Origin of the sequence: Pseudomonas sp. BF-R-26 (assembly GCF_019947395.1) — a bacterium.
Classification (GTDB): domain Bacteria; phylum Pseudomonadota; class Gammaproteobacteria; order Pseudomonadales; family Pseudomonadaceae; genus Aquipseudomonas; species Aquipseudomonas farris.
In genome coordinates this window covers 114,858-160,196 of sequence record NZ_JAGYGK010000017.1, presented here as the reverse complement: position 1 = coordinate 160,196, position 45,339 = coordinate 114,858, and the positions used below count along the sequence as shown (strand labels likewise).

51 protein-coding genes and 1 tRNA gene (1 of these 52 cut by a window edge) are annotated in these 45,339 nt (G+C 53.6%); 31 read left to right on the top strand and 21 right to left on the bottom strand.

Annotated elements, in window-relative coordinates:
• Nucleotides 1–382, top strand: a 382-nt coding sequence (locus KGB18_RS24405) for a hypothetical protein (protein ID WP_223570618.1), incomplete at its 5' end; no start/stop codon positions are given.
• A gap of 211 nt (nucleotides 383–593) precedes the next feature.
• On the top strand, nucleotides 594–1,049 hold the full coding sequence (locus KGB18_RS24400) for a DUF2214 family protein (protein WP_123720989.1): 456 nt from the start codon (nucleotides 594–596) through the stop codon (nucleotides 1,047–1,049).
• Nucleotides 1,050–1,240: 191 nt separating this feature from the next.
• On the opposite strand, the gene csrA is transcribed toward KGB18_RS24400, so the two are convergent.
• The gene (gene csrA / locus KGB18_RS24395; RefSeq protein WP_007905913.1) at nucleotides 1,241–1,435 is read right to left on the bottom strand and encodes a carbon storage regulator CsrA; all 195 of its coding nucleotides are present in this window, start codon (nucleotides 1,433–1,435) and stop codon (nucleotides 1,241–1,243) included.
• Nucleotides 1,436–1,683: 248 nt separating this feature from the next.
• Between csrA and KGB18_RS24390 the strand changes: the two genes are divergently transcribed.
• Nucleotides 1,684–2,049: an SPOR domain-containing protein gene (locus tag KGB18_RS24390; RefSeq protein WP_123720990.1), complete on the top strand. Its 366-nt coding sequence runs from the start codon at nucleotides 1,684–1,686 to the stop codon at nucleotides 2,047–2,049.
• 73 nt (nucleotides 2,050–2,122) lie between these two features.
• Here KGB18_RS24390 and KGB18_RS24385 read toward each other — a convergent pair whose 3' ends face one another.
• The 3 genes from KGB18_RS24385 to KGB18_RS24375 all read right to left on the bottom strand — a co-directional run bounded on the left by KGB18_RS24385 (nucleotide 2,123) and on the right by KGB18_RS24375 (nucleotide 4,359).
• Nucleotides 2,123–2,812: an endonuclease gene (locus KGB18_RS24385; protein WP_123720991.1), complete on the bottom strand. Its 690-nt coding sequence runs from the start codon at nucleotides 2,810–2,812 to the stop codon at nucleotides 2,123–2,125.
• Nucleotides 2,813–2,816: 4 nt separating this feature from the next.
• Nucleotides 2,817–3,086 (bottom strand): DUF1654 domain-containing protein, encoded by a 270-nt coding sequence (locus KGB18_RS24380; RefSeq protein WP_123720992.1) that lies wholly within the window; start codon nucleotides 3,084–3,086, stop codon nucleotides 2,817–2,819.
• 184 nt (nucleotides 3,087–3,270) lie between these two features.
• Nucleotides 3,271–4,359 carry an asparaginase gene (locus tag KGB18_RS24375; protein WP_052965369.1) on the bottom strand — a complete coding sequence of 363 codons (1,089 nt, stop codon included), beginning with the start codon at nucleotides 4,357–4,359 and terminating at the stop codon, nucleotides 3,271–3,273.
• A gap of 336 nt (nucleotides 4,360–4,695) precedes the next feature.
• On the opposite strand from KGB18_RS24375, the gene KGB18_RS24370 reads away from it, so the two are divergent.
• From KGB18_RS24370 to KGB18_RS24335, 8 genes are all read left to right on the top strand, one after another.
• The gene (locus tag KGB18_RS24370) at nucleotides 4,696–5,148 is read left to right on the top strand and encodes a hypothetical protein (protein WP_123720993.1); all 453 of its coding nucleotides are present in this window, start codon (nucleotides 4,696–4,698) and stop codon (nucleotides 5,146–5,148) included.
• Between the two features lie 178 nt (nucleotides 5,149–5,326).
• Nucleotides 5,327–6,283 (top strand): sugar ABC transporter substrate-binding protein, encoded by a 957-nt coding sequence (locus KGB18_RS24365; RefSeq protein WP_123356334.1) that lies wholly within the window; start codon nucleotides 5,327–5,329, stop codon nucleotides 6,281–6,283.
• Nucleotides 6,284–6,339: 56 nt separating this feature from the next.
• Nucleotides 6,340–7,893, top strand: coding sequence for a sugar ABC transporter ATP-binding protein (locus KGB18_RS24360; protein ID WP_123720994.1), 1,554 nt, complete (start codon nucleotides 6,340–6,342; stop codon nucleotides 7,891–7,893).
• Complete coding sequence (locus KGB18_RS24355; RefSeq protein WP_052965365.1) at nucleotides 7,890–8,867, top strand: ABC transporter permease; 978 nt, start codon at nucleotides 7,890–7,892, stop codon at nucleotides 8,865–8,867. The genes KGB18_RS24360 and KGB18_RS24355 overlap by 4 nt, the downstream gene beginning before the upstream one ends.
• Nucleotides 8,868–8,870: 3 nt before the next feature.
• Nucleotides 8,871–9,890: a LacI family DNA-binding transcriptional regulator gene (locus tag KGB18_RS24350; RefSeq protein WP_223570617.1), complete on the top strand. Its 1,020-nt coding sequence runs from the start codon at nucleotides 8,871–8,873 to the stop codon at nucleotides 9,888–9,890.
• A 42-nt stretch (nucleotides 9,891–9,932) separates the two neighbouring features.
• Complete coding sequence (gene rbsK, locus KGB18_RS24345; protein WP_223570616.1) at nucleotides 9,933–10,850, top strand: ribokinase; 918 nt, start codon at nucleotides 9,933–9,935, stop codon at nucleotides 10,848–10,850.
• Nucleotides 10,847–11,251, top strand: a complete 405-nt coding sequence (gene rbsD / locus KGB18_RS24340; RefSeq protein WP_223570615.1) for a D-ribose pyranase — start codon at nucleotides 10,847–10,849, stop codon at nucleotides 11,249–11,251. Before rbsK ends, rbsD begins: the two co-directional genes overlap by 4 nt.
• A 33-nt stretch (nucleotides 11,252–11,284) precedes the next feature.
• The gene (locus KGB18_RS24335; protein ID WP_008007256.1) at nucleotides 11,285–12,313 is read left to right on the top strand and encodes a nucleoside hydrolase; all 1,029 of its coding nucleotides are present in this window, start codon (nucleotides 11,285–11,287) and stop codon (nucleotides 12,311–12,313) included.
• A gap of 39 nt (nucleotides 12,314–12,352) precedes the next feature.
• On the opposite strand, the gene KGB18_RS24330 is transcribed toward KGB18_RS24335, so the two are convergent.
• The gene (locus KGB18_RS24330) at nucleotides 12,353–12,559 is read right to left on the bottom strand and encodes a hypothetical protein (protein WP_223570614.1); all 207 of its coding nucleotides are present in this window, start codon (nucleotides 12,557–12,559) and stop codon (nucleotides 12,353–12,355) included.
• A gap of 132 nt (nucleotides 12,560–12,691) precedes the next feature.
• On the opposite strand from KGB18_RS24330, the gene KGB18_RS24325 reads away from it, so the two are divergent.
• Both KGB18_RS24325 and KGB18_RS24320 read left to right on the top strand, forming a co-directional pair.
• Entirely contained in the window at nucleotides 12,692–12,997 is a 306-nt protein-coding gene (locus KGB18_RS24325) for a hypothetical protein (RefSeq protein WP_008075867.1), read from the top strand.
• Nucleotides 12,998–13,160: 163 nt separating this feature from the next.
• A complete protein-coding gene (locus KGB18_RS24320; protein ID WP_223570613.1) occupies nucleotides 13,161–13,478 on the top strand; it encodes an I78 family peptidase inhibitor in 318 nt (105 codons plus the stop codon).
• Between the two features lie 72 nt (nucleotides 13,479–13,550).
• Here the strand turns inward: KGB18_RS24320 and KGB18_RS24315 are convergent, their stop codons facing one another.
• Together KGB18_RS24315 and KGB18_RS24310 are read right to left on the bottom strand one after the other, a co-directional pair.
• Nucleotides 13,551–13,763 carry a cold-shock protein gene (locus KGB18_RS24315; protein ID WP_007905882.1) on the bottom strand — a complete coding sequence of 71 codons (213 nt, stop codon included), beginning with the start codon at nucleotides 13,761–13,763 and terminating at the stop codon, nucleotides 13,551–13,553.
• A 290-nt stretch (nucleotides 13,764–14,053) separates the two neighbouring features.
• On the bottom strand, nucleotides 14,054–14,356 hold the full coding sequence (locus KGB18_RS24310; RefSeq protein WP_038980108.1) for a hypothetical protein: 303 nt from the start codon (nucleotides 14,354–14,356) through the stop codon (nucleotides 14,054–14,056).
• Between the two features lie 376 nt (nucleotides 14,357–14,732).
• Here KGB18_RS24310 and thrS point away from each other — a divergent pair, with 376 nt between their 5' ends.
• The 9 genes from thrS (at nucleotide 14,733) to KGB18_RS24265 (ending at nucleotide 22,189) form a co-directional block, all read left to right on the top strand.
• The gene (thrS, locus tag KGB18_RS24305) at nucleotides 14,733–16,655 is read left to right on the top strand and encodes a threonine--tRNA ligase (RefSeq protein ID WP_123721001.1); all 1,923 of its coding nucleotides are present in this window, start codon (nucleotides 14,733–14,735) and stop codon (nucleotides 16,653–16,655) included.
• A complete protein-coding gene (gene infC, locus KGB18_RS24300; RefSeq protein ID WP_172435341.1) occupies nucleotides 16,655–17,206 on the top strand; it encodes a translation initiation factor IF-3 in 552 nt (183 codons plus the stop codon). The genes thrS and infC overlap by 1 nt, the downstream gene beginning before the upstream one ends.
• A 60-nt stretch (nucleotides 17,207–17,266) precedes the next feature.
• Complete coding sequence (gene rpmI / locus KGB18_RS24295; RefSeq protein ID WP_002553160.1) at nucleotides 17,267–17,461, top strand: 50S ribosomal protein L35; 195 nt, start codon at nucleotides 17,267–17,269, stop codon at nucleotides 17,459–17,461.
• A 28-nt stretch (nucleotides 17,462–17,489) separates the two neighbouring features.
• A complete protein-coding gene (rplT, locus tag KGB18_RS24290) occupies nucleotides 17,490–17,846 on the top strand; it encodes a 50S ribosomal protein L20 (RefSeq protein WP_007905879.1) in 357 nt (118 codons plus the stop codon).
• Between the two features lie 109 nt (nucleotides 17,847–17,955).
• Nucleotides 17,956–18,972 carry a phenylalanine--tRNA ligase subunit alpha gene (pheS, locus tag KGB18_RS24285; protein WP_007905876.1) on the top strand — a complete coding sequence of 339 codons (1,017 nt, stop codon included), beginning with the start codon at nucleotides 17,956–17,958 and terminating at the stop codon, nucleotides 18,970–18,972.
• 26 nt (nucleotides 18,973–18,998) lie between these two features.
• A complete protein-coding gene (gene pheT / locus KGB18_RS24280; RefSeq protein WP_223570612.1) occupies nucleotides 18,999–21,380 on the top strand; it encodes a phenylalanine--tRNA ligase subunit beta in 2,382 nt (793 codons plus the stop codon).
• A gap of 3 nt (nucleotides 21,381–21,383) precedes the next feature.
• Nucleotides 21,384–21,686 carry an integration host factor subunit alpha gene (gene ihfA, locus KGB18_RS24275; RefSeq protein ID WP_002553164.1) on the top strand — a complete coding sequence of 101 codons (303 nt, stop codon included), beginning with the start codon at nucleotides 21,384–21,386 and terminating at the stop codon, nucleotides 21,684–21,686.
• Nucleotides 21,667–22,023 carry a MerR family transcriptional regulator gene (locus KGB18_RS24270; protein ID WP_003179985.1) on the top strand — a complete coding sequence of 119 codons (357 nt, stop codon included), beginning with the start codon at nucleotides 21,667–21,669 and terminating at the stop codon, nucleotides 22,021–22,023. The genes ihfA and KGB18_RS24270 overlap by 20 nt, the downstream gene beginning before the upstream one ends.
• Before the next feature lie 89 nt (nucleotides 22,024–22,112).
• Nucleotides 22,113–22,189: transfer RNA gene (locus KGB18_RS24265), tRNA-Pro, on the top strand.
• 930 nt (nucleotides 22,190–23,119) lie between these two features.
• On the opposite strand, the gene KGB18_RS24260 is transcribed toward KGB18_RS24265, so the two are convergent.
• Nucleotides 23,120–23,992 (bottom strand): hypothetical protein, encoded by an 873-nt coding sequence (locus KGB18_RS24260; protein WP_223570611.1) that lies wholly within the window; start codon nucleotides 23,990–23,992, stop codon nucleotides 23,120–23,122.
• An 825-nt stretch (nucleotides 23,993–24,817) separates the two neighbouring features.
• Here KGB18_RS24260 and KGB18_RS24255 point away from each other — a divergent pair.
• The 4 genes from KGB18_RS24255 (at nucleotide 24,818) to KGB18_RS24240 (ending at nucleotide 28,773) form a co-directional block, all read left to right on the top strand.
• Entirely contained in the window at nucleotides 24,818–25,384 is a 567-nt protein-coding gene (locus KGB18_RS24255; protein ID WP_223570610.1) for an ABC-three component system protein, read from the top strand.
• Between the two features lies 1 nt (nucleotide 25,385).
• Entirely contained in the window at nucleotides 25,386–25,895 is a 510-nt protein-coding gene (locus tag KGB18_RS24250) for an ABC-three component system middle component 5 (RefSeq protein WP_223570609.1), read from the top strand.
• A 31-nt stretch (nucleotides 25,896–25,926) separates the two neighbouring features.
• Nucleotides 25,927–27,801: an AAA family ATPase gene (locus tag KGB18_RS24245; RefSeq protein ID WP_223570608.1), complete on the top strand. Its 1,875-nt coding sequence runs from the start codon at nucleotides 25,927–25,929 to the stop codon at nucleotides 27,799–27,801.
• 87 nt (nucleotides 27,802–27,888) lie between these two features.
• Nucleotides 27,889–28,773, top strand: a complete 885-nt coding sequence (locus KGB18_RS24240) for a hypothetical protein (protein WP_038980114.1) — start codon at nucleotides 27,889–27,891, stop codon at nucleotides 28,771–28,773.
• 285 nt (nucleotides 28,774–29,058) lie between these two features.
• Here the strand turns inward: KGB18_RS24240 and KGB18_RS24235 are convergent, their stop codons facing one another.
• The 3 genes from KGB18_RS24235 to KGB18_RS24225 all read right to left on the bottom strand — a co-directional run bounded on the left by KGB18_RS24235 (nucleotide 29,059) and on the right by KGB18_RS24225 (nucleotide 32,145).
• Nucleotides 29,059–29,943, bottom strand: a complete 885-nt coding sequence (locus KGB18_RS24235) for a DUF4435 domain-containing protein (protein ID WP_038980115.1) — start codon at nucleotides 29,941–29,943, stop codon at nucleotides 29,059–29,061.
• Nucleotides 29,940–31,340, bottom strand: coding sequence for an AAA family ATPase (locus KGB18_RS24230; protein ID WP_038980116.1), 1,401 nt, complete (start codon nucleotides 31,338–31,340; stop codon nucleotides 29,940–29,942). The genes KGB18_RS24235 and KGB18_RS24230 overlap by 4 nt, the downstream gene beginning before the upstream one ends.
• Before the next feature lie 589 nt (nucleotides 31,341–31,929).
• A complete protein-coding gene (locus tag KGB18_RS24225; protein WP_223570607.1) occupies nucleotides 31,930–32,145 on the bottom strand; it encodes a hypothetical protein in 216 nt (71 codons plus the stop codon).
• A 435-nt stretch (nucleotides 32,146–32,580) separates the two neighbouring features.
• On the opposite strand from KGB18_RS24225, the gene KGB18_RS24220 reads away from it, so the two are divergent.
• Together KGB18_RS24220 and KGB18_RS24215 are read left to right on the top strand one after the other, a co-directional pair.
• Nucleotides 32,581–33,753: a ComEA family DNA-binding protein gene (locus tag KGB18_RS24220; RefSeq protein WP_038980118.1), complete on the top strand. Its 1,173-nt coding sequence runs from the start codon at nucleotides 32,581–32,583 to the stop codon at nucleotides 33,751–33,753.
• A gap of 235 nt (nucleotides 33,754–33,988) precedes the next feature.
• Complete coding sequence (locus tag KGB18_RS24215) at nucleotides 33,989–35,026, top strand: hypothetical protein (RefSeq protein ID WP_223570606.1); 1,038 nt, start codon at nucleotides 33,989–33,991, stop codon at nucleotides 35,024–35,026.
• 227 nt (nucleotides 35,027–35,253) lie between these two features.
• Here the strand turns inward: KGB18_RS24215 and KGB18_RS24210 are convergent, their stop codons facing one another.
• The 7 genes from KGB18_RS24210 to KGB18_RS24180 form a co-directional block, all read right to left on the bottom strand.
• Nucleotides 35,254–35,820 carry a hypothetical protein gene (locus KGB18_RS24210; RefSeq protein WP_223570605.1) on the bottom strand — a complete coding sequence of 189 codons (567 nt, stop codon included), beginning with the start codon at nucleotides 35,818–35,820 and terminating at the stop codon, nucleotides 35,254–35,256.
• Nucleotides 35,817–37,460, bottom strand: coding sequence for a YfjI family protein (locus KGB18_RS24205; RefSeq protein WP_223570604.1), 1,644 nt, complete (start codon nucleotides 37,458–37,460; stop codon nucleotides 35,817–35,819). The genes KGB18_RS24210 and KGB18_RS24205 overlap by 4 nt, the downstream gene beginning before the upstream one ends.
• Complete coding sequence (locus tag KGB18_RS24200; protein WP_223570603.1) at nucleotides 37,457–38,326, bottom strand: toprim domain-containing protein; 870 nt, start codon at nucleotides 38,324–38,326, stop codon at nucleotides 37,457–37,459. Before KGB18_RS24200 ends, KGB18_RS24205 begins: the two co-directional genes overlap by 4 nt.
• Nucleotides 38,314–38,745 carry a helix-turn-helix domain-containing protein gene (locus KGB18_RS24195; RefSeq protein ID WP_223570602.1) on the bottom strand — a complete coding sequence of 144 codons (432 nt, stop codon included), beginning with the start codon at nucleotides 38,743–38,745 and terminating at the stop codon, nucleotides 38,314–38,316. The genes KGB18_RS24200 and KGB18_RS24195 overlap by 13 nt, the downstream gene beginning before the upstream one ends.
• Complete coding sequence (locus tag KGB18_RS24190) at nucleotides 38,745–38,951, bottom strand: AlpA family transcriptional regulator (protein ID WP_223570601.1); 207 nt, start codon at nucleotides 38,949–38,951, stop codon at nucleotides 38,745–38,747. The genes KGB18_RS24195 and KGB18_RS24190 overlap by 1 nt, the downstream gene beginning before the upstream one ends.
• A 113-nt stretch (nucleotides 38,952–39,064) precedes the next feature.
• Nucleotides 39,065–39,877 (bottom strand): DUF6387 family protein, encoded by an 813-nt coding sequence (locus tag KGB18_RS24185; RefSeq protein WP_223570600.1) that lies wholly within the window; start codon nucleotides 39,875–39,877, stop codon nucleotides 39,065–39,067.
• A 75-nt stretch (nucleotides 39,878–39,952) separates the two neighbouring features.
• Complete coding sequence (locus tag KGB18_RS24180; protein ID WP_223570599.1) at nucleotides 39,953–41,386, bottom strand: tyrosine-type recombinase/integrase; 1,434 nt, start codon at nucleotides 41,384–41,386, stop codon at nucleotides 39,953–39,955.
• A gap of 403 nt (nucleotides 41,387–41,789) precedes the next feature.
• Here KGB18_RS24180 and KGB18_RS24175 point away from each other — a divergent pair, with 403 nt between their 5' ends.
• Nucleotides 41,790–42,044: a hypothetical protein gene (locus KGB18_RS24175; RefSeq protein WP_223570598.1), complete on the top strand. Its 255-nt coding sequence runs from the start codon at nucleotides 41,790–41,792 to the stop codon at nucleotides 42,042–42,044.
• 62 nt (nucleotides 42,045–42,106) lie between these two features.
• Nucleotides 42,107–42,310, top strand: coding sequence for a hypothetical protein (locus tag KGB18_RS24170; RefSeq protein ID WP_223570597.1), 204 nt, complete (start codon nucleotides 42,107–42,109; stop codon nucleotides 42,308–42,310).
• Between the two features lie 427 nt (nucleotides 42,311–42,737).
• On the opposite strand, the gene KGB18_RS24165 is transcribed toward KGB18_RS24170, so the two are convergent.
• From KGB18_RS24165 to KGB18_RS24155, 3 genes are all read right to left on the bottom strand, one after another.
• Nucleotides 42,738–43,826, bottom strand: a complete 1,089-nt coding sequence (locus tag KGB18_RS24165; protein ID WP_223570596.1) for an alkene reductase — start codon at nucleotides 43,824–43,826, stop codon at nucleotides 42,738–42,740.
• A gap of 89 nt (nucleotides 43,827–43,915) precedes the next feature.
• Nucleotides 43,916–44,755, bottom strand: coding sequence for a pirin family protein (locus KGB18_RS24160; RefSeq protein WP_223570595.1), 840 nt, complete (start codon nucleotides 44,753–44,755; stop codon nucleotides 43,916–43,918).
• The gene (locus KGB18_RS24155) at nucleotides 44,752–44,922 is read right to left on the bottom strand and encodes a hypothetical protein (RefSeq protein WP_223570594.1); all 171 of its coding nucleotides are present in this window, start codon (nucleotides 44,920–44,922) and stop codon (nucleotides 44,752–44,754) included. The genes KGB18_RS24160 and KGB18_RS24155 overlap by 4 nt, the downstream gene beginning before the upstream one ends.
• Nucleotides 44,923–45,083: 161 nt before the next feature.
• Between KGB18_RS24155 and KGB18_RS24150 the strand changes: the two genes are divergently transcribed.
• Nucleotides 45,084–45,339 carry the 5' portion of a LysR family transcriptional regulator gene (locus tag KGB18_RS24150; RefSeq protein ID WP_223570593.1) on the top strand. Its footprint extends 671 nt past the window's final position, so the window shows 256 of its 927 coding nt (coding positions 1–256); its start codon is at nucleotides 45,084–45,086; its stop codon lies beyond the right edge, outside the window.

The following is a 45,339-nucleotide window of genomic DNA, read 5'->3' as shown; positions in this document are numbered from 1 at the left end:
TGGTGGTGGTGGTAACGGCGGTGGCAATGGTGGCGGTAACGGTGGTGGTAACGGTGGTGGTAACGGCGGTGGTCATGGTGGCAGCGGTAATTCCGGCCATTCTGGCGGCGTCAGCAGCAATGGCCGTGGCGCAGGCTTGAGTAGCGATCACGCAGGCAAAGCCGTTCGCGACCATGGTCTCAGCGGCAACCACTACGGTAATGATCGTAATGGTGATCGTAATGGTGTTAGCGGCCATGGTTCAGTGACTTCGGGCATCGCGAAATCCCGGGATACGCGAGGGGTGACGAAGGCCTCTGCCATTTCGACCTCTACGCCTGGCGATCACAATGTTAAAGGACTGAGCAACGCTCGCACTTCGACTTCAAAAAGAACGGATTAAGTCCAGGTTCTCAAAGCCGGGTATCCATCAGGAGCCCGGCTTTTTTGTGCCCGCTATTTGTCAATTCTGTCTGGCGTTGAAGCCTGGGGCATATTGATCACCCTGGCGGTGGTGATTGCGGATAATCAGCGGAGCCGCGCGCGTGGGCAAATCCCCGCCGATGAACTACTACTGTAGGGCTGTTTCAACTTCGTCTATAAGGAGTATGTCGATGCTGGCTCACTGGTTTCTGGCGGCGATTCACCTGTTGGCCTTTGCGCTGGGCTTCTGGGCGGTACTGACTCGCGGCACGGCTTTACGTCGTCTGACTGCCGGCGTAGGAGAGGCACGCAGCGTTTTGGTGGCGGATAATCTGTGGGGGATCTCTGCAGTCGTTCTCTTGATCACGGGTGGGATGCGAGCCTTTGGCGGGTATGAAAAAGGCACTGATTACTATCTTCACCAACCGCTGTTTCATCTCAAAATGACGCTCTTCGTCCTTATCCTGTTGCTTGAAATTGCGCCGATGGTGACGCTGATCAAATGGCGGATTGCGCTGGGGCGTGGGGCGGCTATCGATACCGGGCGCGCAACGCTGTTTGCCCGTATCAGTCATATCGAAGCGCTGCTGTTGGTGCTGATGGTCGTAGCTGCCACGGGCATGGCGCGTGGGGTAACGTTTGGTTAGCCGGGAAGGAGGAAGCTCTTTCTCGCTGCAAATCCGAAACGTCTGACAGTCATGGCATGGGATGGGCAGTAGTATCGGCTCCACGTTGCGACGGTATCGCAAAGAGGCTGGGCAGAGGGCGATGCGGTGCTTGAATCTTTAGCCAGCCGTTATTCGAGGCAGAATGGGCTGGCTACTGACCACTGCAGGATTCAGGGTGTTTGCGGTTTGTCTGGGGCGGTCAGGCCGGCCTGAATGCGTTGATAGATCTCTTCGCGATGCACCGCAACGTCTTTCGGGGCGTTGATGCCAATCCTGACTTGCTGGCCGCTAACGCCCAGAATGGTGATCGTTATATTGTCACCGATGTTTATGCTTTCACCGACTTTGCGGGTGAGTATCAGCATGGTTTTCTCCTTGATTGCTTGTGGGGCACCTGATTCGGACAGTGCAGAGGTCGGTATAGGTATAGATTAGTGCGAAGTCTCGCAGTTTGGGTGCCTCTTTCTGACGCGCAGATGCTGCATTAATTCCCAAGGCGTAACTATACAGAGGCCGCAACCATCATTCTCGTTGTTTTGCGCCCATTTTGCGGCGCTCGAACAGGATCCATGAGTGTTAAAATCGCCGCTTTCAGCATCCAGAGGGAAGCGTTGTGCGCAAAATGGCCTTGGTAATCGCAGTATTGACGTTGGCCGGGTGCGATGAGGGTAAGGGGGTTGACGCGCAAAAGCCGCAACCGACAGTCGCTTCCGCACCCGCGGCGACAACCGGTCCGCAATGGGACGTCGAGGTACGCGGCGAAACGCCCCAGGCGGTCAGCGACCTGAGCGGCTGGTTGATTGAGCATAGCTTCGTTTCCAGCGTCATCAGGGAGAACGGAAAGGTTCGTATCCTGATAGGGCCGTTCAATTCGAAAACCGAGGCAGAAGCCAAGCAAGCTGAGGTGACGGCAGCGCTTACCCGGGCAAAGAAAAGGAATATCGAGTCGCTGGTGGTCGAACATCCGACGGCTCAATAAATAAAAACAGCGGTTAGAAACGAACAAAGGCCTGGGGTGTAATGCCCCAGGCCTTTGTGTTTTCAGCGGTCGATCAGCCGCAGGCTTTCATGTCTACCGGGCCGACAAACTCGTTGCCGCGCCCCATCACGCACGCCACGCTCTGGTTGCGCTGACGTTCCCAGGCCTGTACCGGATAGGTCTTGTTCCAGGCTTCATACAGTTGCCGATCCTGTTTTGACAGGCGCAAGCCGTACTGCTTGCTCATGTAGAAGTAAGTCCGGGCGATCATGCCGCGAATGGAAGGGCGGGGCATGACCTTCTTCGCCTTGAAGTCGACCTGCGTCAGGCACGAACCGTATTGACCGGTTTGCACCGGCAACCAACCGAAGCTGAAGTTGCTGCGATCGCCATTCACCTCGCCGATGCTTGGCACCAGATTGTGCAGATCGGCCTCGGCTTTCTGATAGGTCGGATCGTACCGCGTGCAGTTCTTGCGACCGCCTTGTTGCCAGCATTCGCGCTGATGGCCGATCTGCCAGGCCGGGACAATGTGCTCCCACTCGATGCGTGAGGCGCGCTTGGCGTTTTTGCGCGGCACATAACCGCAGGCGGCGAGGTCTACACGATTGCCAGTGTATTTGCAGCCGCAATAAAACTCGGTGGATTGGGGGGCGTACAACTTCCACGCGACTTTCTTGGCTTCGCTGAAGGTACGTGGGGCGCCAGCCTGGGCGCCGAGGGTGATGAACAGAAGCAGTAAAGCAAACCAGCGAACACTCATCGACTCAATCTTCCTTCGGCACAACCCAGAAAATCTGCACACCGCCATCATCGCGATGGGCGAGGGTGACGTTGTCGTTCTCGTCGATTTCTTCGAGCAAGCGTTCCCACTCGTCCACGGGTTCGTCCGGAAGACGGAAGATCAGCGCAGCTTTGGCTTTCTGGGCGGTGGGGGAATTGATGATTTTCTGAACGCGCATACCCAGGCGTTCATAGGCGTCAGGAGAGACAGAGGGAGTGGCCACGGAATTATCCTTATTAAGCTGTACGTGCATACAGTATTTAACTGTAAGAATTTTCGCAACTGCTTAAAATTCAAGAAAATCCTCTGACAGTAGTTTTTTCCGTTTGGTGTAGGACGATGGGGATTTTTTTATCGGAAAAGGTCGTGAACCACTCACCAGGGCTGGCGAGTGGTGACAGCGGTGCCCGACCCGGAACAGGTCGGGCGAGGGTGGATCAGTATTCCCAGAACATCCGTTGCAGCTCTTTGCTGTCGTTGGTCTTGGTCAACGCGACCATGGCCAGGATGCGGGCTTTTTGCGGGTTCAGGTCGTGAGCCACAACCCAGTCGTACTTGTCGTCAGGCTGTTCGGCGTTACGCAGTACGAAACCACCGGCGTTGACGTGGGAAGAACGAATGATGTGTACGCCGTCCTTGCGCAGGGCTTGCAGAGCGGGAACTACGCGGGACGAGACCGAGCCATTGCCGGTGCCGGCGTGGATGATGGCTTTGGCGCCTGATTGAGCCAAGGCTTTGTAAGCGGTGTCGCTGACGTTGCCGTAGGAGTAGGCGATTTCGACGTCAGGCAGGCTCTTGATGGTTTTGATATCGAATTCCGAATCCATGGTGTGGCGCTTGGCTGGCAAACGGAACCAGTAGGATTTGCCTTCGACCACCATGCCCAGTGGGCCCCAGGCACTTTTGAACGCCTCGGTCTTGATGTTGATCATTTTGCTGACGTCGCGACCCGACTGGATTTCATCGTTCATGGTCACCAGTACGCCTTTGCCGCGCGCGTCTTTGCTGCTGGCCACGGCGACGGCGTTGTACAGGTTCAGCATGCCGTCGGCCGACATGGCGGTGCCTGGGCGCATGGAACCTACGACGATGATCGGCTTATCGGTTTTTTCCACCAGGTTGAGGAAGTAAGCGGTTTCTTCCAGGGTGTCGGTGCCGTGGGTGATGACAATGCCATCGACATCATTGCTGTCGGCCAACTCTGCCACTCGACGACCCAGTTGCAGCAGGTTGTCGTTGGTGATGCTTTCGGACGCGATCTGCATGACCTGTTCGCCGCGAACGTTGGCCAATTGGCTCAGTTCTGGAACCCCTGCGATCAACTGTTCGATACCGACTTTCGCCGCTTGATAGGTGGCGCTATTCGCGGCGCTGGCTCCCGCGCCAGCAATGGTGCCGCCGGTGGCCAGGATCACCACGTTCGCCAGTTTCTGTTGGGTTTCGACTTCTTTTGCCTGAAGGGCGGTCGGAAGGAGTAGCAGGAGGGCCAAAGCGCCCGGAATAAAAGTGTTGAAGGCAGATTTCATTATTGTTTTCTCTCGTAGTGAAACGTTGCGGATGCAGGTTCATCTAGACACGGCCCCAAGCAGATCTGAACGCCGGGGGTGTAGGAGAAGAGCAGGATCTGTACCAGCCTGATACTCAACAATAAGATCTTTTAACCTGATGATTCTTATACGAATTATTGAAACGTCTGGAAAAGTATTCGCACTTGGTTGTCCGGGTTTCCGAACATGAGCAGCTTTTACGTTCGGCTCTCCGACCTTTATTGAGAAAGTCGCCTTGCAAAATCGGAAATCAGTGCTAAAGAAACCCCTGCGCAGGTCGATGCTCCTTTAAAGGGATCTTTTCCAGGAGTTCACATGTCGTTTACTGTCGGTTTTCCAAATGCAGCCGCAATCACTATCGCGGGCAAGTCCCCGGCGACCATCAATGCCTTGAGTGAAGCGACGTCTGACGCCTCGGCCCAAGCGCTGGGCGAAGAAGAGGGGAGCGACAACCAGGTCAGAACCGGTGGCGCTGCGCAGACTCAGGGCGAAAGCAAATCCGAAAAAAGCAGCAATCAAAGTATTGCGGTGCAGGTTTTGCTCAAGCGCATGCAGGAACTGCAGCAGCAATTGCGCGAACAGCAGCAACAACTGTCGGCCGCTCAGGTAGCGAATTATCCGACTCCGGAAGCCAAAGCCACTGCTGTCATGTCAATTCAGGGGCAAATCGCCGATACCAGTGGTGCGCTCGCGCAAGTGACAGGCAATCTGGTGAAAGAGCTGGCCAAGGGTTCCAGCAGTGGCAATCTGGTCAGCACCACGGCGTGATGCAAAAGGGTTGGCTTTTGCCAATCGAGACACAAAACAGGTCGTTGACAAATTTCGACAGGGTTCGCATAGTTCGGTCTACGCAAACGTTTGCGCAGTCGCCCTTGAGGCTTTATCCCGTAAGGGCAGGGTCTAGCGCAAGCGTTGCTCAGAATAATCATAAGATCGGAGTGAACCCATGAAGCTGCCATTCGCTGGACGTCTTCTCGCTGTCGCAATGCTGGCTGCGGCATCCGCCGCTTTGCCCGTCTCTTCGGCTTTCGCCGAAACCCCTGAAAAACCTAAAGTCGCGCTGGTCATGAAATCCCTGGCCAACGAATTCTTCCTGACCATGGAAGACGGCGCCAAGGCTTACCAGAAAGACCACTCCGGCGACTTCGAGCTGATCTCCAACGGCATCAAGGACGAAACGGATACGGCTGGCCAGACGCGTATCGTCGAGCAAATGATTTTGTCCAAGGTCAACGCGTTGGTCATCGCTCCGGCAGATTCCAAGGCCATGGTTCCGGTCATCAAAAAAGCGGTCGATGCCGGCATCACCGTGATCAACATCGATAACCAGCTGGACCCGGCCGTGGTCAAAAGCAAAAACATCACCGTTCCGTTCGTAGGCCCGGATAACCGCAAAGGCGCGCGTCTGGTGGGTGAGTATCTGGCCAAGCAGCTGAAGGCTGGTGACGAAGTCGGCATTATCGAAGGCGTTTCCACTACCACCAATGCCCAGCAGCGCACGGCAGGCTTCAAGGATGCGATGGAAGCGGCGCAGATCAAAGTCGTGTCCCTGCAGTCTGGCGATTGGGAAATCGACAAGGGCGGCAAGGTTGCCTCGTCGATGCTCAGCGAATACCCGAACATCAAGGCCCTGTTGGCCGGCAACGACAGCATGGCCGTCGGCGCAGTATCTGCCGTACGCGCGGCGGGCAAGGCCGGCAAGGTGCAAGTGGTTGGTTACGACAACATCAACGCCATCAAGCCAATGCTCAAGGATGGCCGCGTCCTGGCCACCGCTGACCAGTTTGCTGCCCGGCAAGCGGTGTTCGGCATTGAGACTGCGCTGAAAATCATCAAAGGCGAGACAGTCGATAGTGGCGTCAACGGCGTCATCGAAACTCCGGTAGAGCTGGTTACCAAGTAGTCCTTCTGGCGACACAACGGTGCTCGCCTCTTGGGGCGAGCACATGGAGAGTTTTTATGTCAGTTTCCGCCCCGAACGCTGTCCTCTCGGTCAGCGGTATCGGTAAGACCTATGCCCAGCCCGTCCTCACCGGTATCGACCTGACGCTGATGCGCGGCGAAGTGCTGGCGCTGACCGGCGAGAACGGCGCCGGCAAAAGCACGCTGTCGAAAATCATTGGCGGACTGGTCACGCCGACCACCGGCCAGATGCAATTCCAGGGGCAGGATTACCGTCCTGGTAGCCGGAGCCAGGCCGAAGAGCTGGGCATCCGCATGGTCATGCAAGAACTCAATCTGTTGCCGACGTTGTCGGTGGCGGAAAACCTGTTTCTCGACAACCTGCCCAGCCACGGTGGCTGGATCAGCCGCAAGCAATTGCGCAAGGCCGCGATCGAGGCCATGGCTCAGGTCGGATTGGACGCCATCGATCCAGATACGTTGGTTGGCGAACTGGGTATCGGCCATCAGCAGATGGTGGAGATCGCCCGCAACCTGATCGGCGATTGCCACGTGCTGATCCTCGACGAGCCGACAGCAATGCTGACGGCCCGTGAAGTCGAAATGCTGTTCGAGCAGATCACTCGCCTGCAGGCTCGCGGCGTGTCGATCATCTATATTTCCCACCGCCTCGAAGAACTGGCAAGGGTGGCCCAGCGCATTGCGGTATTGCGCGACGGCAATCTGGTCTGTGTCGAGCCGATGGCCAACTACAACAGCGAGCAACTGGTCACTCTGATGGTTGGCCGTGAGTTGGGCGAGCACATCGACATGGGGCCGCGCAAGATTGGCGCGCCGGCCTTGACGGTCAAAGGACTGACTCGTTCCGATAAGGTTCGCGATGTGTCCTTCGAAGTGCGCGCCGGTGAAATTTTCGGAATTTCCGGTTTGATCGGGGCAGGGCGCACCGAGTTACTGCGCCTGATCTTTGGCGCCGATACAGCCGACAGCGGCACCGTCGCGCTGGGGGCGTCGGCTCAGGTGGTGAGTATTCGTTCGCCGGCCGACGCGGTCGGTCACGGCATCGCCCTGATCACCGAAGACCGCAAAGGCGAAGGCCTGCTGCTGACGCAATCGATCAGCGCCAACATTGCCTTGGGCAATATGCCGGTGATTTCCAGCGGTGGCTTCGTCAATAACGGTGACGAGATGGCTCTGGCCCAGCGTCAGATCAACGCCATGCGCATTCGCAGTTCCAGCCCGACGCAATTGGTCTCGGAATTGTCCGGCGGCAATCAGCAGAAAGTCGTGATCGGCCGCTGGCTCGAGCGCGATTGCACGGTGATGCTGTTCGACGAGCCGACCCGTGGCATCGACGTCGGCGCCAAGTTCGATATCTACGCATTACTCGGTGAGTTGACCCGTCAGGGCAAAGCGCTGGTGGTGGTGTCCAGCGACCTGCGCGAACTGATGCTGATCTGCGATCGCATCGGTGTGTTGTCGGCAGGGCGTCTGATCGACACTTTCGAGCGTGACAGCTGGACCCAGGATGATTTGCTTGCCGCCGCTTTCGCCGGCTACCAAAAACGTGATGCGTTGCTCAACGAAGCAGCGCCTAGGGATCTTCCATGAATACTGCATCTTTGGCCGGCAAACGTAGTGGCAATTTTTACGGCCTCGGCACTTATCTGGGCCTGGCCGGTGCCTTGCTGGCGATGGTCGCGCTGTTCTCGGTCCTGAGCAGCCATTTCCTGTCTTACGACACCTTCAGCACCCTGGCCAACCAGATTCCCGATTTGATGGTGCTGGCGGTCGGCATGACCTTCGTATTGATCATCGGCGGTATCGATTTGTCGGTGGGGTCGGTGCTGGCGCTCGCGGCCTCGGCGGTCAGCGTGGCGATTCTCGGTTGGGGCTGGAGCGTCTTGCCTTCGGCCTTGCTCGGCATGGCGGTAGCGGCATTGGCCGGGACTATCACCGGCTCGATCACCGTGGCGTGGCGGATTCCGTCGTTCATCGTGTCACTCGGCGTGCTGGAAATGGCGCGAGGCCTGGCGTATCAGATGACCGGTTCGCGCACCGCCTACATCGGTGATGCTTTCGCCTGGCTGTCCAACCCGATCGCGTTCGGCATCTCGCCGTCATTCATCATCGCCTTGCTGATTATCTTCATCGCCCAGGCCGTGCTGACGCGTACGGTGTTCGGTCGTTACCTGATCGGCATTGGCACCAACGAAGAGGCAGTGCGTCTGGCGGGGATCAATCCGAAGCCCTACAAAATCCTGGTGTTCAGCCTGATGGGGCTTCTGGCCGGTATCGCTGCGTTGTTTCAGATTTCGCGCCTGGAAGCGGCGGACCCGAACGCCGGCTCCGGCCTGGAGCTGCAGGTGATCGCCGCGGTCGTGATCGGCGGCACCAGCCTGATGGGCGGGCGCGGCTCGGTTATCAGCACATTCTTCGGCGTCCTGATCATCTCCGTACTGGCGGCCGGTCTGGCGCAGATCGGCGCGACCGAACCCACCAAACGCATCATCACCGGTGCGGTGATCGTGGTGGCAGTGGTGCTTGATACTTATCGCAGTCAGCGCGCAAGCCGGCGGACCTGAGTCATGGCAACAATCAAGGATGTAGCGGCACTCGCGGGCATTTCCTACACCACGGTTTCTCATGTGGTGAACAAGACGCGACCGGTCAGTGAGGAAGTACGGGTCAAGGTCGAGGCAGCGATAAAAAGCCTCGACTACGTGCCCAGTGCCGTGGCCCGATCGTTGAAAGCGAAAACCACCGCGACCATCGGCCTGTTGGTGCCCAACAGCCTCAATCCGTACTTCGCCGAGTTGGCCCGTGGCATCGAGGATTACTGCGAGCGCAACGGCTATTGCGTCATCCTCTGCAACTCCGACGACAACCCGGACAAGCAACGCAGCTACCTTCGCGTGCTACTGGAGAAACGCATTGACGGCTTGATCGTTGCCTCGGCCGGTGGTGACAGCGGCCTGGCCGAGGGGCTGGCGGGTGTGCGTACGCCAATGGTGATCGTCGACCGTGGGCTCGAAGGTCTCGATGCCGATCTGGTGCGCATCGATCACGAATACGGTGCCTATCTGGCGACCCGGCACCTGTTGGATCTGGGGCATCGGGACATCGCCACGATTGGTGGGCCGGCGAGTACCAGCGTGGCGCAGATGCGTCTGGCCGGTTATTGCCGCGCCTTGAAAGAGGCGGGCGTTGAAGTGCCGCGCGAGCGCATGCTGGAAAGCGACTTCACCAGTACCGGCGGCTACAACGCCGCCGCGATCCTGCTGGAAAAGAATCCACCCAGCGCGATCTTCGCTGGTAACGACATGATTGGCGTCGGTGTGTTGCGCGCCGCTGCCGAGCGCAATATTCGTGTGCCCACCGAACTGTCTGTGATCGGCTTCGACGATATCCAGATGAGCCGTTACGTCTATCCGGCGCTGACCACCGTGGGCCAGTCGATCCTGCAGCTTGGCGAGATGGCGGCCGAAGTGCTGTTGCGCAGGATTGCCACGCCGGCTCTGGCGACCGATCAGCGCATCGTGACCCCCAGTATTGTCTTGCGAGAATCGACTGCGCCGCTGGCTAGTGTGTTCGCCCAATTCCGCTGAAACCAAAAGCACCGCAGAAACAGAATTGACGAGTAGTGATGTATGCCAGCAAAAGTAGTGGTAATAGGCAGCCTGAACATGGACCTGGTAACCCGGGCGCCACGGCTGCCCCGTGGTGGTGAAACGCTGATCGGCCAATCGTTTGCCACGGTTTCCGGCGGCAAGGGCGCGAACCAGGCCGTGGCCGCGGCGCGGCTGGGGGCGCAGGTATCGATGGTCGGTTGTGTCGGCAGCGACGCCTATGGTGAAGCGCTGCGCGGGGCGTTGTTGGCCGAGCAGATCGATTGCCAGGCGGTCAGCACGGTCGAAGATTCCAGTGGCGTGGCGTTGATCGTGGTCGATGACAACAGTCAGAACGCGATCGTGATTGTTGCCGGTGCCAACGGTGCGCTGACGCCCGAAGTGATCGACCGTTTCGACGCGGTGTTACAAGCGGCGGATGTCATCATCTGTCAGCTGGAAGTACCGGATGCCACGGTCGGCCATGCTCTGAAGCGCGGTCGTGAGCTGGGTAAAACCGTGATTCTCAATCCGGCTCCGGCCAGTCGCCCGCTGCCGGCGGATTGGTATGCGGCCATCGATTACCTGATCCCCAACGAAAGCGAAGCCTCGGCCCTCAGCGGTTTGCCGGTGGACTCCCTGAGCACCGCCGAAACCGCCGCGGCCCGCTTGATCGCCATGGGTGCCGGCAAAGTGATCATCACCCTGGGTGCTCAAGGATCGCTGTTCGCCGATGGCAAACGCTTCGAGCATTTCCCTGCACCGAAAGTGAAGGCGGTCGACACCACCGCGGCCGGCGACACGTTTGTCGGTGGTTTTGCCGCAGCGCTGGCGGCCGGCAAAAGCGAGGCTGAAGCCATCCGCTTCGGCCAGGTCGCCGCAGCGCTGTCGGTCACCCGGGCTGGCGCGCAACCTTCGATTCCCACCTTGTCCGACGTACAGGCCTTTAAAGCACCATGAAAAAGACTCCTTTGCTCAACGTCGCGCTGTCGCGGCTGATCGCCTCCCTGGGCCATGGTGATACGGTTGTGATCGGCGATGCCGGCCTGCCGGTTCCGCCCGGCGTCGAATTGATCGACCTGGCCTTGACCCACGGGATTCCGGATTTCGTCAGTACCTTGAGGGTCGTGCTGAGCGAAATGCAGGTCGAAAGCCATGTGCTGGCCCATGAGATTCTGGACAAGAAACCGTCGGCCTTGAGCGCGCTGGATGAACTGAATGCCGAAGGTGCGCTGGGCCGACGTGAGTTGCTCAGTCATGACCAATTCAAAGCACTCAGCCGACAGGCACGGGCGATTATTCGTACAGGCGAATGTCAGCCGTACTGCAACATCGTGCTGGTGGCTGGAGTAACGTTTTAACTTTCCGTTCTTCCCACGCACAAGGAGTGCGCTATGCACCGCTATGCTCAGAAACTGCACCACCTGCTCCGGAGTCTGCTGCTTTTGTCCCTGATTACCGCAACAAGCGCCCAAGCGGCGGAAAAGATCGACTTGATCATCGACACCGATCCGGGTGCCGATGACGTGGTCGCCTTGCTGTTTGCCCTGGCATCGCCGGAAGAGCTGAATATTCGTGCGTTGACCACCGTTGCGGGCAACGTGCGCCTGGACAAGACCTCGCGTAATGCGCGTCTGGCCCGCGAGTGGGCAGGGCGCGAGGAGGTGCCTGTTTACGCGGGCGCACCGAAACCAATGATGCGCACGCCGATCTATGCCGAGAACATCCACGGCAAGGAAGGCTTGTCGGGTGTCACGGTGCACGAGCCGAAGAAAGGCCTGGCCGAAGGCAATGCGGTCAACTATCTGATCGATACCCTGAAGTCCGCCAAACCCCACAGCATCACCATCGCCATGCTCGGTCCACAGACCAACCTGGCCCTGGCGCTGATCCAGGAGCCTGAAATCGTTCAGGGCATCAAGGAAGTGGTGATCATGGGCGGTGCGCACTTCAACGGCGGCAACATCACCCCGGTGGCCGAATTCAACCTGTTCGCCGACCCTCAGGCTGCGGAAGTGGTGCTGAAAAGTGGCGTCAAGCTGACCTACTTGCCGCTGGATGTGACCCACAAGATCCTGACCAGTGAAGCGCGCCTGAAGCAGATCGCCGCCCTGAACAACAATGCCAGCAAGCTGGTGGGCGATATTCTCAACGAGTACGTCAAAGGCGACATGGAGCACTACGGCATTCCGGGTGGGCCGGTGCATGACGCTACAGTCATTGCTTACCTGCTCAAGCCGGAGTTGTTCACTGGCCGTTCGGTCAACGTGGTGGTTGATAGCCGCGAAGGGCCGACCTTCGGCCAGACCATCGTTGACTGGTATGACGGCCTGAAAGCACCAAAAAATGCCTTCTGGGTCGAAAATGGCGACGCTCAGGGCTTCTTCGACCTGCTGACCCAGCGTCTGGCTCGCCTGAAGTAAGCTGTATACCCGCAGGTGCCAGTCTGCGGGTTTTTACATTCACTCGCTATCTGTCAGGCCCATATAGTCGGCGGGGTATCTCTCGAGTATCTGGGCGATGAATGTCTGGGCGGCTTGCGTCCCCAGTTCCTTGACCAGCAAATCGATACCAATGATCGCCAACTCTTCCGGGCTGCCCGGGCTGTAAGAGCTGTGACCCTGTGGCCACTTGGCTTTGATGTCGGCGTCGATACTTACGGTGGTCATGATGGCGCTCGTGAAGTCGGGAAAGTCTGAGTGTCGAGTTAACCATTTTGCGGGACGTTTGGCACTCCGACTTAGGCATGAGGGGAGGGCTATGCGACACTTGGTCTTTGACGATTTTTCAAGGACCGTGCTGTGCAGATCGATTTGAACACTCCTGACGGCTTGACCCTCGAAGCGGTGCGTCAGCTGCTGGCTTCTGCCAGCGACGATGAACACACTCAGTTGCGGGTCACCAAGGGCGGCATCGCCTACATTTCGTCGGGCATTGTGGGCGGCACGGACATCGACGGGTTGCTGTTTCGCCTGGAGACCTGGGCCAAGGGTTCCGGTTATGTCGGATTGGTAGCGGCCAGCGACGAGGTCTGGGTCATGCAGATTTTCAATGCGCTCAAGGAGAACTGGCCGAAGCCGCCTTTCGACTACATCGACGTTTATTGAGTGCCATTCATATTCAGTCACGATTGAGTGATGAACGGCATGGCGATGCTCAGGCACACTCGCTGCTGCCCGGATCGAGGGCGGGGCGATAACCCGCTCTGAAACCAAACGCCAAAATGGCGGTCGCACGATCTCAGCTTAACTATTGAAAAAAGGAGGCTTCATGCCTTGGAAGCTCGCGTCATTGGGTACTTTGTTGGCCGCCACCCTGCTGGCCGGTTGCAGCAATACGTCCACCGAGTCGGCAAAGGACCCTGTGGCGACCGACACCGGCCACAGCCGTTGTGAAGCAAAGGCTGCCGAATTCACCATTGGCAAAAAGGCTTCGCCCCAATTGCTGGAGCAGGCACGTACACGCGCAGGCGCGCAGAATGCCCGGTTCCTCAAGCCTGATGACATGGTGACCCTGGAGTACCGCTCCGATCGCCTGAACCTGAACACCGACAACAACCTGGTGGTCACCCGCGTCAACTGCGGCTGATTGCTTCAGGCTTTTGTTTCGCCCATAAAAAACCCCGTCACATGGACGGGGTTTTTTTAGTGCGGCAGAAAATTACTCTGCGCGGACTTGTGCAGCTTGCATACCCTTTTGGCCTTTCTCAGCCACGAAGGAAACGGTCTGGCCTTCTTTCAGGCTTTTGAAACCGTCGCTTTCGATAGCTTTGAAGTGTACGAACAGGTCGTCACCGCCACCTTGAGGAGTGATGAAGCCGAAGCCTTTTTCATCGTTGAACCATTTAACGGTGCCGGTTTGGCGATTAGACATGGTGTATCTCCAAGAAACATATATTTTCAGTAGTACTGTGCTGCTCAGGCCAACTGGGCACACCGGACTATCATAGTCGAAATGTTCGCTTTGGGAGCCCCCTGGGTGTGCTGTTTGCCCTGCAGTCACGTTTGCTTTGTTGCTTTGTGTGGCTGAAAGCCCCGGTTTAAAAGGCTTTCAGTCGAAAGTAAAGACAATAAAAAAAGCTGAAAAACCTTAAAAATTTGTACGAAAAAGCTAAATTTCATCACTTTTTATCGGCAGTGAGCCGGGTTAAAAGGACTTTTTTCTCACTTTTTCGCCGGTGCGTTGGCCTTGCATTTAGCTATCTGCCCCAGCGCTTTCTGTTGCAGTTCCGGGCTGGCCTTGTTATCCATCAGGGCCTGAATGTCGCCAGCCGGGTACGATTTGATCGCGTCGGCACCGCAAGCGCAGTGAGATTTCGCAGCTGCAGCGCCGATCTGCGGAGTGGCCGCCTGAGTGCACTGAGCCATGTATTTCTCGCGCTCGCCCTTTGGCCAATCGGCATGGGCAGCCAGCGGCAGCAACAGGACGACGGGTGCGACGATGGCGAATAAACGATTCAGACGCATGCTGAGATGCTCCTTTTGGGTCAATGTCTTGTTATCTGAGGGGTAAAGCGGGGTTCAAGTTCAGCACTCTGGCATAAAAATGCCTGATTTGCCCCAGCAGAAAACCTTGCCGCCGCGACGACCGTTCATCTGTGCTAGCATGCTTCGCTCGGGCGTTTGCAGGCTCCGGATGACCTTCAAAGTCCCGGCAGCGGCAGATGCGCGAATAACCCTGATTTGAATCCCAGTCACTCTGGTTCGGTTTTCCGGTTGGCCGCAAGGCTCCTGCCGCTGTAAGGCAGGCGTTCGTTATTGAATGGCCTGGATCGGATCTTGTACTGGCTCATCCCAACCCACGTGACCTTTGGTAGGGGTCACCACTAGGAGAGGAGGCGCCATGCCAACTATTACTCTTCCCGACGGCAGTCAACGTTCATTCGATCACCCGGTTTCCGTAGCCGAGGTCGCCGCATCCATTGGTGCCGGTCTGGCCAAGGCCACCGTGGCCGGCAAGGTCAATGGCAAGCTGGTCGACGCCAGCGACATCATCGACAGCGATTCCACGCTGCAAATCATTACGCCAAAGGATGAAGAGGGGCTGGAGATCATTCGCCACTCTTGCGCCCACCTGGTTGGCCATGCGGTCAAGCAGTTGTACCCGACGGCCAAGATGGTCATCGGTCCGGTCATCGACGAAGGCTTCTATTACGACATCGCCTTCGAGCGTCCTTTCACGCCGGACGACCTGGCCGCCATCGAACAGCGCATGCAGCAGCTGATCGAGAAAGATTACGACGTGGTCAAGAAAGTCACTCCGCGCGCCGAAGTGATCGAAGTGTTCAAGGCCCGCGGCGAAGACTACAAGCTGCGCCTGGTCGAAGACATGCCGAACGAGCAGGCCATGGGTCTGTACTATCACGAAGAATACGTCGACATGTGCCGCGGTCCGCACGTGCCGAACACGCGTTTCCTGAAATCCTTCAAGCTGACCAAGCTGTCCGGCGCCTACTGGCGTGGCGATGCCAAGAACGAGCAATTGCAGCGCGTTTACGGCACCGCATGGGCGGACAAGAAGCAACTGGCGGCCTACATCCAGCGCATCGAAGAAGCCGAGAAGCGCGATCACCGCAAGATCGGCAAGCGTCTGGGCCTGTTCCACACCCAGGAAGAGTCGCCGGGCATGGTGTTCTGGCACCCGAACGGCTGGACTCTGTACCAGGTGCTCGAGCAGTACATGCGCAAGGTTCAGCGCGACAACGGCTATCTGGAGATCAAAACTCCACAAGTCGTTGACCGCAGCCTGTGGGAGAAATCCGGGCACTGGGCCAACTACGCCGACAACATGTTTACCACTCAGTCGGAAAACCGCGACTACGCCATCAAGCCGATGAACTGCCCGTGCCACGTGCAGGTGTTCAATCAGGGTCTGAAAAGCTACCGCGAGCTGCCGATGCGTCTGGCCGAGTTCGGTGCCTGCCACCGTAACGAGCCGTCGGGTGCACTGCACGGCATCATGCGCGTTCGCGCCTTCACTCAGGACGATGCTCACATCTTCTGTACTGAAGAGCAGATGCAGGCCGAATCCGCTGCATTCATCAAGCTGACCATGGACGTTTATGCCGACTTCGGCTTCAAAGACGTCGAGATGAAGCTGTCCACTCGTCCGGAAAAACGCGTCGGTTCCGACGAACTGTGGGATCGCGCCGAAGCTGCACTGGCTGCAGCCCTTGATAGCGCTGGCTTGCCGTACGATCTGCAGCCGGGCGAGGGTGCGTTCTACGGTCCGAAAATCGAGTTCTCGCTGAAAGATTGCCTCGGCCGCGTCTGGCAATGTGGTACCCTTCAGCTCGATTTTAACCTGCCTGTCCGTCTGGGAGCCGAATACGTCTCCGAAGACAACAGTCGCAAGCACCCGGTTATGTTGCACCGGGCGATCCTGGGCTCCTTCGAACGTTTCGTCGGAATCCTGATCGAGCACTACGAGGGTGCATTCCCCGCGTGGCTGGCTCCGACCCAGGCAGTGATCATGAATATCACTGATAAACAGGCTGATTTTGCCGCTGAGGTTGAAAAAACCCTCAATGAAAGCGGATTTCGTGCCAAGTCTGACTTGAGAAATGAAAAGATCGGCTTTAAAATCCGCGAGCATACTTTGCTCAAGGTTCCCTATCTCTTGGTTATCGGAGATCGGGAAGTCGAGATGCAGACTGTCGCTGTGCGTACTCGTGAAGGTGCTGACCTGGGCTCGATGCCCGTCGCCCAGTTCGCTGAGTTTCTCGCGCAAGCGGTTTCCCGGCGTGGTCGCCCAGATTCGGAGTAATTATTATTAAGCGTGAAATGAGACAAGATAAACGAGCTGCACCGAAAGCCCCGATCAACGAGAATATCTCGGCACGCGAGGTTCGGTTAATTGGAGCTGAAGGTGAACAGCTTGGGATTGTGTCAATTGAAGACGCGCTTCTTAAGGCTGAAGAGGCCAAACTGGATTTGGTGGAAATTTCCGCCGATGCAGTACCCCCTGTTTGCAAACTGATGGACTACGGCAAATCGATCTTCGAGAAGAAGAAGCAGATTGCCGCGGCCAAGAAAAACCAGAAGCAGATTCAGGTTAAAGAAATCAAGTTTCGTCCAGGGACGGAGGAAGGGGATTACCAGGTAAAACTGCGCAACCTGGTACGTTTCCTGAGTGATGGGGACAGGGCCAAGGTATCCTTGCGATTCCGCGGCCGTGAGATGGCCCACCAGGAGCTGGGGATGGAACTCCTCAAGCGAGTTGAAGGTGACTTGCTCGAGTACGGTTCGGTCGAACAGCATCCTAAGATGGAAGGACGCCAGCTGATCATGGTCATCGCCCCGAAAAAGAAGAAGTAATCAATAGGGCACGGCAGGCCTTCTGATTATGTTTATCAACTGAATGCGGAGTATCCGAACATGCCAAAAATGAAAACTAAAAGTGGTGCTGCTAAGCGGTTTTTGAAAACTGCTAACGGTATCAAGCACAAGCACGCTTTCAAGAGCCACATCCTGACTAAAATGTCGACCAAGCGTAAGCGTCAACTGCGCGGTAGCAGCTTGCTGCATCCGTCTGACGTGGCAAAAGTCGAGCGCATGCTGCGCCTTCGTTAATTTTAGTCAAGAATAGAGGAAGTAACTCATGGCTCGTGTAAAGCGTGGCGTCATTGCCCGTAAACGTCACAAAAAAATTCTGAAACTTGCTAAAGGCTACTACGGCGCTCGCTCGCGCGTATTCCGTGTTGCCAAGCAAGCGGTAATCAAGGCAGGCCAATACGCCTACCGTGACCGTCGTCAGAAAAAACGTCAGTTCCGCGCTCTGTGGATCGCTCGTATCAACGCTGGTGCACGTATCAACGGTCTGTCCTACAGCCGTTTCATCGCCGGCCTGAAAAAAGCGTCCATCGAGATCGACCGTAAGGTTCTGGCTGATCTGGCAGTGAACGAAAAAGCGGCGTTTGCTGCGATTGTCGAGAAAGCTAAAGCCACCTTGGCTTAAGTACCCCCGACAGTCACCCGGCCTCACCTCTGTGGGGCCAGGTGTTAAACGTCATAAATAGGGGAAGAGCCTTCAAGCTCTTCCCCTATTTTGTATCTGGAGTCTGTACATGGAAAACCTGGATGCGCTCGTCTCTCAAGCACTAGAGGCTGTGCAAAGCGCTGAAGATATCAATGCCCTGGAGCAAATCCGGGTTCACTACCTTGGCAAAAAGGGCGAATTGACTCAGGTGATGAAGACCCTGGGGAATTTGCCGGCAGAAGAGCGCCCGCAAGTCGGCGCGCTGATCAACGTTGCCAAGGAGCGTGTCACAGAGGTTCTCAATGCCCGCAAGGCACTGTTTGAAGAGGCCGACCTGGCCGCCAAACTGTCAGCCGAGTCCATTGACGTGACCCTGCCTGGCCGCGGTCAGACCTCCGGTGGTCTGCATCCGGTTACTCGCACTCTGGAACGTATCGAACAGTTCTTCACCCACATCGGCTACGGCATTGCCGAAGGCCCTGAGGTCGAAGACGACTATCACAACTTCGAAGCGCTCAACATCCCAGGCCATCACCCGGCCCGGTCGATGCATGACACCTTCTATTTCAATGCCAACATGTTGCTGCGCACCCATACCTCTCCGGTACAGGTCCGCACCATGGAATCGAAACAGCCACCGATCCGCATCGTCTGCCCAGGCCGTGTGTACCGTAGCGACTCCGATATCACTCACTCTCCGATGTTCCACCAGGTCGAAGGCCTGCTGGTCGACCGCGATATCAATTTCGCCGACCTGAAAGGCACCATCGAAGAGTTCCTGCGCGTGTTCTTCGAAAAAGAACTGGCCGTGCGTTTCCGTCCCTCGTACTTCCCATTCACCGAGCCATCCGCTGAAGTCGACATGGAATGCGTGATGTGCAGCGGTAAAGGTTGCCGCGTCTGCAAACAGACTGGCTGGCTGGAAGTCATGGGCTGCGGCATGGTTCACCCGAATGTGCTGCGTATGTCCGGGATCGACCCGGAAGAGTTTTCGGGCTTTGCCTTCGGCATGGGCGTTGAGCGTCTGGCCATGCTGCGTTACGGCGTGAACGACTTGCGTCTGTTCTTCGACAACGACTTGCGGTTCCTCGCGCAATTTCGCTAGTCGTAACGAATTCTTAGGAGAGCAGGATGAAATTCAGTGAACAATGGCTGCGTGGCTGGGTAAGCCCGCAGGTAAGTCGCGACGAGCTGGTTGCTCGTCTGTCGATGGCCGGTCTTGAGGTCGATAGCGTTACGCCGGCCGCCGGTGAATTCAGTGGCGTGGTCGTGGGCGAGGTGCTCAGCACCGAGCAACACCCGGACGCCGACAAATTGCGTGTTTGCCAGGTCAGCAATGGCTCGGAGACCTTCCAGGTAGTGTGCGGTGCGCCAAACGTGCGCCCCGGCCTGAAGATCCCGTTCGCCATGATTGGTGCCGAACTGCCGGGCGACTTCAAAATCAAGAAAGCCAAGCTGCGTGGCGTTGAATCCAACGGCATGCTGTGCTCCCAGGCCGAGCTGCAAATCGGCGAAGGCAACGATGGCCTGATGGAATTGCCGGCCGATGCGCCGGTCGGTCAGGACATTCGTGAGTACCTGAGCCTCGACGACGCCAGCATCGAGGTCGACCTGACCCCGAACCGCGGCGACTGCCTGTCCCTGGCCGGTCTGGCCCGCGAAGTCGGCGCGCTTTATGCCGCCCCAGTCGTGCGCCCGGCGATTGCCAGCGTTCCGGCCGTGCACGACGAAGTGCGTTCGGTTGAAGTCCTCGCGCCAGCCGCGTGCCCGCGTTACTTGGGTCGTGTGATCCGTAACGTCGACCTGTCCAAGCCTACGCCGCTGTGGATGGTCGAGCGTCTGCGTCGTGCCGACGTGCGCAGCATCGACGCCGCCGTCGACATCACCAACTACGTGATGCTGGAACTGGGTCAACCGCTGCACGCGTTCGATCTCGCCGAAATCAATGGCGGCATCCGCGTGCGCATGGCCGAAGAAGGCGAGAAGCTGGTTCTGCTTGATGGTCAGGAAGTCAGCCTGCGTAGCGATACGCTGGTGATTGCAGACCACAACCGTGCCTTGGCTATCGCCGGCGTCATGGGTGGCGAGCACAGCGGCGTCAACACCGCGACCACTCGCGATATTTTCCTGGAAAGCGCGTTCTTCGACCAGATTGCTGTCGCTGGCAAGGCTCGTTCCTACGGTCTGCACACCGATGCCTCGCACCGCTACGAGCGTGGCGTGGACTGGCAACTGGCCCGTGAAGCCATGGAGCGTGCCACTGGCTTGCTGCTGGACATCACCGGTGGTGAAGCGGGTCCGATTATCGAGACCGTCAACGAGCAGTATCTGCCGTCGATCGCGCCGATCACCCTGCGTGCCCAGCGCATTACTCAGATGCTGGGCATGGAAATGGATTCGGCCGAAGTCGAGCGTCTGCTCAGCGCCTTGGGCCTGACCATTTCTGCCGATGGGGCAGGGCAGTGGCGCGTAGAAGTGCCAAGCTTCCGTTTCGATATCAGCCTGGAAGTCGACCTGATCGAAGAGCTGGCCCGTCTGTACGGTTACAACCGTCTGCCGGTTCGCTACCCGCAAGCCCGTCTGGCGCCGCAAGCCAAGGCCGAAGCGCGCAGCGATCTGCCTGAACTGCGTCGTCTGCTGGTGGCTCGTGGTTATCAGGAAGCGATCACTTACAGCTTCATTGATCCGAAACAATTCGAGTTGTTTAATCCGGGTGTCGAGCCGCTGCTGCTGGCTAACCCGATTTCCAACGACATGGCTGCCATGCGTTCGTCCCTGTGGCCTGGTCTGGTCAAGGCGCTTCAGCACAACCTGAACCGTCAACAAGATCGCGTCCGCTTGTTCGAAAGCGGCCTGCGCTTCGTTGGTCAGCTGGAAGGCCTGAAGCAAGAGCCGATGCTGGCAGGTGTGGTATGCGGTAGCCGCCTGCCGGAAGGCTGGGCGCAAGGTCGCGATGTCGTGGATTTCTTCGACGTCAAAGCTGATGTGGAAGCGGTACTGGGTTTCGCCGGCGCACTGGATTCGTTCACGTTCGTGCCGGGCAAACACCCTGCGTTGCACCCGGGTCAGACCGCGCGCATCGAACGTGAAGGCCGCTTGGTAGGTTTCGTTGGTGCGATTCACCCTGAATTGTCGAAAACCCTCGGTCTCGACCGTCCGGTCTTCGTATTCGAGCTGGTTCTGGCCGAAGTGGCGTTGGGCAAAATGCCTAAATTCCAGGAGTTATCGCGCTTTCCTGAAGTGCGTCGTGACCTTGCACTGCTGGCGGATAAAGACGTTGCGGCCACCGCCGTACTGGACGTAATCCGTGAAAATGCAGGCGAATGGCTCACAGACCTCAGGCTATTTGACGTGTATCAGGGTAAAGGCATTGATCCTGATAGAAAAAGCCTTGCAGTCGGCTTGACCTGGCAGCATCCATCGCGCACTCTTAATGACGATGAGGTGAATACCACGACGCAAAACATCCTCACCTCGCTCGAACAAAGGTTGAACGCCACGTTAAGGAAGTGACGTATGGGGGCTTTGACGAAAGCTGAGATGGCGGAACGTCTGTATGAAGAGCTGGGCCTGAACAAGCGGGAGGCCAAGGAATTGGTCGAACTGTTTTTTGAAGAAATCAGGCACGCTCTTGAAGACAACGAACAAGTCAAATTGTCCGGTTTCGGCAATTTCGACCTTCGGGACAAACGCCAGCGGCCTGGCCGCAATCCGAAAACGGGAGAAGAAATCCCGATCACGGCTCGCCGTGTGGTCACCTTTCGTCCAGGGCAGAAGTTGAAGGCCCGAGTTGAGGCTTATGCTGGAACCAAGTCATAACGACGAACTACCCGTCATCCCGGGCAAACGCTACTTCACCATTGGTGAAGTCAGCGAGCTATGTGCCGTAAAACCGCACGTGCTGCGCTACTGGGAACAGGAGTTTCCTCAACTCAACCCCGTCAAACGCCGCGGAAACCGCCGGTATTATCAGCGCCAGGACGTGCTGATGATCCGGCAGATCCGTGCGCTTCTTTACGATCAGGGGTTTACCATCGGCGGCGCACGCTTGCGTTTGTCCGGCGATGAAGCCAAAGACGACACCACCCAATACAAACAAATGATCCGCCAGATGATCGCCGAGCTGGAAGATGTTCTGGTGGTTCTCAAGAAATAAATTCCTGCTTTTAAATACTTCCAGTTTTCAAAAGCTTGCGATATATTCTTGAGCGTTCCTCGAGATGAGGGGCAGATTCAACGCCTAGTCGGGGCGTAGCGCAGTCCGGTAGCGCACTAGCATGGGGTGCTAGGGGTCGAGTGTTCGAATCACTCCGTCCCGACCATATTTTTCAATGGCTTAGGTCGGCAGCGAAAGCGCCGGCCTTTTTCATTTGTGAATTTACCCCACCTTTTACCCCACTAAAATTGCCCGTTTTCCGGGTGGTGATTAGCAAGGCTTTTCCTTTCGTTCGAGGGGTTGTCGGTTCTGAGCTTTTTGCCTACTCCTCCAGTCTCGCAGTAATCATGGGGGGCGCACGTGATGGATTCCCAATGCGTCAGATCGGTGGCACTGATGATGGGCAGGCTGGTGGCTTGATATGGCTTGCGGTAGAACGCTGTGCCTATGGCGGCGGCAGCGCTGTCAGAGCGTTTGCGTTCCCTGAGGCTTTTTCGGTCAGCAGTTAGCATTCTAAGAAAAGATTGGGGGCGGTCTTTGGCGCGAAGCTCTCAGTCTTTTAGCCAGCGAGGCCGTCGACTTGCCGTATAGAAAAAAAATCTTATATGGACAAAAATTATACGAATTAATGTGAGACAGTTTTCCGGACCGGTCCTTGGGCTGAGGGCTCCAGACTTTTGACCTACCCCTCCTTAAAGATTTTATCGAGCAGCAGGCACCCCACTTGCGCCCAGTCCGTCTGACGCCAGGAGCGCGAAAGCAGCGCAGCCTCGAACTGATGTGACTGACAGGACGACTGATCTACTACACGAACCTCGATCGCGGGCTGATGACGTATGCCTACAAGAGTTCGAACTGTAAGTAATGTTCGATCCGGTCGAAGTGGTCCACTACTTTTCATAGCGAAGAGTTCGGTACTGGGAGGCTGTCCGCATTTCGTCCGCATTGCACGCGGACAGATTGCAGACAGTTGGCGGTTGACCTGAAGCGGTCTGCAGATGAATGCCCGCTTTCGACTGTGGATTCAACCGATAGCTGCTTATCGCGAAGGGCAGCCCACTGCATTGCCAATTGGAGCCCGGCGGACACTCGATGTTCAAACCACCCTCTCACCCATCTGGAATAGTGCCGCCTCGATTTCGCGCAAGGAGCTGAAGCGGCTGCTTTCGCCCGCCAGTTGCTGGGCGCGATGTAGTAGCCAGTTGGCGCGAACGTTCCATTTGTAATGTTCATAGGGCTTCGTTGCGTGGGTCTCGAACACCATCGGTGCTGGGTTGCGGAGCTTGCGAGCGTTTCCGTTGCCAGGCAAGCAAAGGAAACGCAGGTTCTCAGGTAGCTGGTTGTGCGGATTGCCTTTGATAACCGTCCACCAGTTCAGCACCAGCCACGCCAGCGAGGCGGCTACCCGGCTGTCATAGATGATGAAGTCATCTATGAGGAGTGAATAAACCTTTGTCATTCCGGCGTTGAAGCGTAAGGCGGTGACCCGGCTGTAATCTTCTCCTTGGGCATGATCGTTGACTACGTTTTGGAGAATGGGCAACAAACCGCAATAGTTTTTTGCGAGCCAAGGCCTATTGCCGCCATTCTTTGTTGTCGTATAAACGCCGCCCCAGTGGAAGGTGGCGGCGACGGCACCCGCGAGCGCGTCGCTCGGCACAGGATCACTCAGGTAAGCAGTGCGTAGCGCCTTCTGTATCACGTCCAGCACGGTCGTGTTGGTGGCTAGGCTGCTTCTGGCAATAAGTGTGGGAACCGTGGGATGTTTATAGGGATAGTTGCCGTCTGGGGTTGGTCGGCCGGAAACCTTCTTCAGAGGCCACTCGTATGCGTTCAGTGCGTCATGCAAAGTTGAAAATTGCTTGCGATGCCCTGTGATCGAAAAATGGATGGGGTGTCTACCCAGTCGTTGGGACAGCCACTCGCAAAATTGTGCAACGTCGCCTTGCAGATAATTTTCTCGTCTCAAGTAAGCCTCGCTATGCATGGGGTAACGCATATTCGTGGTGATTGTGGGTCAGGGCCATGTAGCGTTGTTCGGCTGGTAATGATCACCGGATATACGGCCATCGGCAACGTCAGCTTTAGGCCTATGTGGTCACTCGCGAACGGCTACTCTCGACCCACAGCTGCCGCTCGACCTTGGGACAAATTGGGAAGAAATTGTTCCTCTCGGTAGCTACGAGGATGTCTGATTCAGTGGATAGAAAACCACCTACATCGGTTCGATCCTGACCTCGATCTCATACTTAAATTCTATTAAAATCAATTAGTTAATGTTTTTTAGGTCCTGAGAAAAGTGAAAATTTTTGGGTGGTGTCCGCAACTGCCAACGATATGGTCGCTTTTGGTTAGAGTGATACTGTGTTGTGATCGGCCCAAAGCAGTAATTCAAATTGTCTGCACAGCGAACGCTGACACGATGTAAAAAAGGTACAAGACTCTTTACGTAATCGCGGTTGTCCGGGATGATGGCGAATTGCCAAAAAAACAAGGAGTGAGTTATGGAGAAGTTTTGGATTGCCGCCTTAAAATACGGTGGGAGCGCTACTGTTGGGGCCTTCGTCTCTTACAGCGTTTATCCTGCAATAATTTCATCCCCTATTCTAAAAAATCTGAATAACACCCAGCTGTACGGGCTGCTATGTCTAATCAGCGTGTTGACATTTTTCATCTGCGTCTTTCTTATAGGTCTTGTGACAAATAAATCGCAACCTGGCAACTCAATAATAATCTCCAACTCAAAGGTTCGTGGAGGTATTACCGGGGGAAATCGAAATTCCGGTAAGCCTGAATGAACAAAATAGCTATTAATAATTCGGATGTTAAAGGCCCAATTATTGGAGGCGACCAAAACAACGTTACATATGTCGTTGCTGCAGCTCCAGACCCCAGTGTTATTAGAGCTGGGCTCGACAGGATAGGCGCGCTATCAGAAGAGGATGAAGAGTTTAAGGATTTTATTGAGCTTTTTAACTCTTACCTAAATGATCGAGCAGGTCGGCCAATTATTGGGTTAAAACAAAAGCTTCTCAATGGAGATAGAGAAGATCTTGTCGATGAAGCCATAGAGCATAAAGATCGATTCGCAAAAATTGCAGCAAAGGCGCAACTCTCACCACGAAGGCAATATATTTATTTTTATATTCTTCAGAAAATCAAAGCAGCATTTGATGGCCAGATTCGGCCGCTTATAAAAGCTGGAGCGCTTGCGGAAAATATCGATCAATCTATCTATCACAATATCGTAAACTCCATATTTTCTGAGGTTAATAGTGTTGATATATCAATCGATCAGCACTTGATCTATGGGATGTTGTATTTTTTAACAGGTAAATGTCATCTGGTCTGGGAGGTATGAAGTGTTAATTTATCATCCCGCATACGATGCTAATCACTGCTTATATAGATTGCTGGCAATATTGCAAGCAACGACAGAGGCTTCCATTACTTGGGATCAACTTAGGGTTCTTGATTATTATTACCTATTCCCTAGTCAATTGAAAAATATAAAGCCATGGCCTTCAAATATAAAGGACTTTAAAATAAAGCTAAAATCCATACCGGATCAGTTTGAAGATATCAATAATCCGGCTCGGGTTCTATATGATCTTCAGGTTTTTCAAAAAACTGCAGCATTAGAATTGATTGCGAAAGGCATAATTTCAAAGGCCGAGTTTGAAAGTGGAATGCTAAAGCTTAATAGTGATCTTCTTCCTGGAGGTTACGTAGAGCTTATAGGAAATGATTGTTTTCTAAAAAGCGATGCTTTTGAAGTTATCACAAAGGCATTGCCGAAGGTTGAGTTTAATGGAGATTCCGGGTTGAAGAAGCGCTCGGGACTAATGGAATATATATATGATATCAAATAGATCAACCTTGTTTGTACATCGTTTCCTTGTCATGAAATCTGGTCGTGCTGTTTATGATCAGGACTTTCATTTTGGTATCAACATAATCCGTGGCGATAATAGTATTGGCAAGTCCACGATAATGGATCTGCTTTTCTTTGGGTTAGGTGGTGATCTGAGGGAAGAGCGCTGGAACAAAGAAGCAGCTGCGTGTGACAGCGTTATAATTCAGATTGAAATAAATGGGTATATGTTAACAGTTTCTAGATCTATAGAGCCTGCCAATAAGCCTCCCATGCAATTTTTTTCTGGAGACTACGAAAGCTCAGTGAGAAATCACACTGAGTGGGTTCAATATGGTGTCATGCGCACTGCCAATAAACACAGTTTCTCTCAACAACTTTTTGAACTGTTCGGGTGGCCTCATCATCAGACAGATGATAATTCAAACCTAACTATTCACCAGATATTACGCTTGATTTATGTAGATCAGGATACACCCGTAAATAAAATCCTTAAAGCTGAACTTGCATTCGATAAGCCGAGCATGCGCCAAGCAATCGGAGACTTCCTGTTGGGTGTTGATGACTTGGGTACGTATGGACTAAGACAACAACTCTCTAAAGCCGAAACAGAATTCAGCAAAATATATGGTCAGCTCGATGCTATTTTCAAATACATCTCACCTACTGAGGGGGTTCTGAGAGCTGAGCATCTTGATAAAGAAATTGAAGAAGCGAATGCCGAGCTGGCTGCACTTTTGATAGAGCGACAGCAAACAGCATTACAACCAGATACTAATTCGAGCCCAGAAATTAAAGAGGTGACTGCCAAGGTTGCGGAGCAGATATCAATCTTGGCAAAAGAAATCGACATCAGAACTTCGAGACGAATTGAGTTGGTAAACGAAGTTGTCGAGTCCGAGCTTTTCATAAAAGCTATTGAGTTCAGGCTTAAGTCTTTGCAGGAGTCGAGAGCAACCTATGACTTTTTTGGGGAGATTCGATTTAAATTTTGTCCGTGCTGCTTGTCTACTATTGATCCCCAAAGTAACGGAATATGCCATCTTTGCAAAACTGAAGTAGATGATGAAAAAAGGAAAAGCTCTTATTTGGCTGCACTGAATGACTTGAATTTCCAGAAGCGTGAAAGCGAATCAGTCCTGGCTGAACTTCGGACGCGATTAGATGAAGCTGATCGGTACATTCAAGTTGAGGGGCATCAACTCAATACCTTGAAATCAAAGCACAAGGCTGCACTGACACTAAGCTCTGATAAGGTTTTAAAACTTTACACGCTGTCTTCGAGGATTGGCACTCTTGAGGAACGCATAACAAACTTAAAAAGCAAAATAAAGCTTGTGTCAAGCGTCGAGCAGCTTATATCTGATCGTGATAAATTAAATAATCAGATATCGTACCTAAAAGACGAAATAAAAAAGAATAGTTATCTAACTGAGGCCAGGAAATCCAAACTAGAATCAAATCTATCTGAGAGAACAATCACCCTTCTAAGGCAGGATGGCGGGTTTGAAAGCGACTTCATAGATCCTGGAAAATTCGAATACGACTTCGCCAAGGATTTTATGTTGGTCGACGGCAGGTCTAAGTTTTCAGCAAGCTCTGAAACAATCATGAAAAACAGCTTCCATCTTGCGATTCTTCAAGAGTCAATATGGGACGAAAACATGCGATACCCTCGGTTGTTGCTAATGGATAACATCGAGGATAAAGGGATGGGACCGAAACGTAGTCAAAATTTCCAAAGGCTTCTAGTGCGTTCGCTTGAAGGGGTTGAACAAAAATATCAGATAATCATGACTACATCTATGATTGATCCTGATCTAAATGATAGCTCCTATTGCGTCGGGCCGTACTATGAAAAAGGAATGCATACACTGCAATTGTCTGGAGGATCAAAAAAATAGGGTGATCGGCGAACAAATACTGGTTGGCGAAATTTTTATCACATCGCTAAACTGTAATTTCTACCACTATATTGAAATTAATTCGACATGGATTTAACCTGGGTATCAACGCTTTTATCAACGAACACTACAGTTCTTCAGGCATCCCTGATTTCTGCAACAATTTCAGCCTTTGTTGCCTACACTTTTCGAGTTCGGGAGCATAGGAAAAAGCTTGTCGCGGACTATGAGCACGAACAACGCAAAGCTCTCCGGGATATCATCGGACGTACTCATGGGCGCTTGCTGCATGCTGGTAATAGTCTGAATTATCGGTTCTGGAATCTATACGCAAACCATGACAAGGGGTGGTTGGTTGTGGATGATGTCAGGCATCCGGAAAATTATTACCTTAATAGCTTTGTTTGCCGGTTCTTGGCTGTTTTTGCCCTTGTTCGCAACTTTGAGCGTCAGGCACTGTACGTCGACTCACGGATTGCATCCGAGCACGATATGATCTTCGTAAAATATGTAGCAGCACTTCATTGGTGCATGACTGATACTGAGCTGTTTCAAGGTATGAGCTACGACACATTTAATCCTGTCGATCATTTCTTCTCTGATACGTTGCGTGAGTATTGCGAAATTTGCGTTGGTGAAGATGGAGAGATTCTCAAAGCTAATGCGATGCTAGAGCTCGGTGAGAAGGTGGAGCCTGTTTTCGTGTTCTTTCAAGGGTTATCAGCGACAGAAGATCGTTTTCGCTGGGATCGTCTAGTCTCTCTCCATCTATTGATTGCGACGTTTATTAACTCTATTGGATATCCCGAACACCGTACCTCCCGCGAAAAATTATCCAAAATTGCTAGGCAGATTCGTAACAAGACAGTCTTGGCTAATTTAGCTACCTGGCTGCCTCGCCATGGTCTTGGCAGCGATTCTGACAGCAGGGAACTAATATCAGTGTGCAAAAATATTTGCAAAGAATACTGACTTCTGATCTTAGCTGATTGTATCTCCCCGGGTTTCGTAGAGACCTCTTTGCCTTAAAGTGAGCAGCAGACTAGAAATTTACGTAGGAGCGCGATTTTTGTTCCAGCCCTGACTGTCAAACGTGTTCTAAAACGTTTTTATACAGCCTCGGCCGAAAGCCGTTCACGAATGAACGGCTTTCGGCCGAAGCGGATAACAGAACAGGACACTCGGACAAAAGCTACAAATCAGGCATGTCTATGAACTGAGTCCTATTCAGACGCCGTACTTTTGAAAATAACATTTCTAGCTAGAAAAAATCACATCCCCGTCTAGTACGGATTGGAGGGCAGCTCCAAGTTCATTCAATCTATTGAGTGAGCAATGTCTCGCTAGACGAAACATCAAGCTTTCAGTAGAAGCAGTGCTCCCTCCTTTGGAGCGAATAAACATATCAAGCATGGGCAACAGAAAATCCTTGCCGGAAACCATATCAATGGTTTGGATGTCTTTAGCATTTTCACGGATCTGTTCAATCGTTGAAAGCCATATTTCTTCGCTTGTAAATTGTAACGATTGTATTTTTATCGCTTCTATAACAGAAAAAATTTTGACCAAGTCTGGCTCGGGGCCTCTTTTTCGAATTTTCTGAGTTGAGATAGATGGGTAGCCTAGAGATACCGTCTTTAATGTGGGAGCTAGAACTCTAGCGGCAGCAAACACTAGAAATAACTCTCGAAGTGGTTCGCTCACGTAATTGAAAAACGTCTCCCACTCTTCAGTAGTTAGAGCTTTTTCCGGCAAAATCTTCCCCGAGGTCTCGACTATTATTTCCCTAGAGCCAATTAAACAAAATAGATAATTCTCGATGCAATAAGATTTTAGTTGGAATAAGTTTTTTAGGCCGATCTCTCTAATTTTAAGCGTAAGATCTAGATCGCCATCAATTAAGAATAAGGCTGGAGAAGGATCATTATATCGCTTGCATAAATCGACCACGTTGCCGCGACCATTTAAAGGTATGATTTTTTTGATTCTTTTTCCGCTTGGAATTAATCTTCCAAGTAACTCTAGATAGAACACCTCTGAATCTTTATCTTCAACATATACCTCAAGGTCCTGGAGCGGACGATATAGCAGGCCCACACTCTCCAACGCGGAAGGCGGCCAGACAGGCACCCCACCGATCATTGTTCTTCTCCTTTATGCAGAGGTATATAAAAGTTATTCCGCCCTCCTATAATCGCTGGAGAGTGCGTAGCCAATATGATCTGCAACTCTGGACTGGCTGTTTGTACCGCCTCAACAAACATTTCCTGCCATGCCAAATGCAAAGAAAGCTCTGGCTCATCTACAATAAAAATTCCATTTTTTGGCAAGCTGGAGTTAAGGCAGAGATGCGCCAAGATAATCAAGATTTGCCGTTCGCCAGATGACATCACCGTAAGGGTTCTTTCAGCCGAGGCGATGAATATTTTTATTTCACCACGGTTCGATACAATGATCTTTTTATTTGTTTGCTCTAGGAAGGAATTTACCAGAAGGGTGAATTTTTCAATTTCAGAATTAATTTCTAGTTGTTCTTTTTCATATTCATCAATCAGCTTTACAAGTCTGTTTATCCTACCCAGTTGGTGACTGTTTACGAACCACTTTGCTAGAACTCGGGAGTTCTCCTCACTATATAGTTTCTTTTCCATTTTTTGAGGGGGAATTGAATCTATTTCTTTTGTTCTATGCGTTGCGCTGTTTTTTGAACTAGGGCGAAAAGCGCTTGGAGTGGGATTTAATGTTGCAAGGGCGCTTTTCGCTAGCGAAGTTAAATTTGCGAAAAAGCTATCGAGGAGACTTTCGAATTCTTCGGTCTCGAAATCCAAGTTTTTCAGCGTTTTTTTGATAGTTGCTTGCTTCGTCTTGAGGGTTAGAATTACTCGCTTGTCTGGAAACGGCATCTGCTCTTGTATGCCATTTGCAGTAGCAAAGGAGTCGAGAATTATTTTGTTCCTAAGTTTCTTATCTGCTGCGGCTTGCTTTTCTTTAGCCTCTGCGCTTTTTTTGGATACGATAGCTAGCGCGTCTTTCATGCTGCCATCTAACTCGCTGGTAAAGCCTTTAGGCTTGGGCATCATCCAACGAAAATCAAGTTCTTCGGGCTTTGCGTCTTGAATAAAACGACGATCCAAACTTAGGTACATCGGGGGAGTAAGGCCATCAATTCTCTTGAAAATAGAATTTGATCTAAGTCTATTAGTCACAGCCTTGTCGTCTGAATAGAGAACTTCAGAAATGTCAGCCGACATCCATTCTTCTGAATCAGAGGTAGAGAAGTGAATTGAATCATTTGACTGCAAGCACGTAATGGTGAGCTTAGATTCAATTTTCTCATCAAAAAGAACTACCACCAACGCCTCAAATTTTATCTTCGCTAACTCCTCAATCGACGGTGTAAGCAAGAAATTTATTAAGTTTAGCGCTGTTGTTTTTCCGGAGCCATTAAGTCCAGCTATAAAGTTCAAGTTGTCATTGAAGTCAATGTTGAAATTTAAAAACTCATGTACGTTATAGGCTTTAAAGGTCAGTATTTTCAACTCTATTCCTTTAGATAAGAATAAGTAAACCGGTTATGGAAGGTAAAAAATTTGCATTGTCAGATGTGCCACCTTTCCTACCCATACGAATATATCCTCGACTTACGCTATCAAAGTGCTGCTACTCCGTCTACATGCTTTAGGTCCAAGGACGAAATCACACCTGGCAACGACGCGTGATCACTAGCTTGGCGGCTATTTCATCTCAAGTGATACTGCATTTTTGTGACATGCAACCTTAAGTCGGTTAGATAATGGCCGCGCGTCCGCCGTGGGCTGCGGCGCTGAACTGAATGTCTGCTTTTGGCCCAGAGTGTGTAAAACCGCTTCGCCAAAATTGAAGTATGCGCGTCTACGTTAAATCTGAAATTTATCGGCACGTCAGCAGATGTGGATTTCGCGTAGAAGCGAGATTTCCAGTCCAGTTTTGAGTGCCTGTCGCGCTCAAAAACGTTTTTACACATCCTCGGCCGAAAGCGGTCAGTCGTGAGCGTCCGGTATCGCCAAAATAGCTGCTTGTGAGGTGAACCGGACTGGCTAACCGAATTCACCTCGACATGACTGTTGACGGGCCCTTGGTGTGCCTCGGTTAGCTGATGTCCAATTTCTTCAATCGAGCCAGGCCTTGTTTGATATGACCGGCGTTTTCACCCATGGTCCACAGTGCGCCACGGACATTTCCGCCCACTTCCGGTGCCCCTTGCTCCTCGATCAGCAGGGTCAACTCCATAATGGCCGCCTCCAGGGCCTGCTGGTTTTCGAACAGCCTTTCCAGTACATCCGACAGTGAATAATCACTTGGCATGGTGTCGATTTCCTTCGAGAAATACCAAGCATAGCAGCGACAGCGCCTCCAATTGGAACCTGTAATAGGTAGCATTAAAAAACGCTGAAAGGCGAAAGGGATGGTGCCGCTGAGCCAAGCAGATTTGGGATATAGGGGCAGAGAGTCAATAGTGAATGGGGCGGGGGTAAACAATACGCCAAACCATGCCATTCAACGGCCCTAGCCCTGCAAAGCCACCACATCCTCCAGCGCAATTGGCGTCAGATTGGTGAATCTGTCACCAGCTACTTTCGGACCCAAAGCGGACGTTGCCCATGGATCGCACTCGGGTAAATGCACTCACCCAATGGGCCACTGAGGTTCATGGTGAGTCACACGCTACCTCAGCTGTTCCAATGAGCGTAGTATTTGGAAAGAAAAATTCACGTTAACTTTTAGTTTGCTGAGTGAACTATGACGCAAAAAAATGAAGCTTTGAATTTATTGGAACAGGCTTTGAAGGATTTAGAGTCACCTAAGGGTTCGGTTTTTTCGTCAGTACAAAAATTATCGCGCGCAGCAGTTCTGGTTGACGATATCGACATTCAAATATGGTGCCAGATTCAGCTTGGTGATCATAAATATGTGGACGAAATACAAGAGCTATTAGCGACTGCGACTAGAAGCGACTACTCGAACGACGAGGTGAAGCAGCAAGAAATCGACAAGGTTATCGGTAAACTTGAGAGGCTAGGCTTGAAGCGAGGGTTGCACTTAGTTGCCGAAGAGTTAACCCTAAAGAATCACGTCGCAGGTGGTGGCTATTTAAGTGTTGGATTTATCGAGGAGCGATATGCTGATCTCGCTCGCGCCAAAAAAGGCAATGACGGAACTTATTACAGAACACCTCTTTACAATCATCTTAGTTATGTTCGCAGGAAGGCGCATGAACTTGCTTCAGCGCTTTATAATAAGTTACGGTTTTCGGGAACGGTCAGCAATAGCTTTGATCTGCTAAAAACAGTTGTAGATGACAAGCTTCTAGATCTAAACCCAATGCTGGCTGAGCAGCTAATGATAGCTTTTCGTTCAGTGTCATCGTCGAAGGCAGAAGAATGGTCCCAAGCGCTTACATCGTGCCGACGACTTCTAGAGGGGTTAGCTGACGAGCTTTATCCATCGAATCAATCCTCCCAGAAAGGACGACCTCTCGGTCAGGGTCAGTATGTGAATCGGCTTTGGGCTTTCATGGACAACGCTATTGAATCAGAAAGCAACCGGGATTTAGCCAAGACTCATGTCGACTTTCTTGGGTCTTGGCTTGAGAAAACAAATAAAATAGCTAATAAAGGGGTTCATGCTGATGTTGAGCAAATTGAAGCGGTTAAGGCGGTTTTTCATACGTATCTTGTAATCGCGGATTTGCTGGAGTACATGGGCGCATCAAAAAAGGTCACGACTACTTTTGACGTTAATACAGCGACCCTTGACGAACTTGAAGCGTTACTAAACGTGAGTCGAAATACTGCTAAGGAAATCATCAGGGCGCGAGTTCAATATGGAGGACTTGATAAGGATTCTTTGTCCAAGGTTAAGGGAGTCGGGTCAAAGGCGATGTCGAGAGCGGTCGAAGCATTCAACCTCTAGGAAAAATTGCTTACTTTTACGTCTTCCTAATACCATCTCTTCTTCGACTGCTCCGGTCGAAGATTTGCGCGTCGACTTATTCGGGAACTAGCGCGCTCAGCTTGAGGCAAGTGATGTTTTTGTATACTCTCGACGACACAGTGGCGGCATTGGGGCGCGTGGTTAGATGATAGCCTAGTAGAAAACACGGGCACGCTATGAGAATATCGTCTCGATATCAGAAGGAGCAGCGACTATGGGAAAATCGTTTATCAGTGACTTCATTGCTGCGATGAAGCGAGAAAACGATAGAGGACGTTGTCTTCATTTCTTCGATGGTAAGCAATGCGGAAAAATCATCGCCGCACACTCCATACAGCGTAGGGGGCAGTTAGGCCTGATCGCCGAGGATGGTCATATATATCGAGCCAACGCAGATTTTTCGACATTGCAGCGAAGCGGTGGAGCGCCCCAACTAAAAAAGATAGGAATAGGTAAAGCTTCAATATTCGACGGTTTCTGTTCCACTCATGACAATTCGCTTTTTGAGCCCATCGACAACTACCCTCTCACGAAAGACCGAAAGCAAATCGCCCTCTATGCCTATCGAAGTTTGTGCCGCGAGTATTTCGTCAAGGAAAATGCGGTGCGCAGTCTTTCGAAAATTAAGGACCACCCTGAGATTGGAGACCACGGACTTTTTCTCGATGCAGTTATAAAGGGACAAAACCTTGGGTGGAGTGGACTTCAGCACCATAAACGCATATTTGACCAAGCACTATCGAATTGCCAATATCAAGATTTTGAATTCACATATTTTACTTCCAAGTCACCCTGTTCTATTCAAGTTTCAGGGCTTTTCTATCCTGACTTCGACTTTCGAGGGAATCGACTACAAAACCTTGGAAACTGGTCGACCCCTCTCGCATTGATCACCTTCTTTACTGCTCCCCTTGAGGATGGTTGGGCATTCGGTATTGCTTGGCACAAAAGCAGCAACGCTGTCTGCAAACCGTTCGAGAGGTCCATAGCTGAGTCTTTCCGCGAAGGGAAGCGTCTGGAAGACCTGATGCTCAGATTTGCAGTTTCATGTTGTGAAAACCATGCGATCCGCATCTCTTGGTGGGATCAGCTATCCGATGCTTCGAAACAGGTGTTGCTGGATAGAATAATGTTGATGGGGCATCCATCGATCCCTGTCCACCCAATGTATCTCGCATCGGGGTGTGAAGGAATCGCTGACTGGATATTCGACTACGTAGCGACTTCGATTGAGCATGACGCAGCGAGTTAATCGCAAGTCCAGCAAAATATAAGTCCATGGTGTTCGAATACAAGTCACCAGTACACACAGCAGGGCGGCCAGTTCTACAGCACGGCGGTCTGGGCGACTGTCATTGTGAGTGCGGTCTATTGTCTGGCAAATGCTGTGCAGGAGGCGACAGACAATGGCCGAGTTGTCACATTTGGTGGTTCCGGGCTTCCGTGCGATAGCGGCCAGGGTAGTTACGATGATCCGGGTCATGGTCTTGGCTCCATTGGCGTCTGGTTATACCGCTGGCGTAACTTGGCACCTGTAACACAGTAGCGGCTTATCGGCGCATGGCAGGCATGGCAAAGCATCAGGTGGTTGATATATCTGTCACGGACCCGGCACCACTCAGGCATTGTTGTGGTGACGGTCAAAGTGCTTCGGGCGCGGATGTATTCTTGCCCGGGCGCGAAAGGTGCTGGGATGCCAGGTCGTTCCTGGACCCACGCAGGGTTGCTGCGGATCAGCGGCACGACAAAGAGCGGATAAATTCGGCGCTGCTCGGCCAGGTCATGCCGGTCGATGAAGCCATGCTCCAACAGGTATACCGGCGAACATTCCAACAGGCAGGCGACACGGGCCAGCCATGCTTGTGCCTCTGCTGTCGAATCATTCGCCGCCCCCAGAGCGGCAATGATTTCCAGGCGATGCGCCTTGATGTTGGTCAGCAGATCGTCGGGCGGCTGGTGGTCAGCAGCCCATGTCAGCCGGTCGCCCTGCAGTAACAGCTCCACCCCTTCGGCACTGGCACGACTCAGTAGTTCGGCGGCACTCATATATCACCCCCAAACACAGGGCGCACTGCGACATTTGCGACTTCTGCGACACCCCCCGAATTGATTGACGTGTAGGTTTGCGACAGGTCTGTGACAGGTTGCGACAGGCAGGACTCTACAGATGCTTTGTCGCAGCTTGTCCCAACGCTGTCGCAGGCTTGGAGCTCCTGCGGGACGGGCTTTGTCACAATTGTCGCAGTTGTCGCAGCCGGGTTGATGGTGAAATGTTTTCCATCGCTGGTCAGAAGCTGATGATGCTCCACCAGCACGGCCAGCAAATCGTCGCGCTGCTTTGCGGTCTTGCGAGCTATGGCAGGCCCTGCGCGCTGTAGTTTGCGTGAATCGAAGGTATACCACCCTTTGTTGAGGAGCCAATCCAGTAGGCTTTGCGCTTTATATAGGTGTGGCTCCACTTTCGTTGGGTTGGTCAGTCGCAGGGCTTCGTCCAGATGCCAGCGCACCAGCATTCCGGCCCGCTCGATAATCGGTAGGGTAATGGTATTGGCGTTCTCGACCACGGCCAGTACGCCGGCAATCCGCAGCAAGTTTTCGCCGCCCTTGGCGGCGGCCGGTTTGATTTCGCACAATTCGCCCCATTTGCCTAACTCCGCCTCAATAGCGTCGTGTTGGGCAACCCAGGCGGCCAGCGACTGCGGCCCCATCGGCAGCGCGGGGGGAGCCAGCTCTCCTTGCTCATTCTGCGGCGGCTCAAGAGCAAGCAGATGGGCCATGCGCTGCCAGTAGCGCCCCAATCTTATGTCTCTCATGGGGTCGACATCCCGGTAGAAGCGACTCCCTGCCAGTGACTGCGGCCAAGCGATTAGAAAGCGTGCCAGAAAGCCTTGGCCCTGTAACACTGGATTGCCCAGCACATTTTGCGCCACGATAGGCTGAATCATCAGATGTGCGCTCAAGCGGCAACCGCTGCGTGATGCGCTTTCACCTTCGGCGGCGCGGATGCGCGTGATAGGTGAGCCGTCCCAAAGCTTCGATAGCCCGGCCACGCTTTTCAGCATGTTCTCCGGTCTGCTGGCGTAACCGCCGAAGAATTGGCCGCCTTCGTCACTGAATAGCCCTTGCGAGGCGTAACCGCGCAGCAGGGACTTTTGCAGCCCCTCTAATGTCGGTTCTTCGGCCAGGATGAAAGGCGATGGCGGCTCGATTGGCTCAAGCAATTTACCCAGCTCAATAGCTACGGTTTCCGGATCGCCCTTGGCGCTGTCGAGAATGGCTGTACGGGCTTTCTGGTAGGCGTCCCGGTAATTGCGGTACTCCTTGTATTCGGCCTTATGTGCACCCAATAGAGTGTGCTGGTGTTCGTAATGGGCGTGCAGTGCCAAGCGGTCCGCTGCCGACTTGCGGTCACCAGACTCGGCAATGGTAAGGGCGAACAGTGATAGGGGGATTAGTTGGCCGGCGCGTTGTACATTGGCGTGAGGTTGAGCAGCCATTGCAGCAGCGGCCAGCACAGCTTGCCCGGCTAAGGCATCGGGCACTTGCACGCTTTCGATAATGGCTGCAGCAGCGCCGCCCAGCAAATCACCCAGGGCTTGCAGGGGATAAGGTGCCGCAATCGACACGTCTGGCAGCAGAGGCTGCGGATCGGGATAGGCTGGCTCAGGAATAAGCGTGGAAGTCATTGCGCTGCTCTCCAATTGGCCAGGTCGTTAAAATCGGAAAGAGTCAGGGGCTCGGCCCCCGACCAAGGCGGGAAGATCAATCCGCAGCCCAAGATGTCGGCCGCCTTCTTGGCAGCGGTGCGCCCGGGGTTGCCTTCGGTCATGCGGTCGTCGTCGCCGGCCACGATCAATACGGCGTTTGGATTCTGGCGCTGCAGATGATGGGCGACTAGAAGCAGGTTGCCGGCAGTCATGGCACAGGCCACGGCCGCGCCGGTTTCGGCGTGGAGAGTGGCGCCGGTAGCCCATCCTTCACAAATGTAGAGTGGCTGACCTGGCTGAATCGTGCCGATAAGTGAACAGCAGCCCGTGGTCTTGCCGCCGAACAGAAAGCGCTTGGAGCCGTCCGGGAAGATGTGCTGCAGACTGACCAGTAGTCCGTCATGGATCAACGGCACCAGCAGCACATCACCATCCCGGCGCAGGCTGTATGCCTTTACCCGCTTGCGGGATAGGTAGGGATGATCATCTGCGGCTGGCTGTGCCTGGCTCCACAGGCGGTTGGCATTTTTTGCGGCGGCTTGCTGGTGCTTGTGCTGCTCGGCTTCTCGATCACGTTGTGCCCGCTTGATTCGCTGGTCGATCAACTGCGTCTCCAGGCGGTTGGCAGGCTTACGGCTGCGCCAGTTGTGCCATTTACCGTCCTTCCAGGTGCCAAACCAGCCCCAAGCGATCCAATTTAAATAAAGCTGATAGGCGCCGTTGTGGGTGCCTGACGTGTCGCCTGGCACGTGGAAGCGGTGGATTTTTCCGTCTGGTATCGGCAACCAATCAAGCGGCCCGAACACGGATTGCATATCGTCACGAAACAGGATCACGAAATCCATAAAGCCGCCTCCAAGCAGATCAGCAACGGTAGGTCTGCACCAATCGGCAGGGTGAACAGGTAGAGGCTGGCCAGGTTTGGGTAAGCCAGGGTTGCTCTCGGTGGTTGATGGGGTTGGTTGGTCGTCATGGGTTGAGCTCCCTGCTGGGGCAGGAAGTGCAGGGCGATGCCTTGGCGGGGGCGACCATGGTCGTCTGTCGAGGTGATACGAAGGGTCTTGATTGGGTGGTCAATGGCGCGCAGCTTGGAAATACGGGCGCTTGGGCGGCAGATATTCAGCTCCCGCATGGTGGTGAGAACATCTGTCGGCCCCAGCTTGGGCCAAGCTATCAAGCGAGTGAGCTGGGTGTTGCTGCGGGTGTTATTTGTGCGCGATTCATTCCCGAGCTTGCCCTTAGTGATGGGCTTATTTTTGTCCATTATGCGCGGCCCTCCAGGCGATCAGTGATCCACTGATCAACCTCCAGGCTGTCCCAGCCGACAGCGCGTGGGCCAATGCGGCGGCACTTCGGGAAAGTTCCAGCATCCATAAAGTTGTAAATGGAGCTGCGCCCGTAGCCGGTCATGGTGACGACTTCCGGGAGGCGCATGATGCGGCGGGGTGGGGTGGTTGTTATTGCGGTCATTGCCATAACTCCTTCGCGCTATCTGGCGCTCAGTGGTTTATGGCTAGACATTCAATGTGAGAAGGCGGGCAATTTCGATCCTGGTTTCAGCGGGCCAAATTTTCCGGAAGTTTTCAGGACTCAAAAGTTTCCGGATTAGCAGAGGATTGGGCTTCAACTGCCGCCAGTGCTCGAAATTCTGACAGGTCGCGCATTAGTCCATCTGCGAGGGGAGCGACTGTTTTTCTAAAACTACTTTCCCCCTTATCGTAACGACTCACTGCTGCTGACATTACGCGATCAGGAATATGTATATTCGAATCTAGTGCCCATATCATCAGATCAAGGTAAGGCAACAGGCCGTAGGACGCCCATCGACCGTAGGCGGGGCGATGATACTTTGATCGAGTCGCCCCGGCGGTCTTCCTTGTTTCAGCCAGCCACGCTTTGAAGTTCTCGATAAGCACTGCGTCCGGCAGGTCCAGGGACACTTTGACTGCCGCATACACTTCGCGATCTATGGAATCGAGAGCGGTAAGGCGCACGGGGTCAGGGCTAAGAATGGGGGCGCTGTAATAGTCATGGTTACGCCGTTTGATGGACTCAAACCATTCATTAGGATCATCGGAAATATTAAGCGCGTGCTCCCATAGGTCTTGGGTATCCAGGTTTTCGACTCCTTTAAGACCAACCAGACTCATTCTGGACAGCACATCAAAATCAGTCGAGCCTAGAACTTTTGGAGCTATGGCTGCATACATTTTTTGTGCTGAAACGCCCATCACATCAGTAAGCGAATCAACATGCTTGTGCTTAAGAAGCCTCAGCAGGAAGCGCCTTACCTCAAGTTGCCGAAGCCACTCAGTGGAATTAAATTTTTTTGCCTGACTGTAGTTGTCTAGGTTGAACCATTTCGGTAAGTCATTTACTCGATCAATTTTTTCCATCTTCACGCCTCCTTGAGCGTCCCCATCCTGAATGGGTCGGCTGGTTTCACATTTGGGGTGCTTGCTTTTCGGAAGCTACCCAAGGTCAGCCGATAAACGCGTGCTTTGGTTGATCGGCACCACGTTGTCAGCAGCCAATATTGCGTCGATACGTTCGCCCAGCAGTCGCCATGCTTCGGTTTTTTCCTTGGCGTAGTCATGGTGCAGATAGTGTCGGCGAACCTTGGAGCCACCCAACAGGTGATTCTGGCAGCGGTCGATAATTTCCAAGGTGACGCCCAGCTCCTGCATCGTCGTTGCGCCGGTGCGGCGCAGGTCGTGCGGGGTCCAGTCGCCATTGGTGCCCTTGCTCAGTACCAGCGTATTGTCATTGCGCCGGCCGGATAAAGGTTTACTGCGTTTCTTGAACTGTTCTTGCCGGTCGCCTACGCGCTTGGAAATGCTCTTTAGGTCTACGTGGCCGGTATGGTTGGTGGCGGGGAACAGGTATGGCGTGTTGCCCGTCAGGGTATGCAGTTCTTTGAACTGGCGCAGGGCGAAGGTAGACAGAAAAACATGGTGATCCTGGCGCGCTCCTCGGTGACCTTTGGTGTTCATGGCAGGCAAAAACCATGTTCCCTTGCTTAAATCGATGTGGCGCCATTCGGCCTTGAGTAGTTCGCCGATGCGGCAGAGGGTGCCCAAGCATATCCACAGTGCAAGCTGTGCTTTCCTTTCCAGCGGACGGACGCCGGAATATTTCTGGCCGGGGGGCAGGGCGGCATAATCACGCTCCATGCGCTCAAATATGTCGCGCAGCTCCCTGATTTCATCGACAGTCAGAATGCGGTCGCGTTCTTCTTGATAGTCGTGGTCTAGAAGTTTTTTGACTTCCACCAGGTTGGCAGGGTTGCCGTCGATCATCAGGCCGCGCCAAGGCTTGCGCTTCTCGCCCCATGCGAGCATCTGATTCAGATCGGCAAACAGACTGACTACATACCGATTGACGCCACGTTCGCGTACGGTACGCAGCATGGCGAGAATATCTTTCTCGGTAAGAGCGCGCAGAGACTTTTGGCCGATGCTGGGGAGCACGTCCTTGGTGAAGCTGCGGATTAGTTCTGCATTGTCATCTTGGCGGGCCACGCCATCTTTTAGCCACTCGACGAACAGGTCGGCCACTGTCAGGTTCTCGGCAGCCAGGCGCTTGGCCCCGGCAATGGTCGCCTCGATAGCGGCCTGTTTTTCGATCTTGGCGGCTTTCTTCGCGGCGGTGGGGTTGATTCCTTCGCCTACCGTAACGCGCAGGCGGTCGCGCTCGGCACGGATGGTGGCAAGGCTTTTCTTGGGCCAAGAACCGAGTGCATGGTCGCGCTTGGCGCCATTCAACTTGAACTCATAACGAAACAGAACAGTGATGCCCCGTTGCCCGACGCGAACGCGCCCGACAATTCCGCCATCTTCTCGCAGTGTCAGGCCGCCATCATCAGCGGTAAGCGCTTCCAGTTGCTTGACTTGGATTTTTGCCATGCCCCTTCTGCCTTTTTATTTTTACCCCACTTTTACCCCACCGAAAGCGCTGGCTTGTATTGCTGTGTTTTGGGTGGTGTTGGACGTTAGATTAGCCTGAAGGTGTTGTATTTACTAGGGTAATCTGGATTTATTTGATTTTATTAACGTCCAGTGGAATCCGATCTATAATGGCATGGGGTGCTAGGGGTAGAGTGTTCGAATCACTCCGTCCCGACCATATAATTCAAAAGGGTCGCGAGATTTTATCTCGCGACCCTTTTTTATTTGTCTCTGTTTTTACCCCTGTAATACGACTGGCTCTGAGTGGAGTCCTCACCGTCTAGTGAGCGGATGCGACAGTGGGGTGTGGGTTTCTGGGGTTGGTCTAAGCTTCAGCTCAATCTCACTGAAGGACCGAGCCATGAGCAATCAGTCTGAAGAGACCTCAGAAATTCGCCGAAACAGAATTCTTGGCGACGCTATTGGGCTTACTCCGTGGGAGGTGGCCGACTATGTCACCAGCATTCAGCGGAAGGACAACAGTGACGAGTACATCATTCACTTCGGTATTGAGACTCCGGAGCTGGTCCGCGCCAAGATAATTGGCTTGCAAGACGGGTTCTTCACTCACACTCGTCCCATCGATTTTGAAGGGCTCCAAATAAGCACAATTTAACCGACCCCCAATACCGATTTCGGCGAACCGATGGGCTCAGGCCACTGCTCGAAAGGACTCATATGAAACTAAATATCATTGCTCTGGGCATGCTCGCTGTTTTGGCCGGCTGCACAACCGCCGGTCCATATGTCACCAATATCTCGAGTGATGGGCGTAACGGCTTGAACATTGAGAAGTGCGCCGTGAAGATGAATGCTTTCATGGGCACTGTCAGCACCACCGAATGCACAAGCCAGAATGTGCAGCTTAGCCGAGGCAACTGATCAAACTAATGGCGCGAAGTGCTCGTCACCTATAGATCGCGTCTCAGCTCGACCAAACTCTTATTCCGAAACATCCGCGCCACGTTTTCGCTTATCTGCACTTGTGGCGCGGACCTCCCATCACTTGGTAGGAAAGGGGCAGTTCGCATTCAGGATCAGGTTTTGCACCGCCAGATGTCGATGCTCACACAGCGTAACGGCGGCTGAGCTTATTGACTCATCTGATCCATCATGAGTTCAGATGGGATGAGTAAGGTGTTGGTGTAATAGGCTTTGTATCCATATGCCGTTATGCGGACCTTGCAAGGAATTGATGTTTGGGCTGCAATTAGTTGGAGCTTTTACTAAACAGCCCTGTAAGCGCCAGCGAATGGCTCGCGATCGCCGTGAGACATAACGCTGACTGATGTCTAATCCAGTATTTTGCTCATAGTGTCGATCGGGATTGCGCCATGGTCGGATAGTCCGTGTAACCGCGTTCCTCACCTTGGTAGAACGTCGTTGGGTCTGCTTCGTTCAAGGACTCGCCGTGTTTGAATCGCTCCACCAAATCCGGGTTGGCCAGGAACCCGGTGCCAAACGACACCAGATCAGCATCACCTAAGCTGAGCGCCGTTCCCGCGCGCTCTGCGTCATAGCCACCATTGGCGATGTAGGTGCCACCGAAACGACGCTTTAATTCCCTGAAATCGAATGGCCCTACACCGAGTTCCACCACGTGAATGTAGGCCAGCCCATAGCGACTGAGCATCTTCGCCGCGTAGTTGAAAGTCGCTTGGGGATCGCTGTCGCTCATGGAGAAATAATTGAAAATCGGCGACAGGCGAACACCCACGCGGCTGGCTCCGAAGACCTCGATGACGGACTCGACTACTTCCTTGAGAAATCGAGCGCGATTCTCTACAGAACCGCCGTAGGTATCGGTTCGGTTATTGGTGCCATCGCGCAGGAACTGGTCGATCAAATAACCGTTCGCACCATGGATTTCAACGCCGTCGAATCCAGCACGTTTTGCGTTTTCAGCACCTTGGCGAAAATCAGCGATCACTCCAGGAATCTCATCGAGACCCAGAACCCGTGGGGTTTCGTAAGACTTGAGTCCCTCAGAAGTGTAAATCTCACCATCAGCCTTGATCGCTGAAGGTGCTACTGGCAGGGCGCTGTTGATCTGCACCAATGGATGTGAAAGCCGTCCGACATGCCAGAGTTGCAGGAATATCCGTCCACCTTCTGCATGAACAGCGTCGGTCACTTGCTTCCACCCCATGATTTGTTCAGAGGTGAAGATGCCCGGCGTTCTCATATAGCCTTTGCCTTGTGCCGAGACCTGAGAACCTTCGGTGATGATGAGGCCGGCACTGGCACGCTGCCGGTAATACTCAACCACGGTGGGCGTCGGAGCATCACCTTCACCGGCACGGCTTCGCGTCAAAGGCGCCATGACCATGTGGTTATTCAGAGGGAGAGCGCCGATTTGTGCAGGGGACAAAAGCAGGTCGAGATTGTTCGTGGTCATGATCTATCTCAGTAGGTTGAGGATTGATAATTCGGGATTGGTGGGGTGTTTAGTGGGGAGTCTTATCGACTGACGGCGCGGCTTGGGGGCTAGCTCAGACGTCCCTTCTGCCGCAGGCGTTCGCCGATACGCCGTATCTCAGCTTCGCCCTGCGCCAAAGCCGTCTCGCTCGTGTGCACTGAGTAGTACCCTGTCACCAGATCGTGCGGATGCTTCACCGCTGAGCCCATCACGAATGAGCAGTCGCCCTGTGCCGAGAAGTCGATGTGTTGCTCGGTCTCTTCGAAAATGGCGAGTTCGCCGGCATTAATCAGGCCTCCTGCGTCCAGGCCTCCTGCACTCACCGCGAGCCAGGCAACGGTGTGACCGGACGGCGGGGAGTACCGCCAGCGCTCGCCGTCCTTCAAATTAACGGCGAGATAGTTCATATCACTCGGCGCTTCAATCAAGCTTTGCGCGTCACCGTATCGCCCCAGGAGCACGCGTGCCGGTCCCGATTGCGGAACTTGGGAGGGCGCAAGATAGGTGCTCAGCGCAGGGGCGTTTTCCAACGACGGCGGCAGCGCCACCCAGAGCTGGAAACCCTGCATCAAGGACTTGCTGGTCAGCGTCGCGTCGTGCCAAACACCGTTGCCGGCGCGCATCCACTCGAGACCTCCGGCCAGCAATACACCTGTCGCACCCGTGGTGTCTTCATAGGCAACTTCGCCTTCGCTCATGAAGGTGACGGTCGCGATCCCGGAGTGCGGATGCATGCCGAAACTCGACTTGCCGCGACTGGCGTCCATACGGAAAATATCAAGGAAAATGAAAGGCTTCAGACGCTCGCCCAGATCACCCGGGCTCATGAGCCGAGTTATCGGGCCGTGGGTGCTGCCTTTAGTGCGATGGACAATGGCGCGTTGCAGAGCAGCGACGGTGGCGGTCATATGTTTTCTCTCTGGGTTTTGAGCGCTTGGGCCCACCAGACAATGTCGTCGAGCAGCGCTGTGGCTGCCTGGGCCAGATGCGGGTAATCGTTGAAGTTCTTTCCCTGTTGCCAGATGCCGATGAATTCAGCGATGCCGATGTGCACCGCATTGCGTACCGGGGCCATCTGCAACTCAATGGCCACCAGCTGCAGTTGTTCGATGGCGCGACGAGTACCGCCATAACCGGTCGACTGCAGCTATGCCCAAGGATATGCGCCTATTAATTACTTTATTAGATGGCATAATTGGATTGAACTAATCCATTAAGCGAAGTAGTGGCAATAAGATGATTGACCTGAACGACGTCGCCTTGTTTGTACAAGTGGTGCGCAACGGCAGCTTTGCCGAAGCGGCGCGGCAGCTTGGAATGCCGCCCAACACCTTAAGCAGACGCGTTCAACAACTCGAGGCGCAGCTCGGCACACGGCTGCTGCAGCGCTCCACGCGCAAGCTCACACTTACCCATTCAGGTCAGGCTTTTCATGACCGGTGCTCTGGCGCGGTAGAAGGCCTGATCGATGCCGGACAGCAGTTAATGACGG

What these genes read in the sequence shown, in the direction of transcription:
- KGB18_RS24400 (WP_123720989.1), top strand. Translation starts at nt 594, where the DNA reads ATGCTGGCTCACTGGTTTCTGGCGGCGATTCACCTGTTGGCCTTTGCG.
- csrA (WP_007905913.1), bottom strand. Translation starts at nt 1,435, where the DNA reads ATGCTGATACTCACCCGCAAAGTCGGTGAAAGCATAAACATCGGTGAC.
- KGB18_RS24385 (WP_123720991.1), bottom strand. Translation starts at nt 2,812, where the DNA reads ATGAGTGTTCGCTGGTTTGCTTTACTGCTTCTGTTCATCACCCTCGGC.
- KGB18_RS24380 (WP_123720992.1), bottom strand. Translation starts at nt 3,086, where the DNA reads ATGCACGTACAGCTTAATAAGGATAATTCCGTGGCCACTCCCTCTGTC.
- KGB18_RS24375 (WP_052965369.1), bottom strand. Translation starts at nt 4,359, where the DNA reads ATGAAATCTGCCTTCAACACTTTTATTCCGGGCGCTTTGGCCCTCCTG.
- KGB18_RS24370 (WP_123720993.1), top strand. Translation starts at nt 4,696, where the DNA reads ATGTCGTTTACTGTCGGTTTTCCAAATGCAGCCGCAATCACTATCGCG.
- KGB18_RS24365 (WP_123356334.1), top strand. Translation starts at nt 5,327, where the DNA reads ATGAAGCTGCCATTCGCTGGACGTCTTCTCGCTGTCGCAATGCTGGCT.
- KGB18_RS24360 (WP_123720994.1), top strand. Translation starts at nt 6,340, where the DNA reads ATGTCAGTTTCCGCCCCGAACGCTGTCCTCTCGGTCAGCGGTATCGGT.
- KGB18_RS24355 (WP_052965365.1), top strand. Translation starts at nt 7,890, where the DNA reads ATGAATACTGCATCTTTGGCCGGCAAACGTAGTGGCAATTTTTACGGC.
- KGB18_RS24350 (WP_223570617.1), top strand. Translation starts at nt 8,871, where the DNA reads ATGGCAACAATCAAGGATGTAGCGGCACTCGCGGGCATTTCCTACACC.
- rbsK (WP_223570616.1), top strand. Translation starts at nt 9,933, where the DNA reads ATGCCAGCAAAAGTAGTGGTAATAGGCAGCCTGAACATGGACCTGGTA.
- rbsD (WP_223570615.1), top strand. Translation starts at nt 10,847, where the DNA reads ATGAAAAAGACTCCTTTGCTCAACGTCGCGCTGTCGCGGCTGATCGCC.
- KGB18_RS24335 (WP_008007256.1), top strand. Translation starts at nt 11,285, where the DNA reads ATGCACCGCTATGCTCAGAAACTGCACCACCTGCTCCGGAGTCTGCTG.
- KGB18_RS24330 (WP_223570614.1), bottom strand. Translation starts at nt 12,559, where the DNA reads ATGACCACCGTAAGTATCGACGCCGACATCAAAGCCAAGTGGCCACAG.
- KGB18_RS24320 (WP_223570613.1), top strand. Translation starts at nt 13,161, where the DNA reads ATGCCTTGGAAGCTCGCGTCATTGGGTACTTTGTTGGCCGCCACCCTG.
- KGB18_RS24315 (WP_007905882.1), bottom strand. Translation starts at nt 13,763, where the DNA reads ATGTCTAATCGCCAAACCGGCACCGTTAAATGGTTCAACGATGAAAAA.
- KGB18_RS24310 (WP_038980108.1), bottom strand. Translation starts at nt 14,356, where the DNA reads ATGCGTCTGAATCGTTTATTCGCCATCGTCGCACCCGTCGTCCTGTTG.
- thrS (WP_123721001.1), top strand. Translation starts at nt 14,733, where the DNA reads ATGCCAACTATTACTCTTCCCGACGGCAGTCAACGTTCATTCGATCAC.
- rpmI (WP_002553160.1), top strand. Translation starts at nt 17,267, where the DNA reads ATGCCAAAAATGAAAACTAAAAGTGGTGCTGCTAAGCGGTTTTTGAAA.
- rplT (WP_007905879.1), top strand. Translation starts at nt 17,490, where the DNA reads ATGGCTCGTGTAAAGCGTGGCGTCATTGCCCGTAAACGTCACAAAAAA.
- pheS (WP_007905876.1), top strand. Translation starts at nt 17,956, where the DNA reads ATGGAAAACCTGGATGCGCTCGTCTCTCAAGCACTAGAGGCTGTGCAA.
- pheT (WP_223570612.1), top strand. Translation starts at nt 18,999, where the DNA reads ATGAAATTCAGTGAACAATGGCTGCGTGGCTGGGTAAGCCCGCAGGTA.
- ihfA (WP_002553164.1), top strand. Translation starts at nt 21,384, where the DNA reads ATGGGGGCTTTGACGAAAGCTGAGATGGCGGAACGTCTGTATGAAGAG.
- KGB18_RS24270 (WP_003179985.1), top strand. Translation starts at nt 21,667, where the DNA reads ATGCTGGAACCAAGTCATAACGACGAACTACCCGTCATCCCGGGCAAA.
- KGB18_RS24255 (WP_223570610.1), top strand. Translation starts at nt 24,818, where the DNA reads ATGAACAAAATAGCTATTAATAATTCGGATGTTAAAGGCCCAATTATT.
- KGB18_RS24245 (WP_223570608.1), top strand. Translation starts at nt 25,927, where the DNA reads ATGAAATCTGGTCGTGCTGTTTATGATCAGGACTTTCATTTTGGTATC.
- KGB18_RS24240 (WP_038980114.1), top strand. Translation starts at nt 27,889, where the DNA reads ATGGATTTAACCTGGGTATCAACGCTTTTATCAACGAACACTACAGTT.
- KGB18_RS24235 (WP_038980115.1), bottom strand. Translation starts at nt 29,943, where the DNA reads ATGATCGGTGGGGTGCCTGTCTGGCCGCCTTCCGCGTTGGAGAGTGTG.
- KGB18_RS24225 (WP_223570607.1), bottom strand. Translation starts at nt 32,145, where the DNA reads ATGCCAAGTGATTATTCACTGTCGGATGTACTGGAAAGGCTGTTCGAA.
- KGB18_RS24220 (WP_038980118.1), top strand. Translation starts at nt 32,581, where the DNA reads ATGACGCAAAAAAATGAAGCTTTGAATTTATTGGAACAGGCTTTGAAG.
- KGB18_RS24215 (WP_223570606.1), top strand. Translation starts at nt 33,989, where the DNA reads ATGGGAAAATCGTTTATCAGTGACTTCATTGCTGCGATGAAGCGAGAA.
- KGB18_RS24210 (WP_223570605.1), bottom strand. Translation starts at nt 35,820, where the DNA reads ATGAGTGCCGCCGAACTACTGAGTCGTGCCAGTGCCGAAGGGGTGGAG.
- KGB18_RS24205 (WP_223570604.1), bottom strand. Translation starts at nt 37,460, where the DNA reads ATGACTTCCACGCTTATTCCTGAGCCAGCCTATCCCGATCCGCAGCCT.
- KGB18_RS24200 (WP_223570603.1), bottom strand. Translation starts at nt 38,326, where the DNA reads ATGGATTTCGTGATCCTGTTTCGTGACGATATGCAATCCGTGTTCGGG.
- KGB18_RS24195 (WP_223570602.1), bottom strand. Translation starts at nt 38,745, where the DNA reads ATGGACAAAAATAAGCCCATCACTAAGGGCAAGCTCGGGAATGAATCG.
- KGB18_RS24190 (WP_223570601.1), bottom strand. Translation starts at nt 38,951, where the DNA reads ATGACCGCAATAACAACCACCCCACCCCGCCGCATCATGCGCCTCCCG.
- KGB18_RS24185 (WP_223570600.1), bottom strand. Translation starts at nt 39,877, where the DNA reads ATGGAAAAAATTGATCGAGTAAATGACTTACCGAAATGGTTCAACCTA.
- KGB18_RS24180 (WP_223570599.1), bottom strand. Translation starts at nt 41,386, where the DNA reads ATGGCAAAAATCCAAGTCAAGCAACTGGAAGCGCTTACCGCTGATGAT.
- KGB18_RS24175 (WP_223570598.1), top strand. Translation starts at nt 41,790, where the DNA reads ATGAGCAATCAGTCTGAAGAGACCTCAGAAATTCGCCGAAACAGAATT.
- KGB18_RS24170 (WP_223570597.1), top strand. Translation starts at nt 42,107, where the DNA reads ATGAAACTAAATATCATTGCTCTGGGCATGCTCGCTGTTTTGGCCGGC.
- KGB18_RS24165 (WP_223570596.1), bottom strand. Translation starts at nt 43,826, where the DNA reads ATGACCACGAACAATCTCGACCTGCTTTTGTCCCCTGCACAAATCGGC.
- KGB18_RS24160 (WP_223570595.1), bottom strand. Translation starts at nt 44,755, where the DNA reads ATGACCGCCACCGTCGCTGCTCTGCAACGCGCCATTGTCCATCGCACT.
- KGB18_RS24155 (WP_223570594.1), bottom strand. Translation starts at nt 44,922, where the DNA reads ATGGCCCCGGTACGCAATGCGGTGCACATCGGCATCGCTGAATTCATC.